The organism is Neobacillus niacini (assembly GCF_031457145.1).
Taxonomy (GTDB): domain Bacteria; phylum Bacillota; class Bacilli; order Bacillales; family Cytobacillaceae; genus Neobacillus; species Neobacillus niacini_J.
Genome location: NZ_JAVDVZ010000002.1, coordinates 346,029 through 403,699, shown reverse-complemented (window position 1 = coordinate 403,699; position 57,671 = coordinate 346,029). Strand labels below are relative to the sequence as shown.

Sequence of the window (57,671 nt, the reverse complement as noted above, 5' to 3'; positions counted from 1 at the left end):
AAAAGAGTTAACAGACTTTGAGGCATTAAAAAAGGCAGGAGCATTTGCATTTACCGATGATGGTGTTGGTGTTCAGTCAGCAGATATGATGTTAAAGGCTATGCGTAAGGCCGCTGAAGCGAATGTGGCCATTGTTGCCCATTGTGAAGAAGACACATTAATAAATAAGGGTTGTGTGCATGAAGGATCTTTTTCAGAAAGAAATGGCTTAAACGGAATTCCATCCGTTTGCGAGTCTGTTCAGATTGCTAGGGATGTATTACTTGCTGAAGCAGCAGGGTGCCATTATCATGTCTGTCATGTTAGTACAAAAGAATCTGTCCGAGTGATACGGGACGCAAAGCGAGCGGGAATTAATGTCACGGCGGAAGTAACACCACACCACTTATTATTAACACAAGATGATATCCCGGGGATTGACCCGAATTATAAAATGAATCCTCCACTTCGCGATACTGCAGATTGGGATGCATTAATTGAAGGATTATTGGACGGAACAATTGATTTTATTGCAACTGATCATGCACCGCATACAAAGGAAGAAAAAGATGAGGGGATGGAGTTAGCTCCTTTTGGTATTGTTGGTTTAGAAACAGCGTTCCCCCTTCTTTATACTCATTTTGTCTTAAAGAACATTATCACACTTGAACAATTAATTGAGTTTTTGACGAAAAAACCGGCAGACACCTTTTCTCTTCCATTTGGAACCATTGAGGTAGGAGCTCCTGCAGACATTGTTCTATTAGACCTGCAGGAAGAAAGAGTCATTGACCCACAAGAATTCTTATCTAAAGGAAAAAATACACCATTTGCAGGTTGGCCTTGTAAGGGCTGGCCGCAAATGACAATCGCGAGCGGCAAAATAGTATGGGAAAAGGGAAGTGTTACAGCATGAAAGCACAGCTAATATTAGAAGATGGAACGATATTTATCGGTGAAGGATTTGGAAGTCATATGGATTCCATCGGAGAAGTCGTTTTTAATACAGGAATGACTGGCTATCAAGAAATACTTTCTGATCCATCCTATTGCGGTCAGATTGTGATGTTAACTTATCCATTGATTGGAAATTACGGGATTAACCGAGACGATTTTGAAACGATTAACCCAGCTGTGAAAGGCTTTATTGTGAAAGACGCTACTGAATTCCCTTCCAATTGGAGAAGTGAATTTACGATTGATGAATACTTTAAAATGAAAAAAATTCCTGGAATTGCAGGTATTGATACACGTAAATTAACGAGGATTATTCGAAAGTACGGGACCTTAAAAGGAGCAATCTGCTCAATTGAAAGTGACCCAAATGAAGTAATTAGTAAACTACGACAGACGAAGCTTCCAATTGATCAAGTCAGAAGCGTCTCTACAAAAAATTCTTACCCAAGCCCAGGGCGAGGAAAAAGAATTGTGCTCGTTGACTTTGGGATGAAGCATGGTATTTTACGAGAATTAAATAAACGGAATTGTGATGTTGTCGTGGTTCCTTATCATACAACCGCTGATGAAATTCTCCAATTGCGTCCCGATGGAATTATGTTATCGAATGGACCTGGGGATCCAAAAGACGTCCCAGAAGCCATCCATATGATTAAGCAGGTTTTGGGCTTAGTACCGTTATTTGGAATTTGTCTTGGACATCAATTATTTGCCTTAGCATCTGGAGCTAATACAATCAAAATGAAATTCGGTCACCGAGGATCAAACCATCCTGTTAAGGATTTAGCAACTGGGAAAATTGCTATTACGGCACAAAATCATGGCTTTACGGTTGAAGAAAAGTCATTATTGGATACAAGACTTGTTGTTACTCATATCGCTTTAAATGATGGAACTGTAGAGGGCTTAAAGCATTTGGATTATCCTGCCTTCACCGTTCAATACCATCCAGAGGCTTCACCAGGACCAGAAGATGCCAACTATTTATTCGATCAGTTTCTTGCAATGATTGAGTCTGAAAAACAGGAGGTTACACAACATGCCTAAACGTACAGATATAAACTCCATATTAGTCATTGGTTCCGGACCAATTGTCATCGGTCAGGCAGCAGAATTTGATTATGCAGGCACGCAGGCCTGTATTGCCCTTAAAGAAGAAGGTTATCGTGTAATCCTTGTCAATTCAAATCCAGCGACAATTATGACGGATACAGAGATTGCCGACGCTGTCTATATTGAGCCATTAACAGAAGAATTTGTAAGCAGAATCATACGTAAGGAACGTCCTGATGCACTTTTGGCTACTCTTGGCGGTCAAACAGGTCTGAATCTTGCGGTTGAATTAGCAAACTCCGGAGTCTTAGATGAGTGTGAGGTTGAGATCCTAGGAACGAAATTATCAGCGATTAAACAAGCGGAGGACCGTGACTTATTTCGCAGCCTCATGAATGAACTTAATGAGCCTGTTCCAGATAGTGAAATTATCCATGAATTGGCTGAAGCCCGTGCATTCGTTGAAAAAATTGGATTTCCAGTCATTGTACGTCCTGCCTATACGCTTGGAGGAACTGGCGGCGGAATCTGCCATAATTCAGAGGAGCTTGACGAAATCGTAGCAAGTGGTTTGAAAAGCAGTCCGGTTAATCAATGCCTGCTTGAGAAAAGTATTGCAGGGTTTAAAGAAATCGAATACGAAGTAATGCGTGATGGAAATGACAATGCGATTGTTGTATGTAATATGGAAAACATTGATCCAGTAGGTGTTCATACAGGTGATTCGATTGTAGTTGCACCTAGTCAAACATTAAGCGATAGAGAATATCAGCTATTAAGAAATGTTTCACTTAAAATCATTCGTACACTTGGAATAGAAGGTGGCTGTAATGTTCAGTTAGCCCTGGACCCATATAGCTTTAACTACTATATTATCGAAGTTAATCCAAGGGTAAGCCGTTCCTCTGCTCTTGCTTCAAAAGCAACCGGCTATCCGATTGCAAAGCTAGCAGCAAAAATTGCAGTAGGCTTAACATTAGATGAAATGCTTAACCCTGTTACAGGGAAAACGTACGCTAGCTTCGAACCTGCTCTCGATTACATTGTTACCAAAATTCCTAGGTGGCCATTTGATAAATTTGAATCAGGGAACCGGTCACTTGGAACGCAAATGAAAGCAACAGGCGAAGTAATGGCGATTGGCCGTACATTTGAGGAATCGTTATTAAAAGCGATTCGTTCGCTAGAAACCGGCGTTCACCATTTTGAATTAAATGGAGCGGCTGAAATCAATAATGAATTACTAGAAAAACGAATTTGCAAAGCTGGAGATGAAAGACTCTTTTACATCGCAGAAGCAATTAAACGTGGTATAACAGTAGAAACCATTCATGAATGGAGTCAAATCGACTTATTTTTCTTGCACAAGTTTCAAGGAATCATCGAATTAGAAACAAAAATTGCTGACAACCCAATGAATATGGAAGTTCTTAAGGAAGCAAAACAAAAGGGCTTTTCAGATAAAAAGGTTGCTGAGCTTTGGGAACAAAAGGAAGAGGATATTTACAGCCTGCGCAAGGATTATGGGTTAATTCCAGTTTATAAAATGGTAGATACTTGTGCAGCTGAATTTGAGTCAGAAACACCTTATTATTATGGAACGTATGAGGAAGAAAATGAATCGATTGTAACCGATAGAAAAAGCGTTATTGTTCTCGGCTCAGGTCCGATTCGCATTGGACAGGGGATTGAGTTTGATTATGCAACCGTTCATTCTGTCAAAGCGATTAAAGAAGCGGGCTATGAAGCGATTATTATTAATAATAATCCAGAAACCGTTTCGACTGATTTCAGTATCTCCGATAAGCTATACTTTGAGCCATTAACGATTGAAGATGTCATGAGTATAATCGATTTAGAAAAACCAATGGGTGTTGTTGTTCAATTCGGTGGACAGACAGCCATTAATCTTGCTGCAAAATTAGAAGAAAACGGAGTAAAAATTCTCGGAACAAGCCTTGAGGATTTAGATCGTGCCGAGAATCGGGATAAGTTTGAACAAGCTCTTGAAAAACTCAAGATTCCTCAGCCCCTAGGAAAAACGGCATTATCAGTAGCAGAAGCTGTTGGCATTGCAAATGAAATTGGTTACCCTGTTCTTGTTCGTCCTTCTTATGTACTCGGTGGCAGAGCGATGGAAATCGTTTATCGACAAGAAGAACTGCTTCATTATATGGAAAATGCCGTTAAAATTAATCCAGAACATCCGGTGTTAATAGACCGCTACTTAACAGGCCAGGAAATTGAAGTGGACGCCATTTGTGACGGGAAAAATGTATTGATACCTGGAATTATGGAGCATATTGAACGTGCAGGAGTCCATTCTGGGGATTCGATTGCCGTATATCCGCCACAAACATTATCAGACAGCGTGAAACAAACGCTCGTAGAATATACAGAAAAAATGGCTTTAGGTTTAAATATCGTAGGTCTGTTAAATATTCAGTATGTATTAGCAAAGGGTCAAGTATATGTTCTTGAAGTGAATCCACGTTCAAGTCGTACGGTTCCGTTTTTAAGTAAAATAACCAATATACCAATGGCTAAAATTGCTACAAAAGCGATTTTGGGAGTTTCAATAACTGAACAAGGATACAAACCAGGAATTGTTCCTGAAAAGAAAGGTGTTTATGTAAAAGTTCCAGTTTTCTCTTTTGCTAAGTTAAGAAATGTTGATATCACACTCGGACCTGAAATGAAATCAACTGGTGAGGTAATGGGTAAAGATAGTACGCTGGAAAAAGCACTTTACAAAGGATTAGTAGCTTCTGGAATGAAGATTCAAAAATTTGGTACTGTCTTGTTTACAGTTGCAGATAAAGACAAACAAGAATCATTAAAGCTTGCAAAACGATTTGCGGCAAACGGCTACGGACTTATGGCTACCGGTGGGACAGCGGCTGTACTAGAGTCTGCTGGACTGCGAGTAAAAGTAATCGGAAAGATTGGCTCAGAAGGAAAAACATTACTCGATGTCATTCATAATGGGGAAGCTCAGTTCATCATCAACACACTTACAAAGGGAAAACAGCCAGAACGTGATGGCTTTAGAATCCGTCGAGAAGCAGTTGAAAATGGAGTTCCATGCTTAACGTCATTAGATACAGCAGACGCCATTCTGAAAGTAATAGAGTCAATGAATTTTTCAGCTGAAGCCATGGCTATAGAGGAAAAGGAGGCTGTTTTTGCTTGATTAGAAAAGAATTATGCAAAATCATCTCCCAAGAAGAAATCGCTAAAGACATTTTTGAATTAACAGTTGAAGCCAATTTCGTAAATGAGATTAGCGCACCTGGACAGTTCGTGCATATTCGGATTGACAAGGCACTAGATCCACTTTTACGCAGACCGATCAGTATTTCATCTATTAATAGGTTGAATTCACAATTTACCATGATCTATCGAAAAGAAGGAAAAGGGACGGCACTCCTGGCTGAAAAAGATAAGGGGATGCTGCTTGATATACTCGGTCCCCTTGGAAATGGATTTCCTGTTAATGAAGTAAATGTAGGGGAAACTGCATTATTAGTTGGTGGAGGAATAGGTGTTCCTCCTCTATATGAGCTATCTAAACAGCTTATTGCAAAAGGGGTTAAGGTGATTCATGTTCTGGGGTTCCAAACTCAATCGGCAGTTTTTTATGAAAATGAATTCTTGGAAAATGGAGAAACCTATATTACAACCGTTGATGGTTCATATGGAAAAAAAGGCTTTGTAACGAACGTTATCAACGAATTAGAATTTGATTGTCTATATACTTGCGGACCGACCCCTATGCTAAAAGCAATTGAAAAAGAGTATTCTCATAAGAAAGTATTTTTATCATTAGAAGAAAGAATGGGCTGCGGGGTAGGAGCATGCTTTGCTTGTGTATGCAAAACAAGCAATGAGCTTGAAGATGTATCCTATAAAAAAGTTTGCAGTGATGGTCCAGTATTCCGTGCCGGGGAGGTAGTACTATGAGTAAATTGAACATCGATTTACCTGGCTTAAAATTAAAAAACCCCATCATGCCTGCTTCCGGATGCTTTGGTTTTGGCAAGGAATATAGCCAATTCTATGATTTGAGTAAACTCGGTGCCATTATGATTAAAGCAACAACGGTGGAACCTAGATTCGGCAATCCTACCCCAAGGGTTGCAGAAACATCCGCAGGGATGCTCAATGCCATCGGTCTGCAAAATCCCGGTTTAGCGAGTGTGTTGAGCAATGAATTGCCATGGTTAGCACAGTATGATGTCCCAATTATTGCGAATGTCGCAGGTTCGCTGGAAGAAGATTATATCGAGGTCGCACGAAGCATTTCTAAAGCTTCAAATGTGCATGCATTAGAATTAAATATTTCCTGCCCCAATGTAAAAACGGGAGGAATTGCTTTTGGTACGATTCCTGAAGTTGCTAAGCAGTTAACTAAGAGGGTTAAGGAAGTATCAGATGTACCGGTATATGTAAAGCTTTCACCGAACGTGACAAATATTGTTGAAATGGCAAAAGCGGTAGAAGCGGGCGGGGCTGATGGGTTAACCATGATTAATACGCTCGTTGGAATGAGACTGGATATTAAAACAGGTAAGCCGATTTTAGCCAACCGTACTGGTGGGTTATCTGGGCCAGCGATTAAACCTGTTGCCTTACGAATGATTTATGAAGTAAGTCAAGCTGTAACTATCCCGATTATTGGGATGGGCGGGATTGAGTCTGCTGAAGATGTGATTGAATTCTTTTATGCAGGGGCAAGTGCGGTTGCCGTAGGTACAGCGAATTTTGTGGATCCGTTCGTGTGTCCTACCATCATCGAGGAGTTACCTTTGCAGCTAGATCATTTAGGTTATGAACACATCAGTGAATGCACGGGAAGGAGCTGGCGGGAGCATGGACAACGCACTCATCATCGCGCTTGATTTTGCAAATCGTAAAGAAGTAGAGAAATTTTTACAACCTTTTAACGGTAAGCAGCTTTTTGTAAAAGTTGGGATGGAGTTATTTTATCAGGAAGGTCCTGAAATCGTTCATTATTTAAAAAATAATGGTCATCGAATTTTCTTGGATTTAAAGCTTCATGACATTCCGAATACAGTGAAGAGTGCGATGAAGGGCCTTGCAAGGCTAGAATGTGACCTTGTAAACGTGCATGCTGCTGGCGGCAGAGAGATGATGTCTGCGGCATTAGAAGGCTTAGATGAGGGTACGGCTGCAGGAAGGAAGCGTCCAGCCTGTATTGCTGTTACACAACTAACAAGCACATCAGAAGAGCAGATGAATAAAGAACAGCTTATTTCAGCATCTCTTGAACAATCCGTCCTTCATTATGCCTCATTAGCAATAGAATCAGGGTTAGATGGAGTAGTTTGCTCCGCGTGGGAGGCATCATCCATTAGGGAAGCCCTGGGTGATACGTTTTATACGGTTACCCCTGGTATCAGGATGGAAGAAGACAATTCAGGAGACCAAAAACGGATCGCCACTCCTGAATTTGCAAGAAATGCGGGTGTAACATCGATTGTGGTAGGACGTTCGATTACAAGATCGAATGATTCAGTAAAAAGCTATGAAAAATGGCAGGATGCATGGAGGAGAAAACAACTATGAAAAAATTAATTGCTGAAAAATTATTATCAATCCATGCGGTTGCGTTGAAGCCAAACGACCCGTTTACTTGGACTTCAGGATTACGTTCACCTATCTATTGTGATAACCGTTTAACACTCTCCTATCCGGAAGTAAGAAGAGAGATTGCGAAAGGGCTACAGTCACTTATCCAAGAGAATTTTCCGGGAGCAGAAATCATTGCAGGTACAGCAACAGCAGGAATCCCTCATGCGGCATGGGTCAGTGAGCTATTAAACGCACCAATGTGCTATGTCCGGTCGAGTGCAAAAGGCCATGGTAAAGGTAATCAGATAGAAGGTAAAGTGGAAAAAGGGCAAAAGGTTGTTGTGGTAGAAGATTTAATCTCTACTGGAGGCAGTGTCATTACAGCTGTACAAGCATTAAGAGAAGCTGGATGCGAGGTCCTTGGAGTAGTTTCCATTTTTACATATGGGCTTGACAAGGGGAAAGAAGCATTCACACAAGAAGAGATTATCAGTGAATCGCTTACTGATTTTGCAACTCTTGTAGAGGTAGCCATTGAAAAAGGCTATATTAACCAAGATGACCAGGAAAGTTTACTTTCTTGGAGCAATGCTCCAGCAGAGTGGAGTAAGAGATTCGAATAAATAAAAGGTCCCGAATTCGGGACCTTTTACTTTTTCTTCAGTTTTAAAACGATTTCATCTTTGGGGGTAACATACACAGTCTGTTGATTATCATAAATAACAAACCCAGGTTTTGCTCCGTTTGGTTTTTTCACATACCGGACCTTTGTAAAATCGACGGGGACAGAGCTTGAATTACGAGCTTTACTATAATAAGCAGCTAAGTTTGCTGCTTCATGAATGGTTGTTTCAGATGGTTCTTTGCTGCGAATGACAACATGCGAGCCTGGGATGTCCTTTGTGTGAAGCCAAATTTCATCTCGTGCCGCAACTTTATTGGTTAAATAATCATTTTGCTTATTATTTTTACCAACAATAATCTCGGTACTATCAGAAGAAAGGTAATAGTCAAGAATCGGTTTGGCATTGGAAATCTTCTTCGCATTTCTTTTTTGCCTGCTGCGGATATAACCGCCTTCAATTAATTCATCACGAATCTCTTGAATGTCCTTAGGGGACGCCGACTGGACCTGTTGAAGTAAATTGTCAAAGTATAAGACTTCCTCACGTGCCTTTTCAATTTGTTCAATTACGATGGAAACTGAATTTTTTGCCTTCTGGTATTTGGAAAAATACTTTTGTGCATTTTCTGATGGTGTCTTCCTCGGATCCAAAGAAATGGCAACTGTGCCACCAGTTTCATCGTAATAATCAATTACTTCAATTTCTTTCATCCCCTTTTTGGCAGCATAGAGGTTTGCTGTCAACAACTCCCCGTAGCGCTGGAGCTGCTCAGCTTTCTCCGCTTCTCTTAATGTATCCTCCAATTTTTCAATTTTCTTTTCATTCTTTTCTTTTTCATTTATGATCAATCGTTCAATATCATGTCCTTGCTGTTTTACTCTGTCTCGTTCAGCCTTTCCAAAATAAAAGCGGTCAAGCAACTCGCTTAGAGAATTGAAGCTCTTTACCTCTCCTTTTACATGTTCAAGTGGAAAAAGGTAAAACACATCCTTATTCCCAGTTGACATGATGGCAGGCTCTAACTCCCCATTCCCAATCCTTTGAATCATTTTGATGAATGTCTTTGGAACTGTTGCTCGATTGGCAATTCCACTTTGGTGAATGACTTCTTTCGCGAATAGTGGTGAGGTTCCAGCAAAATGTTCCACAATTTGCTTTTCAAGCTTGCCGCTATTAAAATCTACTTTTCTCAATACATCTTCTTCAACTGCTAAAAATGGATTTTGTTTTTTTTGTTCTGGCGGGTATACATAAGGCTGGCCTGGTAATATCGCTCTGTGACTATTTACTGCAAAGGAAACGTGCTTAACACTGTCGAGAATAATGTTCCGGGTTTTATCAACTAGTACAATGTTACTGTGCCTGCCCATTATTTCTATAATTAGCTGTTTATAGCTAACATCACCGATTTCATTCCGTCCTTTAATTTCAAAAATAATCATCCGATCATTTTCTACTTGATATACATCCTCTAATAGGTAGCCCTCAATGTGTTTTCTAAGCAGCATACAGAACATAGGTGGTTCACTAGGATTCTCGTAGGCTTCATTAGTAAGCTGAACTCGTGCATAGCTGGGGTGCGCCGAAAATAATAATTTATTATTTACTCCATTTGCACGGATTGTTAGAATTATTTCATTTTTATAAGGCTGGTGTACTTTATTAATTCTGCCACCCTTTAGGGTGCGCGCGAGTTCCTCAACCATTGCTTTTGTAAATAAACCATCAAATGACATGGAAAACATCCTTTACTTCAAACATATTTATTCCTTTAGTATAGCTTACAAGGTTAGAGTATGTCTCATTTTAACTTGTTCATACCTTAATCATATCTTGTCTTAATTATCATAGCATTTTTTGGGACGAGGCTGAATAAGCTTTCTTTAGATGGCTAGCGGCAGCGCCTAGCCCCTCGAGACGCTTCGACCCTGCCGATGAAGTCAAAGAACGACTTCCCCGTCAGGTCCGCAAGCAGCTGTCGGGGCTGTGCAAGGCGCTTCCGCTTTTCAATGAGCATGTCTTATACAATTAAGGGGGAAGTGAGATGGTCGGATGAAATTCCATGAGATGGAGATAAATCAAGTAGAAAAGGCCTTAGACACCGACTTTTCTTCTGGGTTATCACCAGAAGCAGTAAAGAAACGACTAGCCAAACATGGGCTTAATGAATTGCAGGAAGGGGAAAAGCAATCGGCTTTACTCTTATTTTTTAGTCAGTTCAAAGATTTTATGGTTTTAGTGCTGCTCGCAGCCACGTTATTATCAGGATTACTTGGTGAGTACATTGATGCAGTAGCAATTATAGCCATTGTTATTATTAATGGTGTTCTTGGCTTTTTCCAAGAAAGAAGAGCAGAGAAATCTCTGCAAGCTCTAAAGGAATTATCTGCTCCACAGGTTTCCGTTTTACGGGAAGGTCAGTGGATGAAAATCCCTTCAAAGGAAATTGTTGCCGGGGATATTATTAAATTTACAAGCGGGGACAGAATTGGTGCGGATGTTCGGATTATCGAATCAAGGAGTTTAGAAATCGAGGAATCAGCCCTTACTGGGGAATCCGTTCCTGTCTCAAAGCATATCGATAGCTTAAAAACAATAAACCCTGGAATTGGTGATATGGAAAACATTGCCTTCATGGGCACCATGATTACTAGGGGAAGCGGGGTAGGAGTAGTCATCGCTACTGGTATGAAAACAGCGATGGGGCAAATTGCTGATTTACTCCAAAATGCCCAAACGCAAGAGACACCTTTGCAGAGACGCTTAGAGCAGCTAGGGAAAATTTTAATATCAGTTGCATTAATCTTGACCGTTCTCGTTGTTGCAATCGGAGTCTTACAGGGACATGAACTTTATATGATGTTCTTAGCAGGGGTTTCTCTTGCTGTTGCAGCTATACCTGAAGGATTGCCAGCGATTGTAACTGTTGCTTTGTCACTTGGAGTTCAAAAAATGATTAAAAGAAATGCCATCGTAAGGAAGCTGCCTGCAGTAGAGACACTTGGCTGTGCGTCTGTTATTTGTTCTGATAAAACAGGAACAATGACACAAAACAAAATGACCGTTACCCAATTATGGAGCGGGGGGAATACGTGGACAGTTGACGGTGTTGGATATCATCCTCAAGGAGAGTTTTACCGCGAAAATACTCGTGTTCATCCAAAAGATGAGAAAGCTTTACAGCAGATGCTTATTTTTGGGATGATTTGTAATAATTCAGATTTAGTCATGAAGGATGAAGACTACATTCTTGACGGGGATCCAACAGAAGGCGCGTTACTTGTTAGTGCGATGAAAGCGGGGTTTGATCGAACAAATCTATTAGATGAGTTCACAATAATCAAGGAATTTCCGTTTGACTCATCAAGAAAAATGATGAGTATGCATGTTAAAGATAAGCAAGGAAGGAATTTTATTGTTACAAAAGGCGCGCCGGATGTGATTATTGGCAAGAGTGAATCCATTCTCTGGGATGGCAAAACACAATATCTTGGTCAACATATCCAGGGTCAGGTTCAAGAGGCTATCAATAACCTCGCTTCTAATGCGCTTAGAACAATTGCAATTGCTTTTAAACCTATTCCAACGAATACGGTTATCCTTAGTGAACAGGAAGCAGAAAAGAAATTAACGTTTATTGGTGTTCAAGGGATGATTGATCCGCCAAGACCTGAAGTGAAAGACGCTGTGAAAGAATGTAATGATGCAGGTATTAAAACAGTAATGATTACAGGTGACCATGTTATTACAGCTAAAGCCATTGCATCTCAGCTAGGTATTTTAACCAAGAAAAGTAAGGTTCTCGATGGAAATGCTTTATCAACTATGTCGGTTGAGGAGCTTGAGGAAGTAGTTGATGATATAGCCGTATTTGCCCGGGTTTCACCAGAACATAAATTGAAAATCGTCAAGGCTTTACAAAATAGGGGACATATTGTCGCGATGACAGGTGATGGTGTTAACGACGCACCTGCGATTAAAGCTGCAGATATCGGCGTTGCAATGGGGATTACGGGAACAGATGTGGCAAAAGAAGCATCTTCACTTGTATTATTAGATGATAATTTTGCAACCATAAAGTCGGCAATTGAAGAAGGCAGGAATATATATGAAAATATTCGGAAATTTGTCCGCTATTTACTTGCTTCAAATGTAGGGGAAATATTGGTTATGTTGTTTGCGATGATTTTAGCCCTGCCGCTTCCTCTCGTTCCGATTCAAATTCTCTGGGTTAATTTAGTGACGGATGGTTTACCAGCAATGGCATTAGGACTTGACCGGCCAGAAGAGGATGTAATGAAGCGGAAGCCTCGTAGTCCAAATGAAGGTGTCTTTGCTAGAGGCTTAGGCTGGAAGGTAGTTTCAAGGGGGTTTCTGATTGGAATTGTAACACTGCTTGCCTTTATCATTGTCTATGATCAGAATCCTGATAATCTGGCATATGCACAGACAATCGCATTTGCAACATTAGTGATGGCTCAGCTCATTCATGTATTTGATTGTAGAAGTGAAAAGTCTGTCTTATCAAGAAACCCTTTTGGGAATCAATACCTTGTTTGGGCAGTTATTTCATCGCTTGCACTGATGATTGCAGTAATATACTACCCGCCATTTCAACCAATTTTTCATACCTTACCAATCTTAGCAAAAGACTGGCTTTTGATTATTGGACTATCATCCATTCCAACTTTTTTACTAGCCGGATCATTTTTGTTAAGAAAAACAAAATAAAGTGTGTTATAATCCAAGAGGTAGTAGAGGTGACTCTATTACCTTTTGTTAATTTCTAGAATAATGCAATATACTTTACATAGGTTAGCCGCTCATCTTCAATAGATTGGAGTGTACTTAATGGTAATAAGTATGACGGGCTTCGGGCGAAGCAGGATTGTCTCAGCCTCTTTTTCTGTGAATGTAGAAGTAAAAACGGTCAACCATCGCTTTAGTGAAATAAATGTTCGGATGCCCAGACAGCTGTTAAAGATTGAAGATAAAATAAAGAAAAAATTGAATGAGCATCTTCGTCGTGGCAGAGCTGAGGTTTATATCATGATAGATGGGGAAGGTGCCGTTACTCGAAAAATTCAGGTTGATTGGAAGCTGTTCGAAGAATATTACCTGTTTATCAAACAAGCTCAAGATAGATTCAATATTGAAGGGAAAATATCACTTCAAGATTTATTAACCCGTAATGATTTTTTACATATCGAAGAAATTGATGAAGGCAGCGAAGAATTGGAAAATTTAGTACTAAAAGCAACAGAAGAAGCTGTTTTACTATGTAAACAAATGCGAGTAACAGAAGGAGAAGAGCTAAGAAAGGACCTGCTCACTTCTTTACAGCAAATAGATACACATATCGATGAACTGAAGGAATTTGCACCCGAGGTTGTCTCAGCCTATAGAGAACGATTACAGAAACGAATTGAGGAAATCATTCAGGGACAATTTGATGAAACACGTGTATTAACTGAAGTCGCTATTTTTGCTGATAAGGTTGATATTAATGAAGAATTAACAAGGTTAAAAAGCCATATTCAGCAATTTAGGCAAACAGTAAACGATCAAGAGCCAATTGGAAGAAAGCTTGATTTCCTTGTTCAAGAAATGAATAGGGAAGCAAATACGATTGGTTCAAAAGCAAATGACTCGAATATTACAAAAAAGGTAGTAGATATCAAAAGTTTGCTTGAGAAGTTGAAGGAACAAGTTCAAAATATTGAATAACAGTGTTTAGGAAACGTTTGACACGGCAAAAATATATTATTGATGATTGGATGATAATCATGTCGATTAAGTTGATTAATATTGGATTTGGAAACATCGTATCTGCCAATCGGATAATTTCAATTGTAAGCCCTGAATCTGCTCCGATAAAGAGGATTATCCAAGATGCACGGGATCGGGGTTCATTGATTGATGCTACATATGGAAGACGTACTCGTGCAGTAATTGTCATGGATAGTGATCATGTCATTTTATCAGCGGTACAGCCTGAAACGGTTGCCCATCGACTGGCGGACCGTGATGAAATTATTGAAGAAGGGTAGGATTATAGAAAATGCAGGAAAAAGGATTGCTTATCGTATTTTCTGGTCCATCTGGTGTCGGAAAAGGAACAGTTAGAAAAGAAATATTTTCCCATCCGGACACGGCTTTTGAATACTCAATATCTGCAACAACACGTGCACCTCGTCCGGGTGAAGTCAATGGGATTGATTACTTCTTTAAGTCACGGGAAGAATTTGAAATATTAATTGAACAAGGGAAACTATTAGAGTATGCACAGTTTGTGGGTAATTATTATGGCACACCTGTGGATTATGTCCGTGAAACCTTGGATGCTGGAAAAGACGTTTTTTTAGAAATCGAAGTAAAGGGTGCACGTCAAGTTAGGGAAAAATTTCCAGAAGGTTTGTTTATCTTCTTGATGCCGCCAAGTCTTTCCGAGTTAAAGAACCGCATTGTTACAAGAGGTACAGAAACAGAAGAGTTAATCAACAATCGGATGTTATCTGCACGCGAAGAAATTGAAATGATGGAATTATACGATTATGTTGTAGAAAATGATCAAGTAGAATTGGCTTGTGAACGTGTGAAAGCAATTGTGGTGGCGGAACATTGCCGCAGAGAACGTGTAGAACATAGATATAAAAAATTACTGGAGGTTGAATAAATAAATGTTATATCCTTCGATTGATTCATTACTCAATAAAATTGATTCAAAATATTCTCTTGTTTCCGTTGCTGCAAAACGTGCTCGAGCTATGCAGCAAGCACATGATGAAAGATTACCTAAATATGTTTCCTACAAACATGTAGGAAAAGCTCTAGAGGAAATCTACAGTGGAGAGCTAACGTATCGGGTTCCTAAAAAATCAGAAACAGGTGCGATTTACGGGAAAGACAGCTCAATAGGCAAATAATAAACAGGAAAGGTCTGACAGAAGTAAAATGTCAGCCTTTTTATTTTTTTAATGAAAAGGCTGTGTTAATGGATACTGTTGATTTTAGAACCTGTTGATTGGAGCGGAGGGCGCTCGACTCCTGCGGGATGCACGAGCTGAGTGAGACCCCGCAGGTCGGAACGATCGAGGAGGCTCACGGGCGAGCCCGCGGAAAGCGTAGCGCCTGTAGCGCAAATCAACAGCCAAATATAACACAGCCTATCTTTTAAAAAAAAAGACATTTTTTGTCGAAATGCAGATGTAAAAGGTGAAAAAATAATGTGTTTCTAGCATAATAAAGGAATAGATACTCGTCCGATTGAAATGGGGGATAAGAAGATGATGGATAAAAAGATTTTATTATGTGTAACAGGTGGGATAGCTGTATATAAAGCAGCTGCATTAACAAGTAAACTTGTACAAGCAGGTGCAAAGGTAAAAGTAATACTAAGTGACTCGGCAGCAAAATTTGTTTCCCCATTAACTTTTCAAGCGTTGTCCCGAAATGAAGTGCATACCGATACCTTTGATGAAAAAAATCCAAATGTGATTGCACACATCGATTTAGCTGATTGGGCTGATTTAATCCTGGTAGCACCTGCCACTGCAAATACGATAGCTAAGCTAGCAAACGGGATTGCTGATAACATGATTACAACAACCTTACTAGCAGCAACTGGGCAAGTTTGGATTGCACCGGCGATGAATGTACATATGTATGATCACCCAGCGGTGAAAAAGAACATTTCAATATTGGCATCATACGGTTATCAATTTATTGAACCGAGCGAAGGCTATCTAGCTTGTGGCTATGTCGGTAAAGGTCGTTTAGAGGAACCCGAGAAAATAGTTAACATAATCAGACAGCATTTTTATAAAAAAAGTTCACAAACGCTAAAAGGAAAAAATGTCCTAATTACAGCTGGCCCAACAAGGGAAAGAATTGACCCGGTCCGGTTTATTACCAATCATTCAACAGGAAAAATGGGCTACGCCCTGGCAGAAGCCGCAAAGAATGCGGGTGCAAAGGTGATTTTAATTTCAGGACCCGTCAATATATCTCCTCCACCCGGTGTCGAGGTAGTTAAGATTGAAAGTGCGAATGATATGTATCATGCAGTTATGGGCAAATTTGCAAGTGCTGATATTGTTATTAAAACGGCAGCAGTAGCGGATTATCGTCCGAAAGTTTCCTATGATCATAAAATGAAAAAGCAGCCTGGTGACAGTGTAATCGAACTTGAACGAACAAAAGATATTTTATTCGAGCTTGGGACATTGAAGAAGGATCAGATTCTTGTCGGGTTTGCTGCTGAAACAGAAAATGTGGAAGAATATGCAAGGAAAAAATTAGAGACCAAAAATGCCGATATGATTGTAGCTAATAATGTGAAATCAGAAGGCGCTGGATTTGGAATGGATACAAACATAGTAACGCTAATTAAACGAGATGGTACCAAAATAGAGCTGCCATTAATGTCTAAATTTGAAGTTGCTGAAAAGATAATCGAAGAAATTGCCGTAATACCCAAAGGATTTGGAAACGAATGAACATTGCTAGTGTAGTAGTGGATGTACCAGCAAAACAAACAGATAGGTCGTTTGATTATTTAATTCCAGATGAATGGCTCGAAATCATACAGCCTGGAATGCGGGTAATAGTCCCTTTTGGACCTAGAAAAATTCAGGGTTTTGTTACTGAGATAAAAGCTGAATCTGAATTCAAGAAGCTTCGGGAAATTAGTGAGCCAATGGATCTAGAGCCGGTTCTTAATGAGGAATTACTTGAGCTTGGAAATTGGCTGACTGAAAACACTTTGTGTTTTAAGATTTATGCCTATCAGGCTATGCTGCCTGCAGCCTTGAAGGCCAAATACGAGAAAAAAGTAATGTTATCTTCGGACATAAAGGTACATGAGTTACCCGCTCAGCTTCATGAGGTTTTTTATAATAAGGATACGATTACTTGGGACGAGGCATTGAAGAAGGGGCTTGTACCTATTCTCCAAAAAGAAGCATCGAAAGGCAATTTAGAGGTAATCTACTTAGTTAAAGGAAAACTCAATAAAAAGAAATTAAAGTTTGTCAGCCCGCTCCGTTCAATTGCTGATTTGGAAGCTGAACTTAATGCATTGCCACAAAGAGCTGAAAAGCAAAAAGAAGTTTTACGTTATTTTGTACTTAACCCAGAACCAGTCGAACTGAGACATTTATTAGCGGATTTAAATATCTCAGCAGCGACGGTAAAAGCGCTCGTTGAAAAGGAGTTTCTTGCTGAGCAGTTCATGGAAGTTTATCGTGATCCTTATGAAAATCGGACTTTTACACGTACTGAGCCATTGCCATTAACAGACGATCAACAAAGTGCGATTGTGCCAATTTTAGCTTCCATTGAAAATAAACTCCATGAGGTTTTTTTACTTTATGGTGTAACTGGCAGCGGAAAAACGGAAATTTACTTACAATCGATTCAGGATGTAATCGAAAAGGGCAGAGAAGCGATTGTCCTTGTTCCAGAAATTGCACTTACTCCTCAAATGGTCAATCGTTTTAAGGGTCGGTTTGGCAATCTAGTCGCTGTTTTGCACAGCGGACTTTCTGCTGGTGAAAAATACGATGAATGGCGGAAAATCCAACGAAAGGAAGTTAAAGTTGTCGTTGGTGCCAGGTCAGCCATTTTCGCTCCTTTTGAAAACCTGGGAATCATCATCATTGATGAAGAACATGAAACAAGTTATAAGCAGGAAGAAATGCCGCGCTATCATGCAAGAGAGGTGGCAATTGAACGCGCGCAAAAAAACAATTGTCCAGTTGTACTCGGGAGTGCTACACCAGCACTTGAGTCTTTTGCAAGAGCTCAAAAAGGGGTATACAAACTTTTATCTCTTCCGAACCGAATGAACAAAAGAGCATTGCCTGCGGTAGAAATTATTGACATGCGTGAGGAACTTAGAGCAGGAAATCGCTCGATGTTTTCGAGAAAGTTGTTTGAATTGCTCAAAGAGAGAATCGAAAGAAAAGAGCAGACCGTGTTATTTTTAAACAAACGCGGTCACTCTTCATTTGTTATGTGCAGAGATTGCGGCTATGTGATGAATTGCCCCAATTGTGATATTTCTTTAACCTATCACAAGGTTAAGGAACAAATGAAATGCCATTATTGTGGATATGAGAGCTTTGTCCCTAATCAATGCCCCGAGTGTTCAAGTGATTATATCCGTTATTTTGGTACGGGTACACAAAAAGTTGAGGACGAACTCGGTAAAATACTTCCTGAGGCAAAAGTAATTCGTATGGATGTAGATACAACAGGAAAAAAGGGTTCGCATGAGAGGCTATTAAAAGAATTCCATGAAGGCAAGGCAGATATTCTTTTAGGAACACAAATGATTGCAAAGGGATTAGATTTTCCGAATATCACACTTGTTGGAGTTCTTTCAGCAGATACAATGCTCCATTTACCAGATTTCCGCTCCTCAGAAAAAACGTTTCAGTTATTAACACAAGTTAGCGGAAGGGCGGGGCGCCATGAATTACCTGGCGAAGTCATTATCCAAACCTATACTCCAGAGCATTATAGTGTAGAACTGGCTGGAACACAGGATTATGATCTTTTCTATAACAGGGAAATGATGATGAGAAAAGCGCATCATTATCCACCCTTTTATTATTTGGCGTTAATTACAATCAGTCATGAACAGTTAATGAATGTGGTTTCAGCAACGGAAAAAATCGCCGCTTTTGTGAGGTCGCGACTTTCAAATCATGCAGTTGTTCTTGGACCTGCGGCATCACCTATACCAAGGATAAATAATCGATATCGCTATCATTGCCTAATTAAATATAAACGCGAACCTGAGCTCTTTAAAACGTTAAAAACGATACTTGACCAATATCAAGCAGATCCAAAAAGTGGATTACTTGTTTCCATCGATGTAAACCCATTTATTTTAATGTAAGGTGCGCAAATATCTTGATATAAAAGGTTATGATAAGGTAATTTGGGTGAAAATGAATAGTAATAAAAGATAAAAAGATAAAGAATCGGACAACTACGATACAGATGGAGGAACACCTTTGGCTATACAACAAATCGTTATGTACCCAGCAGAGGTACTTGAAAAAAAATGCAGACCAGTTGTGAAATTTGATAGAAAGCTGGCAAGATTGCTTGATGATATGTATGACACGATGATTGAATACGATGGGGTCGGACTGGCTGCCCCTCAAATTGGAATCGATGAAAGAATTGCCATTGTCGATATTGATAATGAATTAGGAACCATTGAGATGATTAATCCTATCATTTTAAGAACATCTGGCGAGCAAACCGGCCCAGAAGGGTGTTTAAGCTTCCCAGATCTTTTTGGCGAAGTGACAAGACCGAATTACGTAAAGATTGAGGCATATGATCGCAAAGGAAAAAAATATACCCTTGAAGCTGAGGAATTCCTTGCAAGAGCGATCCAACATGAAATCGACCATTTAGACGGAATATTATTCACTACAAAGGTTAGCCGATATCTCAAAGAAGATGAGTTAAAAGGAGTAGAAAGTGAATGACAAAGATTGTTTTTATGGGTACCCCAGATTTTTCTGTACCCGTGTTACGGAAAATAATTGATGACGGTTATGAGGTTATTGGTGTGGTGACTCAGCCAGACAGACCGGTTGGAAGAAAAAGGGTTTTAACACCACCACCTGTCAAAGTCGAAGCGCTGAAACATGGAATTCCAGTCTATCAGCCTGAAAAAATCCGTCAAAGTGATGAGATGGAAAAGATCCTGTCATTGAGTCCTGATTTAATCATCACAGCTGCTTTTGGACAAATATTGCCGAACGAGATATTGGAAGCTCCACCTCATGGCTGCATTAATGTCCATGCCTCGCTTTTACCGGAACTTCGCGGTGGAGCACCTATTCATTATGCCCTAATCCAAGGTAAAAAGAAAACAGGGATCACCATTATGTATATGGTTGAAAAGCTGGATGCAGGTGATATATTAACTCAGGTTGAGGTAGAGATTACCGAAGAAGATAATGTTGGAACTCTTCATAGCAAACTAAGTGAAGCAGGGGCTGCATTATTATCAAAAACACTTCCTAAGCTGTTAGAAGGTAAATTAACCCCTATCCCCCAAAATAATGAGGAAGCCTCGTTTGCTTATAATATTAAAAGGGAACAGGAAAAAATCGACTGGGCCAAAACAGGCGAAGAAATCTATAATCATATTCGCGGCTTAAATCCATGGCCAGTTGCATTTACAACCCTTGAAGGTCAAACTTTAAAAGTATGGCGGTCTGAGAAGGTTACTGGAGTAAAAGGTGATGTCCCTGGGACAATCTTAAAAAACGAATCTGAAGGTATCACCGTATCAACAGGCAATGAAACGGCTATTAAGATAAAAGAGCTGCAACCATCTGGTAAAACAAAAATGACAAGTGAAGAGTTTTACAGAGGTGCAGGATCGAAAATCTTGCTAGGCACAAGACTAGGAGAATCTCATGACCAATAAAAGAAAAAACGTGCGCGAAGCCGCTATGGATTTACTTGAAGCGATTGAAAAGAACCAATCATATAGTAACCTGCTTCTAAATAGTACAATTGAGAAAAACAAGCTTTCCACAGTTGATACAGGATTACTGACAGAATTAACCTACGGAACCTTACAAAGAAGGATGGCATTAGACTACTTTCTTAAACCCTTTATTAAAAATAGCAAAAAAACGGAAAGCTGGGTACACCAGTTATTACGGATTACCCTTTATCAAATGGTTTACCTTGATAAGATCCCGGATAGAGCAGCTATTTATGAAGCAGTGGAAATTGCAAAAAAACGCGGCCACAAGGGAATTGCAGGAATGGTAAATGGTGTTTTGCGAAATATACAGCGTCAGGGTCTTCCGTCTTTGGATGAGGTGAGTAATCCAATTGAAAGACTTTCAATCGAAACGAGCCACCCGGAATGGCTTGTCAAGAGGTGGGTAAATCAATTTGGGTTTGATAAGACAAAAGAAATGTGCGAGATCAACTTAACCGCACCACTGCAAACGGCAAGAGTAAACCTTACAAAAACGACAGTACGTGAATGTATTGAGGATCTTGATGAGGAGGGCTTTCAAATTGAAAAAAGCCCGATTATTCCTGAGGCCATTCGATCACTTAAAGGAAATATAGCTTTTTCAAAAGCATTTAACAAAGGTTTATTCACCATTCAGGATGAAAGTTCAATGCTGGTTTCTTATGCATTAGCTGCAAATAAGAATGAAAAAATTCTTGATGCATGTGCTGCACCTGGTGGAAAAAGTACCCATATTGCTGAAAAAATGGAGTTGACTGGGGTGGTATACTCCCTTGACTTACATGAACACAAAGTGAAATTAATTAATGCCAACGCGAGCCGTTTAGGTTTGGGTAATATAAAGACAATGGTAATGGATTCAAGAAAAGCAGGAGAACATTTAGAAAAAGAATCCTTTGATAGAGTGTTGCTTGATGCACCTTGTTCTGGACTTGGGGTTATGAGAAGAAAACCTGATATGAAATATACAAAAAAAGAGGAAGACATTTATCAATTAAGTACAATTCAGCAGAATTTATTGGATTCCGTATCCCCTTTGGTGAAAAAAGGTGGAATTCTTGTCTACAGTACGTGTACAGTAGATAAAGAGGAAAATGAGAATACTGTCAGCAAATTTTTACAAGAACATTCCGAATTTGATTTGGATGATACGATGAAAGAAAGAATGCCTGAGGCGATACAACCGCTGGTAACAGATGGATATTTACAAATTTTCCCTCAGGATTTTGGCTCAGACGGTTTCTTTATCGCATGCTTAAGGAAGAAGGTGTAACAGTTGGAACAACTAAATACAACTGAGACGAACACAACATTGGATAGTAAGAAAACATCAATTTATTCACTGCAGCTTCATGAATTTAAAGAGTGGCTGTCAGCAAATGGTGAAAAACCATTTCGTGCCGACCAGATCTTTGATTGGCTATATAAAAAAAGAATTACATCATTTGAAGAAATGAATAATCTTTCAAAAGGTTTACGGGATAAGCTGTCTGAGAATTTTCAGCTTACGACATTAAAGACTGTAATTAAACAAACATCTTCGGATGGTACAATTAAGTTTTTATTTGAGCTTCACGATGGCTACTCCATTGAAACGGTTCTTATGCGCCATGACTATGGAAATTCGGTATGTGTAACAACTCAAGTTGGCTGCCGTATTGGCTGTACCTTTTGTGCTTCAACGCTTGGCGGATTGAAACGTCATTTAGAGGCAGGAGAAATAGTCTCTCAAGTTGTTACTGTTCAACAAGCGCTTGACGAAACGGATGAGCGGGTCAGCTCAGTTGTTATCATGGGGATTGGTGAACCTTTTGATAATTATGACAATATGATGTCTTTCCTCAAAATAATCAATCATGATAAAGGGCTTAACATTGGAGCTCGTCATATTACGGTTTCAACAAGTGGTATTGTTCCAAAGATTTATCAATTTGCGGATGAAGATATGCAGATTAATTTTGCGATATCACTACATGCGCCAAACACGGAAATCAGATCAAGGTTAATGCCTATCAACAGGGCATATAAACTGGATGACTTAATGAAATCTGTCAGGTATTATATCGATAAGACGGGGCGCAGAATTAGCTTCGAATACGGACTTTTTGGCGGTGTAAACGATTCTGTTGAACATGCGGAAGAGTTAGCAGACCTGTTGAACGGTTTAAAATGCCATGTTAATCTAATTCCTGTTAATTATGTTCCCGAGAGGGACTATGTACGTACCCCGAAGGACAAAATTTTTGCATTTGAAAAAACACTCAAAAATCGTGGAATTAATGTTACGATTCGCAGGGAGCAAGGTCACGACATTGACGCAGCATGTGGACAACTTCGTGCAAAGGAGCGGAAAGAAGAGACGAGGTGAAAGGTTTGAAAGCAGTATTCATGACTGACCAAGGCAAGGTCAGGCAGCATAACGAAGACGCTGGAGGAATATTTGTAAATAAGGACGGTCACCGCTTAGCTATTGTCGCAGATGGCATGGGCGGTCACCGTGCGGGTGATGTAGCTAGCGAGATGACCATTGCTCAGTTGAAAAACTTCTGGGAGGAATCAAGTGGAATATCGACTGCAGGTGAAGCCGAGGATTGGTTAAGAAACCAGATAACACAGGTAAATAGCATGCTTTTTAATCATGCAATGAACCATTTAGAATGCGAGGGTATGGGTACAACCATTGTTGCAGCAATAAGTACCAATCGTTTTGTGACAATAGCCAACATTGGTGACAGCCGTTGTTATTTACTAAATGAGACAGGTTTTAATCAAGTAACGGAAGACCACTCATTAGTAAACGAGCTTGTTCGAACTGGACAAATATCCCGGGAAGATGCAGAGCATCATCCACGAAAAAATGTCCTTTTGCGAGCACTCGGTACAGAAAAAACGGTAGATATGGATATTAAAACGATTATTTTTGAAGAAGGGGACATTCTATTATTATGTTCCGATGGTCTTTCAAATAAAGTGAATGAAAAAGAATTAAGTGCTATTCTAACGAACAAAGATCCTTTGGAGCAAAAGACAAGCACCCTGATCTCACTTGCAAATGAGAATGGCGGCGAGGATAACATTACACTTGCGATTGTGGAGTTTTCGGAATTCAGCGAGGGTGATGAATAATGTTGATAGGAAAACGGTTAAGCGGTCGGTATAAAGTATTAGATATGATTGGCGGAGGCGGTATGGCAAATGTGTACTTAGCCCACGACATGATTCTGGACCGTGATGTTGCTGTCAAAATGCTTCGCCTTGATTTTGCTAATGATGAAGAATTTATTCGCAGGTTTCGAAGAGAAGCCCAATCTGCAACAAGTTTAGCTCACCCTAATATCGTAAATATCTATGATGTGGGAGAAGAAAATGATCTTTATTATATTGTAATGGAATATGTTGAAGGTCAAACATTAAAACAATACATACAACAGAATTCACCATTACAGGTTGAAAAGACGATTGAAATAATGAAGCAACTGACATCTGCCATTACTCACGCCCACCAAAACCATATCGTTCACAGGGATATCAAGCCACAAAATATTCTTGTAGACCGTTTTAGTAACGTGAAAATTACAGATTTTGGAATAGCGATGGCATTAAGTGCAACAAGTATTACCCAAACAAATTCTGTTCTTGGCTCCGTTCATTATTTGTCACCAGAACAAGCACGCGGCGGCATGGCAAACAAGAAATCGGATATTTATTCCTTAGGAATTGTCATGTTTGAATTATTAACAGGAAGACTTCCATTCTCAGGTGAATCTGCTGTTTCAATTGCCCTGAAGCATTTGCAATCAGAAACTCCCTCTGTAAGAAGGTGGAACCCAACCATTCCACAGAGTGTTGAAAATATTGTTTTAAAGGCAACAGCTAAGGATTCCTTTCATCGTTATAACAGTGTTGAAGAAATGGAATTGGATTTACGGACAGCACTTGATTCAGAGAGAATAAACGAAGCAAAATTTGTTATTCCTGTTGATGATGAAGCAACCAAAGCCATCCCGGTGATTACGGATGATCGTCCTCTCAAGAATCTTGATGAAACATTGGTACATAGTCAAACCAAAGGAAATGATCATGCCTCAAAAAAAGGAAATAAACAGAAAAAACGTAAAAAGTGGCCTATTATCTTAATTACAACTTTTATAGTGTTATCATTGTTAGGATTATTTACTGTTACTGTATTACCAGACTTGCTCTCCCCGAAAGATGTAACAATTCCAGATGTGAGCGGTTTGGAATTAAATGAGGCAATTGCAAAAATAGAATCTATGGGTCTGCAGGTCGACGAAGAAATTGAGAGTACACATAATGAAATAGAAGAAGGTAAGGTAATAAAAACCAATCCTGAAGAGGGAAGCACAGTTAAGGAAAATAGTGCGATAGCTATCTATTTCAGTATCGGTAAAGAAAAAATTGAATTGCCGAATTATACAGGCCGTAGCTATGATGATGTGATACGGATATTGGATAACCAGAACTTTAAGGATATAGATATAACTGAGGTATTCGATGACAGCGAATCCGGTACCATTCTAACTCAAAAACCGGAGAGCGGCGAAGAAGTAGTCCCCGAAGATACGGTTTTAGAATTTGAGGTTAGTAAGGGACCAGAGAAAATTATCCTTAGAGACTTAAAGCAATCTAATGCAAAAGGTGCTCAGGATTATGTTGATTCTGTGGGGCTTACTCTTGATGCTTCAGAGGAAAGGTATGATGATACCATTCCTGCAGGCAATATCATTTCGCAGACACCTGCTCCTGGAACACAGATGAAGAAGGGTGATAAGGTATCTGTTGTTATTTCAAAAGGTAAGGAAGAGAAACCACATAAATCGGTTTCTAAAGAAATAACCATTATTTATACAGGTACCCTGCCAAATCAAGAACAAACCGTTTATATTTACATTCAAGATGTTAATCGTAGTATATTCACACCAGCAGATACCATTCGAATTACGGCAACAACCAAATACAGGATAGATCTCTTAGTTCCATTTGAAGGTGAAGCTGGATTTAAGGTAGTGAGCGATGGTAAAGTACTTTTCGACGAAGCTGTTCCTTATCCAGAATCTTAATCCGTGAATATTATGTTAAGAAAAGGCAGGGAGTGTGGCTATGCCTGAAGGGAAAATTGTAAAAGCATTAAGTGGTTTTTATTATGTTCTACATGATGGGGAAATGACTCAATGCCGGGGTAGAGGTGTATTTCGTAAAAACAAGATTACACCACTTGTCGGTGATGAAGTGGTTTTTCAGGCTGAAAATGACCGTGAAGGTTATATAATGGAAGTAAAGGAAAGGAAGAATGAACTTGTTCGGCCGCCAATTGCTAATGTCGATCAAGCAATTCTTGTTTTTTCTGCTGTAGAACCGGATTTTAGTACCGTGCTTTTGGATCGGTTTCTTGTTCTTGTCGAATATAATCATATTAAACCACTCATATGTATTACAAAAATGGATTTAACGAACGATAATGAAAAACAGGCCATTACAGAATACGCTAATCATTACAGAAATATTGGGTATGATGTATTGCTTACTTCATCTGAGACAGAGGCAGGTATTGAAAGCTTAAACCCGCATGTCGAGGATAAAATATCAGTTTTTGCAGGGCAATCAGGTGTCGGAAAGTCTTCTCTTTTAAATGTTTTACGACCAGATCTTGACATAAAAACGAACGACATTTCATCGCATTTAGGCAGAGGCAAGCATACAACGCGACATGTTGAATTAATTAGTGTTGGTAATGGTCTTATCGCTGATACACCGGGATTTAGTTCATTGGAATTCACCAATATCGAAGCAGAAGAACTGGCTTTTTGTTTCCCTGAAATCGCAAGGGAAAGCGAAAATTGTAAATTTCGAGCCTGTTTACATATTAGTGAGCCTAAATGTGCAGTAAAAGCCGCAGTTGAAGCACAGTCAATTACTCAATATCGCTATAAACATTATGTTGATTTTTTACTAGAAATAAAAGACAGAAAGCCGAGGTATTAATGATGGTGAAAATTGCACCTTCCATCCTATCTGCGGATTTTGCCAGATTAGGTGAAGAAATAATTGCTGTTGAAAGGGCTGGAGCAGACTATATCCATGTCGATGTAATGGATGGTCATTTTGTTCCAAATATTACGATAGGGCCTTTAATTGTGGAAGCGATTCGCCCGGTAACTAAGCTTCCTCTAGATGTTCATTTAATGATTGAAAACCCAGATCAATATATTGAGAACTTTGCTAAGGCTGGAGCGGATTACATTACGGTCCATGTTGAGGCATGCCGACATCTTCATCGAACCATTCACCATATTAAGTCGTTTGGAATTAAAGCAGGGGTGGTATTAAACCCAGCTACCCCTGTAGATACCATTCAGCATATACTTGCAGATATTGATATGGTTTTGTTAATGTCAGTAAATCCAGGTTTTGGCGGACAATCGTTTATACCTGAAGTCCTACCTAAAATTAAGAAAGTAAAGGAAATGGCAGAGGCAATCGGAAAAGAAATTGAGATTGAAATAGATGGCGGGGTAAATCCAGAAACAGCAAAATTATGTATGGAAGCAGGGGCAACTGTTCTAGTTGCAGGATCTGCTATTTATAATCAAGAGGATTATGCAGCAGCGATATCGTTAATAAGAGGTTAAAGAGTACAAAGCCGGCTAAAATGCTGGCTTTTTCTTTAGTAATAAGGAGAGACATTGAATGCATATTAATATCTTAGCAGGAGGTCCAGAAGAACTTCTTCCTAATTTGAATGAATACACCGGCGAGCATGAAATTTGGGTTGGTGTTGACCGTGGAGTGTATACCCTTATAAAAAAGAATATAATACCAAGGATTGCTTTTGGAGACTTCGATTCTGTCTCTAAGGACGAAATTATCGTTATTGAAGAACATGTAAAGGAACTGAAAAGGTTTAAACCTGAAAAAAATGAAACAGATATGGAGCTTGCTTTGAATTGGGCAATCGAACAAAATCCTGGCCTAATCAGAGTTTTTGGTGCAACTGGTGGAAGATTAGACCATCTCTTAGCTAATGTTCAATTATTGGTCAAACCTTTAATGGCAGCAAATGATGTAAACATTTTTCTGATTGATAAGCAAAATATTTTATCATTAAAAGGTCCAGGAAGTTATAAAATTGAAGAGAGGGTAGATAAAAAGTATATTTCATTTGTTCCTCTAACCCTGAGTGTGGAAGGTATCACTCTAGATGGTTTTAAATATCCGTTAAAAAACCGTCATATTTCCATCGGCTCTACATTATGTATTAGTAATGAACTTATTAGTGATTATGGTACTTTTTCATTTTCAGAAGGCATATTATTAGTGATAAGAAGCAATGATTACTAGCTTAAATAAAGAGGTACTGATTTCGTCCGTATGAATAATATAGTAAGGGCGTACGAGAGAAGTTAGATGTGTGAGATGGTGAGGAGGGACATAAATGAAGTTTTATACAATTAAACTGCCAAAGTTTTTAGGTGGACTTGTCCGAGCGATGATTGGTGCATTTAAAAAGAATGAATAGAAAAATTGTCTAAGCACCTATTATATGGGTGCTTTTTTATTTTTGCGAATATGGGAAAGATAAGGACGCTAGGGCGCTGGAGCTGGATTCAGATAAATATTCCAAGTTATCCACACTAGTATGATTCTATAAATCCTATACAATAAGAAAGGGCACCCTGCAAAAGGATGCCCAAACATATTATACGCGTTCTACTTTACCAGATTTTAACGCTCTTGCAGAAACCCAAACACGCTTAGGCTTTCCATCAACAAGAATACGTACTTTTTGTAGGTTAGCACCCCATGTACGCTTATTAGCGTTCATAGCGTGAGAACGTGCGTTTCCAGTTGTAGTTTTCTTTCCAGTTACAACACATTTACGTGGCATAATGATTCCCTCCTTAATACCCAAAGCTTTATACAGCATTTACGTTATTGTCTAAAGATACCTTAATAATTTATCACACAACAAGTTTGAATGCAATAGTGATTCCTAAACCTTTCAAGAAAAATACCTTGACATGCAAAATTATTGTCTCTAGTAACAAGTAAGAAAAAGTATCGCTTTCAAATTTTTCTTGACTATAGTAAAATGTCTTTAGTCAAGGTAGTGTCCTAAATATTGTTATTAAAATCTTAAAGCCGATTTAAACGCGGAAATAGTTATTTTGCGCTTAGGAATTTAGTCTCAAGCTCTTTTCTCAAAGAGCCTAGTCAAGGAGCAATTTCCAAAAGGGGGAACGATTCAATGTCCATCGAATTAAAAACCAAGTTCGGACAAATTGATATTTCAAATGAAGTAATCGCCACCATCGCTGGAGGTGCCGCTATCGATTGTTATGGAATTGTCGGTATGGCTTCCAAGAGTCAAATAAAAGACGGACTAACGGAAATTTTAAGAAGAGAAAATTTTACTCGTGGAGTTATTGTTCGCCAAGAGAATGAAGAAGTACATATTGATATGTATATAATAGTCAGCTATGGAACGAAAATTTCCGAGGTTGCCCATAACGTGCAATCAAAGGTGAAATACACACTTGATAAGACCGTTGGACTTGCCGTTGACTCGGTAAATATTTACGTTCAGGGAGTTCGTGTGACGAACCCGTAGGTTTGTGAACGAACTACAAGTTCGTGTAACGAACCATAGTAGAGGAGGAAAGTTTGTGTCAATAACAGCTTTAGATGGAAAACGTTTTGCAGAAATGGTGATTCAAGGAGCGAATCATTTAGGAGCCAACGCAAAAATGGTTGATGCGTTAAACGTTTTTCCTGTGCCCGATGGTGATACTGGAACGAATATGAATTTATCAATGACCTCAGGGGCAAAGGAAGTAAAAAATAATGTTCAGGAACATATTGGTAAAGTAGGAATCGCTCTTTCTAAGGGGTTGCTAATGGGAGCAAGAGGAAACTCCGGAGTCATCCTTTCCCAATTATTTCGTGGATTTTCAAAAGCAATCGAAACAAAGGCAACAATTTCTGGTAAGGATTTTGCTGCCGCTCTAGAGTCAGGTGTTGAAACAGCTTATAAAGCCGTAATGAAACCGGTGGAGGGTACGATTTTAACAGTTGCTAAAGACTCAGCAAAAAGAGGTGTCCAGGCATCCCAAAAATCAAACGATATTATCGAGATTATGGAAGAAGTCTTAATAGAAGCAAAAGCATCGCTTAAGCGTACACCGGATCTGCTGCCAGTTTTGAAAGAAGTTGGAGTTGTAGATAGCGGTGGACAAGGACTGGTTTTAGTTTATGAAGGATTTCTTGCAGAATTAAAAGGCGAGCCGCTTCCGGATTCACCTGAGAGCCTACCTTCAATGGATGACATGGTAAGTGCTGAACACCATAAAAGTGTCCAAAGTCATATGAATACAGAAGATATTGTGTTCGGTTATTGTACAGAATTTATGGTGAAGTTTGAAGATGCCAAGCTTGCAAAACACCCTTTTGATGAACAGGCTTACCGTAATGATCTTAGTAAGCTGGGTGATTCCCTGCTTGTTATTGCGGATGAAGAGGTTGTAAAGGTGCATATTCACTCGGAACAGCCTGGTAATTGCCTTAGCTACGGACAGAGGTACGGAAGCTTAATCAATATTAAGATTGAAAACATGAGGCAGCAGCATTCTAATATAGTTGGAGAAATGCACACGCCTTTGGTTTCTGATCGTCCACAAGTACCTAAGGAACAGCAAGAGTACGGAATAGTTACTGTTTCAATGGGATCAGGTATTGCAGAGTTATTCAAAAGTATCGGCGCCCATGCAGTAATTGAAGGCGGTCAAACAATGAATCCAAGTACAGAGGATATTGTAAAAGCCGTTAAAGAAGTACATGCAAAGAAAGTATTTATTCTTCCAAATAATAAAAATATTATTATGGCAGCACAACAAGCTGCAGATGTATCAGATGAAGAAATTTATGTGATCCCGTCTAAGACAGTCCCTCAAGGCCTTTCTGCACTTTTAGCATTTAATCCAGCTGGAGATGTTAAAACAAATAAAGCTGCCATGACGGATGCTATGCAGCATGTAAAAACGGGTCAAATTACCTTTGCAGTCCGCGATACCCAAATCGATGGGTTAGAAATCGAAAAAGATGATTTCATGGGAATTGCTGAAGGCAAAATTGTCGTAAAAAACAAAGATAAAGGGAAAGTTGCCGAAGACTTGATCTCTACAATGGTGGATGAGGATTCGGAAATTTTAACCATTATCTATGGTGAAGATGTTACTGATGATGAGGTAAATGCACTTTCAGCGTTTGTTGAAGAGAATTTCGAAGACGTTGAGGTTGAACTTCATAATGGAAAACAACCATTATATTCATTTATCTTTGCAATTGAATAAGTGATAAAATAGAAGGGGAAACCCTTCTATTTTCTTTTTTCTGTGTTATAAATAAAGATAGAAATCCATGAGAGATATATTGTCCTAGGGGGAGAAGACGAATGAAATATAGAAGCGTGTTTGACATAATTGGACCTGTAATGATTGGACCATCAAGTTCGCATACTGCTGGTGCTGCCAGAATTGGCAGAGTGGCTAGGAGTTTATTTGGCAGGGAACCAAAATGGGCGAATATTTCCTTATACGGATCTTTTGCTAAGACATATAAAGGACATGGTACAGATGTTGCGATTATTGGTGGTTTATTAGATTTTGACACCGATGATGTAAGGATAATAAATGCAATTGATATTGCAAATGAGCGCGGTATTAAACTCCGATTTATAGAAGAAGAGGCCATAATGGACCACCCTAACACCGCTAGAGTAATTATTGGTGATGATAAAGGTGAATTAGAGTTAGTGGGAATTTCAATTGGCGGCGGAAAAATTGAAGTTATCGAGTTAAATGGTTTTGAACTTAAATTATCAGGAAACCATCCAGCGATATTAGTTGTCCATAATGATCGTTTTGGCGCAATAGCCAGCGTATCCAATGTTTTAGCAAAATATGAAATTAATATTGGTCATATGGAAGTTTCAAGGAAAGAAAAAGGAAAGCTAGCGCTTATGACCATTGAAGTCGATCAAAATATGGATGATAAAATCCTTAATGAACTAGAAAAATTACCCAATATATTAAAAGTAGCAAAAATTGTGGATTGATTAGAATAGATATATTTATAACAACAAGGGGGAAGGCAATTGTTTCGTAATGTTGCAGAGTTAGTAGAGCTTGCAAATAGTAAAAATAAAAAAATCTCAGAAATTATGATCGAGCAGGAAATAGAGGTAACTGGACGGACTCGAGAAGAGGTCTTTGCCTTTATGGATCGTAATTTAAGAGTTATGGAGGAAGCTGTTGAGCGGGGAATTAAAGGAGTAAAATCCCACTCTGGATTAACCGGTGGTGATGCCGTTCTTATGCAAAAATATATTGAAAAAGGAAATTTCTTATCAGGTAAAACGGTTCTTGACGCAGTCAGCAAAGCTGTAGCTACAAATGAAGTCAATGCAGCGATGGGAACGATTTGTGCTACACCTACAGCAGGTTCTGCCGGAGTTGTACCTGGCACGCTATTTGCAGTGAAAAATAAACTTAACCCGACAAGAGAGGAAATGATTGCCTTTCTTTTCACAGCGGGTGCTTTCGGGTTTGTAGTGGCTAACAATGCTTCGATTTCAGGGGCAGCTGGCGGATGTCAGGCAGAGGTTGGATCGGCTTCTGGAATGGCTGCTGCTGCGATTGTTGAAATGGCAGGCGGTACACCACAACAATGTGCAGAAGCTATGGCGATTACATTAAAAAACATGCTGGGTCTGGTTTGTGATCCTGTTGCCGGTCTAGTAGAGGTACCATGTGTGAAAAGAAATGCAATGGGCGCCGCAAATGCAATGGTAGCTGCCGATATGGCTTTAGCAGGTATTACAAGCAGAATTCCATGTGATGAAGTCATTGATGCGATGTATAAAATTGGTCAGTCAATGCCGACTGCATTAAAAGAAACAGCACAGGGAGGGTTGGCGGCAACTCCGACAGGTCGTGCACTCGAAGCAAAGATCTTCGGTATACCGCGCGTCTAAAGTGAATTTAAACCTTAAACAATCAGTTACAGTCTTAAAGGGTATAGGGGAAGAAACAGCTGAGAGTTTAGCAGAAATGAAAATATATACGATTCAAGATCTATTAGAGTATTTTCCATACCGTTACGAAGATTATCGTCTCCGCGAAATCACAGACGTTAAGCATGAAGAGAAAATTACAATAGAAGGGAAGGTTCATAGTGAGCCTTCTCTTAGCTATTATGGTCGAAAGAAATCCAAGCTGATGATAAGAATGTTCGTAGGGCAATACCTGATTAAGGTTGTATTTTTTAATCAGCCTTATTTAAAAACTAAAATCGTCATGAATGAAACCATTACGGTAACAGGTAAGTGGGATGCCCATCGGCAAACGATTACGGCTAATGAAATGCAGGTTGGACAAAATGCTAAAAGTAAAGATTTTGAGCCAGTTTACTCCCTAAAAGGAAAGATAACGACGAAGGGAATGCGGAAATTTATTTCGATTGCCTTTCAACAATTCGGACAGGATATTGAGGAAAGTCTGCCGTTATCTCTTGTGAACAGGTATCGTTTGTTAAATCGCCATGAGGCACTCCACGCAATGCACTTTCCAGTTAACCAGGAGGATGTCAAGCAAGCTCGGCGACGTTTAGTTTATGAGGAATTTCTAGTATTTCAATTAAAGATGCAGGCTTTACGGAAATTTGAACGGGAGCATGCACCAGGTATTAAACAAAACTATCTAGAAACGAAGGTAGAAGCCTTTATTCATTCCTTGCCTTTTCCTTTAACTAATGCGCAGAGACGAGTTGTTTCTGAGATTTTAACCGATCTTAAATCACCTCTAAGGATGAATCGCCTCTTGCAGGGGGATGTTGGCTCTGGGAAAACGGTCGTTGCTGCGATAGGTTTATATGCAAGTGTTACGGCAGGTTATCAAGGAGCTTTAATGGTACCAACGGAAATTCTAGCAGAGCAGCATGCTGAATCACTCAATGGACTATTAGAGGCTTTTGGACTTAGATGTGAATTGTTAACGAGTTCGGTAAAAGGGAAGCGCAGACGGGAGATCCTTCAAGATTTAGGTGATGGAAACGTAGATATATTAATAGGCACTCATGCCCTTATTCAAGATGAGGTTACCTTTAAGAAACTGGGCTTCGTGATTACGGATGAGCAGCACCGATTTGGTGTTGAACAACGCAGAGTGTTACGGGAAAAAGGCGAAAACCCAGATGTGTTGTTCATGACAGCCACTCCGATTCCGAGAACGCTTGCCATTACTGTATTTGGCGAGATGGATGTATCTATTATTGATGAAATGCCGGCGGGCAGAAAAGCAATTGAAACCTACTGGGCAAAACCGGAAATGCTGGGACGTGTGCTTTCTTTTGTAGAAAAGGAACTAGTTCAGGGGCATCAGGCCTATGTGATTTGTCCGTTAATTGAAGAATCGGACAAGCTGGATGTCCAAAATGCAATAGATGTTCATACTACCTTAACCCACCACTTCCAAAATCGGTATAAGGTTGGACTGATGCATGGTCGGTTAAGCTCAGAAGAAAAAGATACGATCATGAAGGCATTTAGTACCAATGAGGTGCAACTGCTAGTATCAACAACAGTGGTAGAGGTAGGAGTTAATGTTCCGAATGCTACGATGATGGTAATTTATGACGCGGAAAGATTTGGACTTTCCCAGCTCCATCAGCTTCGTGGCAGGGTAGGCAGGGGAAGTGACCAATCTTTTTGTATTCTTTTAGCAGAACCGAAGTCTGAAGTAGGTCAGGAGAGAATGCGAATTATGACCGAAACAAATGATGGTTTTGTATTAAGTGAAAAGGATCTTGAACTGAGGGGACCAGGAGACTTCTTTGGGAAAAAACAAAGCGGGGTTCCTGAATTTAAGCTGGCAGACATGGTTCATGATTACCGTACCCTAGAAACAGCTAGAAATGACGCTGCTCTAATGATACAATCTAAGACCTTCTGGCAGTCTGCAGAGTATGAATATTTAAGAAATCAACTCGATGATACAGGTGTATTAGAAGGAGAAAAACTAGATTAATTATTAAAATTCAACTAGTGGCAGATTGCAAGAATAAAAACTTATTCTTGCAATCTTCTTTTTCTAATTTTATACTACTATTAGTACCTAGTCATAATAGCTCGGACGGTGTGTGATATGAGAAGAACGAAAAAAGATCGGCAGCAAATGTTAAAAGAGACAATTAAGGAAAATCCATTCATTACAGATGAGGACCTTGCAGAAAAGTTTCAAGTTAGTGTGCAAACAATTCGCCTTGACCGATTGGAATTATCGATTCCTGAATTACGGGAAAGGATAAAATACGTTGCAGAGAAAAAATTTGAAGATGAGGTTCGGTCTTTACCGATAGAAGAAGTAATTGGAGAAATCATTGATATTGAATTAGATCAAAGTGCTATTTCCATCTTTGATGTAAAAGAAGAGCATGTCTTTATTCGAAACAAGATTGCTCGTGGGCACCATGTTTTCGCACAGGCAAATTCACTAGCAGTAGCGGTAATAAATGATGAATTGGCGTTAACAGCAAAGGCAAATATTCAATTTAAGCGCTCAGTGAAACAAGGGGAGCGTGTGATTGCTAAAGCTAAAGTGACTAAAATAGATGATGGCATTGGCAGGACAATCGTTGAAGTAAGCAGTTATGTTAATAACGAACTTGTTTTTAAAGGCGAATTCGAAATGTACCGTTCAGAAAAATCATTAAAGGATGAGAAAAGATGAGGTTAGCTATCGATGCTATGGGGGGCGACCATGCTCCTAAAGAAATCGTAATCGGTGCAATGAAAGCGGTAGAAGCTTTTGCAGATATACATATAACCCTAGTCGGGGATGAAGCCAAAATTAAAGAATACTTAACAAAACAAGATCGGATAACCATACTACATACAACCGAGGTGATCCTTGGTACGGACGAACCTGTGAGGGCTGTTCGTAAGAAAAAAACTGCCTCCATGGTCCTTGCTGCACAGCAGGTGGCTGATGGCAGTGCAGACGCATGTATATCAGCTGGAAATACGGGTGCATTAATGGCTGCAGGATTGTTTGTTGTTGGCAGAATTGAGGGTATTGACCGCCCTGCACTTTCACCTACATTACCTACAATTGGGGGGGAAGGTTTTCTCCTATTAGATGTGGGGGCTAATGTTGATGCCAAGGCAGAGCATTTGTTGCAATATGCCATTATGGGGTCTATTTATAGTGAAAAAGTAAGAGACACAGATAAACCGCGTGTTGGTTTATTAAATATTGGAACAGAAGAGAAAAAGGGAAATGACTTGACTAAGCAGGCATATGAACTTTTAAAAAATGCAAATATTAATTTTGTTGGAAATGTAGAGGCTAGAGACCTGCTTAATGGTGTAGCGGATGTTGTTGTTACAGATGGATTTACTGGGAATATGGTGTTGAAAACAGTTGAGGGAACTGCCCTTTCTATGTTTAAAATGCTCAAAAGTACGTTGATGGGCAGTTTGAAAAGTAAACTAGCTGCCGCAGTTTTAAAGCCTGAATTCACTACTTTGAAAAATACCTTGGACTACTCAGAATATGGAGGTGCAGGTTTATTTGGATTAAAGGCTCCGGTTATTAAAGCTCATGGTTCTTCAAATGGCCAGGCCATCTTTAGTGCGATTAGGCAAACAAGGGAAATGGTAGAAAAGGATGTAGTTGGTCTTATAAAAAAGACGATGGAAGAAGCAAATTACTCAAAATAGAAATAAGAGGGAGTGCCGATATGGGAAAGATTGCGTTCGTATTTCCAGGACAGGGCTCACAAACTGTTGGGATGGGAAAACAGCTTGCTGAGCAATACCCTGAAGTAATGGCATATTTTAACAAGGCTGATGAGACCCTTTCGTCAGATTTAAGCAGGCTGATATTTGAGGGTCCGCAAGAGGAATTGACAAAGACTGTAAATACTCAGCCAGCATTATTAACAACAAGTCTGGCAATTCTTGAACGGTTTCGTAAGTCAGTTATAAAGCCTGATTTTGTGGCGGGGCACAGTCTAGGTGAATATACTGCACTTGTTGCTGCTGGTGCACTGACATTTGAAGATGGTGTCTTTGCTGTTAGAAAAAGGGGAGAATTTATGGAGGGTGCAGTTCCAAATGGCGAAGGCTCAATGGCTGCGATTTTAGGGTTCGACCGTGATTCTCTTTTTAAAGTAACTGCTGAAGTTAGTGAGTCTGGATTCCCAGTATCGTTAGCAAATTTGAATTGCCCTGGTCAAATTGTTATCTCAGGATCTCGAAAAGGGGTAGAACTTGCAGGAGAAAAGGCAAAAGAAGCTGGCGCAAAAAGGGCAATTCCTTTAGAGGTCAGCGGTCCATTTCATTCTTCCTTAATGAAGCCAGCTGCAGGCCAATTACGTGAGGTTTTAGATGAACTGGATATGAAGGACGCGCTTATTCCTGTCATTGCCAATGTTTCCGCAAAACCAATGACTACTGCTGATGAAATAAAAGAAAATTTACTTGAACAGCTTTATTCACCTGTTTTGTGGGAAGATTCCATAGTAAAAATGATTGATTTAGGTGTGGATACATTTATTGAAATTGGTCCCGGTAAGGTACTATCAGGGCTGATAAAAAAAATCAATCGCAGTGTCAAAACATTTTCAATATCAGATGAGGAAAGCTGTCAATCTGTTATTGATGCTTTGAAGGAGGGAAATCTATGAGTTTAGAAGGAAAGATTGCCTTAGTAACCGGTGCGTCAAGAGGAATAGGCAGAGAGATTGCCCTTGAGCTTGCAAGACAAGGAGCGAATGTCGCAGTAAATTATGCTGGCAGCGAAGGTAAAGCAAATGGAGTGGTAGATGAAATAAAAGCCATTGGCAGAGAGGCTTTTGCCATAAAGTGTGATGTATCTAATACTGATGAAGTAGCGGCAATGGTTAAAGAAACTGTGGAACGATTCGGCAAATTGGATATACTTGTAAATAACGCAGGTATTACGAAAGATAATTTATTAATGAGAATGAAAGAGCAAGAATGGGATGATGTGATTAACATTAACCTTAAAGGTGTTTTTCTTTGTACAAAAGCTGTCACCCGCCAAATGATGAAACAGCGTGTTGGACGGATCATTAATATCGCATCAGTCGTTGGTGTAAGTGGGAACCCAGGACAAGCTAACTATGTGGCAGCGAAAGCCGGTGTAATCGGATTAACAAAGACGACCGCTAAGGAGCTAGCTTCCCGAAATATTACGGTAAACGCTATTGCACCAGGATTTATCACCACCGATATGACAGATAAATTGTCAGAAGAGGTTACTACGGAAATGTTAAAACAAATACCTTTAGCCCGCCTAGGCGAACCTAAGGACATTGCAAAAATGACAGCCTTCCTGGCATCAGATGACTCTTCCTATATAACAGGTCAGACACTTCATATCAATGGCGGAATGGTAATGTAAACAGAAAAGCGGAAGCGCCTTGATCAGGGGCAACAGGCATAAGACGAGCCGACGAGAAGGTTGCTCTTTAACCTTCTTGACGGATTGGCTTATGACCTGAGAGCCCCTAGGCGCTGGAGCTGGACATTAATCAAAGTTAAGGAAATATTTATTGTTTTAATACGTTTATTATTTTACTGAAATACTCTATAATAGCTTGAGGGGAGGTGAACTACAATGGCAGAGGTATTAGAACGTGTTACAAAAATCATCGTTGACCGTTTAGGCGTAGATGAGTCACAAGTAAAACTTGAAGCTTCATTTAAAGATGATTTGGGTGCTGATTCCCTTGACGTAGTTGAACTAGTTATGGAATTAGAAGATGAGTTTGATTTGGAAATTTCTGACGATGACGCTGAGAAAATCGGCACAGTTGGTGATGCTGTTAATTACATAAATAGCAAAAATTAATTCGTTGGATTTTTTTAAAAGCTCCGTTTTCAAACGGAGCTTCTTTCTGTATTATTAAACTTGGTAGTTCTAAAAATACTACCAAGTTTCTTTGCGTTTTGAACGGAGTTTACTTAAACTGTTGATAGGAATATGTAAAAATAATGCAAGGTGGAGACTTAAATGCGCAGAAAAGGTAAGGAAAAAGAAATGAACAATCGCGCAAAAGAAAATCAATTTAAAGATTTTCAGGACAAGATCGCTATTCATTTTGAAAATGAAAAGTTATTAAAACAAGCTTTTACTCATTCATCTTATGTGAATGAGCATCGCAGAAAGCCTTATGAAGATAATGAGAGGCTTGAATTTTTAGGGGATGCTGTTCTAGAACTCACGGTTTCAAAATTCTTATTTCTGAAATATCCAATGATGAGTGAAGGAGAACTGACCAAGCTGCGAGCTGCCATCGTGTGTGAGCCTTCGCTTGTAATCTTGGCAAACGAACTTTCCTTTGGAAAACTAATTTTGTTGGGAAAAGGTGAAGAAATGACAGGTGGCAGGGAGCGCCCAGCATTGCTTGCAGATGTATTTGAGGCATTCATTGGTGCGCTCTACTTGGATAAGGGACTTGAGACTGTCATTGAATTTCTAGATAAAGTGGTATTTCCTAAAATTAATGATGGTGCTTTTTCTCATGTGATGGATTATAAGAGCCAGCTTCAAGAATTAATTCAGAGAGATGGGACAGGCTTGATTGAATATAAGGTCCTAATTGAAAAAGGGCCTGCCCATAGCAAAGAATTTGTTTCAAAAGTTTCTTTAAATGGTGAAGAACTAGGTATCGGAACGGGTAAATCGAAAAAAGAAGCAGAACAACATGCTGCCCAAATGGCATTGGACGTATTAAAAGCAAAACATCATAGTTAAACAACATAGAATGCTAAGGAAAGATTCCGGCCAAGCTTTAGGGAGGAAGAGAATATGTTTTTAAAACGGTTGGACATCATTGGCTTTAAATCTTTTGCAGATCGTATTGGGGTGGATTTTGTTCAAGGAGTCACTGCTGTAGTTGGCCCAAACGGAAGTGGGAAAAGTAATATTACAGATGCGATTCGCTGGGTTTTGGGGGAGCAATCTGCTAAATCACTTAGAGGCTCTAAAATGGAAGATATCATTTTTGCGGGATGCGATACGAGAAAGCCGTTAAATTATGCGGAAGTAACCTTAACACTTGATAATCAAGATGAAGGACTATCGATTGATTACAACGAAGTAAGTGTTACGAGAAGGGTTACCCGTTCGGGAGATAGCGAATTTTTAATCAATAAACAACCTTGCAGGCTTAAAGATATTATTGATTTGTTTATGGACTCTGGACTCGGCAGGGAAGCATTCTCGATTATCAGTCAGGGGAAAGTGGAAGAAATTCTAAACAGTAAGGCTGAGGATCGAAGAACAATATTTGAAGAAGCTGCAGGTGTTTTAAAATATAAAAATCGTAAGAAAAAGGCAGAAGCTAAACTAGTAGAAACACAGGATAATTTAAATCGGGTCAATGATATTTTACATGAACTTGAAAGTCAAGTTGAACCGTTAAAGATACAGGCTTCCATGGCAAAAGATTATTTAGAGAAAAAAGAAGAACTTGAACAAATTGAAGTTGCATTAACGGTCTATGATGTTGAAGATTTACATCAAAAATGGACACATCTATCACATCAGCTTGCAGAACACCAGCAGGAAGAAATTAAGCTTTCTGCCCAGCTCCAGCTAAAAGAGGCGAAAATAGAAGAAACAAGGGATCACATTGTTGCTCTTGATGAATCTATTGCTGATTTGCAAAATGTGCTCCTCCATGCCAGTGAAGAATTAGAAAAGCTAGAAGGAAGGAAAGAGGTTCTTAAGGAACGAAAGAAAAATGCATCACAAAATAGGGCTCAGCTAGAAAAAAGTATCGCTGAGCTCACGGATAAAATTACTCATTTAAAAAGTAATAAAGAAATACAGTCCAACCTTGTTTATAGACTTAACCTACAGGTACATGATCTTCAAAATAGACTTAAAGAAAAGCAAGGAAAGTTTGCCTTATTCACTGAGAATATTGATGAAAAAATTGAAACCTTAAAAAGTGAATATATTGAACTGTTAAATGACCAAGCTGGAGCAAAAAATGAGCTTAAATATATTGACCAGCAGCTCGAACAGCAGGAAACAAAGAGCTCTCGCCTTGACTCTGAAAATGTAAAATTCATTGAGGATAGACAAACAGCTCAAAAAAAGATGATACAAGTTCAAAAAGCTTTAGAGGAAGTTCAAAAAAATCTTTATGATCAAGTTTCAAGTTTCAGGGAGAAACAAAGAAAACTTGAAAATACAACAAATAATTATCAGAAGCAAGAAAAGACATTATACCAAGCCTATCAAATTCTTCAACAAGCAAAGTCAAGAAAAGAACTGCTCGAGGAAATGGAAGAGGATTATTCCGGATTTTTTCAAGGGGTAAAAGAAGTATTAAAAGCCCGTGGGAAAATGCTTCAAGGTGTTGAAGGAGCTGTAGCCGAGCTTGTTACTGTGCCAAAGGAATATGAGATAGCACTTGAAACAGCATTAGGTGGTGCCTTGCAGCATATTGTCGTTGATACGGAACAGAATGCGCGAATGGCTATCCAGTTCTTAAAACAAAATTCTTTCGGCCGGGCTACCTTTTTACCATTAAGCGTTATAAAGGGCAGATTATTGTCCTCGTCACAGGTATCATCTATTCAAAATCACCCTTCATTGGTGGGAAGTGCGGTAGACCTTGTTAAATTTGATCCGAAATATGCCGAGGTCATCAGTAATCTTTTAGGAAATGTTGTTATCACAAAGGATTTAAAGGGTGCGAACGAACTGGCCAAAATCCTTCAGTATCGCTGTCGACTTGTAACGTTAGAAGGTGATATTGTAAATCCCGGCGGTTCAATGACGGGTGGTGCACAAAAACAAAAGACGAGTTCTTTATTGACAAGAAAAAGCGAGATTGAAGAGTTGAAAGAAAAACTTATCGTAATGAGTGAAAAAACTTCAGAGTTAGAAATCCTTGTTAAGTCATTAAAAGAAGATGTTAAAACACATGAACAAGAGATTGAGGCAATGCGAAAGTACGGAGAAGAATTAAGACAAGATGAACAAACCTTAAAAGGTGACCTCCGTGAAGCCGAATTCGAGGCGAAAAATATTAATGATCGCCTCAAGATGTATGATCTTGAAAAAGGTCAATTTAATGAGGAACAGAAAACCTTAACAAACCGTAAAAATGAACTTTTTGAAGCAATTGCTAGTTTTAAAGGTAGGATTGCTTCTCTTGATAATCAAATTGCCAAACTATCAGAACAAAAAACCAATGATCTCTCATCAAAAGAAACGCTGTCAAAGGAAATAACCGATTTAAAAGTTGAGTTTGCAGCTAAGAATGTGCAATTTGTAAATTCAAAAGACCGTCTTACTCTGGTAGTTGAAGAATTAAATGAGACTGAAGAGAGGCTTGCTCTTTATACGGAGGATCTTTTACTGCTGACTTCGGAAATGGAGGGGAGTACCTCCGGTGAAGAGCAGTTAGCTGCTGCAGCAAGAGGGAAACAGCAGGACAAGGAAGAAACGATTGCGCTCATTTCATCAAGAAGGGAGGAGCGTCTCAAGCTTCATTCGGCATTAGAAGATGCTGAGATTGCAGCAAAGGAAATAAAGAGGCTTCATAAGGGAATGGTTGAGGTTTTAAAAGATGAAGAAGTAAAAATTAACCGCTTAGATGTGGAACTTGAAAATAAACTCGCACATTTAAGAGAGGAGTATTTACTTTCCTTCGAGGGAGCAAAAGAGCAATATCCATTAACTCTGCCAGTGGAAGAAGCTAGAAAAAAAGTGAAGTTAATAAAACTAGCGATTGAAGAACTTGGCAATGTTAATATTGGAGCAATTGAAGAATACGAGAGAGTCTCGGAACGATATGAGTTTTTGAATGAACAAAGAGACGACCTCCAAGAGGCTAAGGATACTCTCTATCAAGTGATTGACGAAATGGATACCGAAATGAAAAAACGTTTCGAGTTGACGTTCAATGGGATTCGGGAACATTTTGAACCTGTTTTCCGAGCTTTATTTGGCGGTGGAAAAGCTGATTTAAAACTAACGAATCCAGAAGATTTACTAAATACGGGAGTAGAAATCGTTGCCCAGCCTCCGGGAAAGAAACTTCAAAACCTAGGATTGTTATCAGGTGGAGAGAGAGCATTAACCGCAATTGCACTTTTATTTTCAATTTTAAAAGTCCGGCCAGTTCCATTTTGTATTCTAGACGAGGTTGAAGCTGCATTAGATGAGGCAAATGTTTTTCGTTTTAGTCAGTATTTAAAAAGATTTAGTGAAGAAACCCAGTTTATTGTCATCACCCATAGAAAAGGAACGATGGAAGAAGCGGATGTTTTATACGGTGTCACCATGCAGGAATCGGGCGTCTCAAAGCTTGTTTCTGTCCGTCTCGAGGATACGAAGGAGCTTGTTGAAACTTAGGATAGGAAGTGAAGTAAATGAGTTTTTTTAAGAAATTAAAAGAAAAAATTACAAAACAAACTGATGCAGTTACGGAAAAGTTTAAGGATGGCCTCTCGAAAACGAGAGATAACTTCTCTGGTAAAGTAAATGACCTTGTTGCTCGTTACCGTAAAGTGGATGAAGATTTCTTCGAGGAATTAGAGGAAATATTAATCCAAGCGGATGTAGGCTTTGATACGGTCATGAAACTGATTGAAGAGTTGAAGAAGGAAGTTAAACGCCGCAATATTCAGGACCCCAGGGAAGTTCAAAGTGTTATTTCGGAAAAGTTAGTTGATATTTACAATGCTGGTGAGGAACAAACTTCTAAATTGAATATTCAAGAGGATGGACTTACAGTCATATTATTCGTGGGTGTAAATGGTGTAGGTAAAACAACGACGATTGGTAAACTAGGTCATAAGTTTAAAAATGAGGGGAAATCTGTTTTACTGGCAGCGGGTGATACTTTCCGTGCAGGGGCAATTGAGCAATTAGAGGTATGGGGAGAAAGAGTGGGTGTTGATGTTATTAAACAGGAAGAGGGCTCTGACCCAGCTGCTGTTATGTATGACGCGATTAAGGCTGCTAAATCACGAAAAGTAGATATTTTGATTTGTGATACAGCGGGACGCTTACAAAATAAAGTTAACTTGATGAAGGAACTTGAAAAGGTAAAACGGGTGATTGAACGTGAGGTACCAGGTGCACCACATGAAGTTCTGCTTGTTTTAGATGCAACCACAGGTCAAAATGCCCTCATACAGGCAAAAACCTTTAAAGAGGTAACGAATGTGAGTGGGATTGTTCTATCAAAATTAGACGGAACCGCAAAGGGCGGTATCGTATTGGCAATAAGAAACGAATTAAAGATTCCAGTAAAATTCGTGGGTCTAGGTGAGAAAATGGACGACCTACAGGAATTTAATGCAGAGCAATATGTTTATGGTTTATTCGCTGACCAGGTGGATAATGCTGTGAATTGATGTAAAGATATTTTCTTGACAGACGGGGAATGACTGTGTAAACTACATTTGTAAAGGCTTTTTACTTAACAAAGGGGTGTATAGAGATGCTTGAAAAAACAACGCGAATAAATTACCTCTATGATTTCTATTATTCGTTGTTAACACCAAAGCAGCAAAGCTATATGTCTCTCTATTATTTAGATGATTACTCACTTGGGGAAATCGCTGAAGAGTACGCTGTCAGCCGCCAGGCTGTATATGATAACATCAAACGTACGGAAGCTATGCTGGAGGAGTATGAAGAAAAGCTATTATTATTCCAGAAATTTCAAGAGCGCAGTAAGCTATTAAGGCATGTGAAAGAATTGCTTAATGAAGAACACCCATCAAAGCTGGCAATGATGGAAGTGGTTGCCGAGCTTGAGAAATTAGATTAGGAGGCGGCATGAATGGCGTTTGAAGGATTAGCCGACCGACTGCAAAATACGATCCAAAAAATCCGTGGAAAAGGAAAGGTCACTGAAGCGGATGTAAAAGAAATGATGAGAGAAGTCCGCCTTGCACTACTCGAGGCAGATGTTAATTTTAAGGTTGTCAAAGATTTTGTAAAGAAAGTCAGTGAACGTGCTGTAGGACTAGAAGTACTAAAAAGCTTAACGCCGGGTCAACAAATCATTAAAATTGTTAATGAGGAATTGACCGAGTTAATGGGCGGTGAGCAAAGCAAGATTGCAGCTTCTAATCGTCCTCCTACTGTTATTATGATGGTGGGGTTGCAGGGTGCTGGTAAAACGACCACAACGGGAAAGCTTGCCAACCTGCTTCGTAAAAAATATAACCGTAAACCTTTGCTTGTAGCAGCCGATATTTATCGTCCTGCTGCCATTAAGCAGCTTCAAACCTTAGGGAAACAATTGGATATGCCAGTATTCTCCCTTGGTGATCAAGTAAGCCCAGTAGAAATTGCAAAGCAAGCGATTGCGAAAGCGAAAGAAGAACATAACGATTATGTTCTTATCGATACAGCTGGACGTTTACATGTAGATGAAAACTTAATGGGCGAGCTAAAGGATATCAAAGAGCTTACGAAACCAGATGAAATCTTTCTTGTTGTGGACGCAATGACTGGTCAAGACGCTGTTAATGTGGCCCAAAGCTTTAATGAACAGCTAGGTTTGACTGGAGTTGTCTTAACAAAACTTGACGGTGACACACGAGGCGGAGCTGCGCTGTCCATCCGTGCTGTTACCCAGACACCTATTAAGTTTGTGGGATTAGGGGAAAAAATGGATGCCATTGAACCCTTTTATCCTGAACGGATGGCCTCGAGGATCCTAGGAATGGGTGATGTCTTAACGCTCATTGAAAAGGCGCAGGCAAATGTTGATGAGGAAAAGGCAAAAGAGCTTGAACAGAAAATGCGGACGGCGACTTTTACGCTTGATGACTTTTTGGAACAGCTCGGACAAGTCCGTAATTTAGGACCGCTAGATGAATTGTTAAAAATGATGCCAGGTGCAAATAAAATTAAAGGTTTGAACAATGTTCAAATTGAAGAAAAACAAATTGCACATGTGGAAGCAATCATTAGGTCAATGACAAAAGCGGAAAAGAGTCATCCGGAGATCTTGAATTCAAACCGTAAAAAGAGGATTGCCAAAGGGAGTGGTAGAACTGTTCCTGAAGTAAACCGCTTATTAAAACAGTTTGAGGACATGAAGAAGATGATGAAGCAAATGTCAGGAATGCAGCAAAAAGGCAAGAAAAAAGGCGGATTTAAATTCCCTTTTAAACCCTTTTAAACTTGATAAAAATTGGTAATACTATCTGTAAAGAAAAAACACTTTACAAATGATTTAAGAATTGATATTATACTATCTTGTGTGAAACTATTCGGAGGTGCTTATTTAAAATGGCAGTAAAAATTCGTTTAAAGCGTATGGGAGCTAACAAATCTCCTTTTTATCGTATCGTAGTAGCAGATTCTCGTTCACCACGTGATGGACGTTACATCGAAGTTGTTGGAACTTACAATCCGGTTGCTCAACCAGCTCAAGTTCAAATCAACGAAGATTTAGTTCTTAAATGGTTACAAGACGGCGCTAAGCCATCTGATACAGTTCGTAACCTTTTCTCAAACCAAGGCATCATGGAAAAATTCCATAATGCTAAGCTTAGCAAGTAATTGCTATGAAGCAATTACTTGAAACGATTGTTAAGCCCCTTGTAGATTTTCCAGAAGATGTTCTTGTGAATGTTAACGAAGAAGATCAACGAATCACTTATCACCTTACTGTTAATAAGACAGACATGGGAAAGGTGATTGGAAAACAAGGGCGCGTTGCAAAAGCCATTAGAACTGTTGTATATGCAGCAGGATCATCACAACAAAAGAAAATTTTTCTAGAAATTGGTGAATAGCTTTTTGCATCTAGATTAAAGGGAGGAATCACATTCCTCCCTTTTTTGCTATCATCAAAGCGGAAGCGGAGAAGGAGGCAAATATATGCAACTGATTCAAACTGTTATCGTGAAGCAAATCTTAACGGAGAAAAGCAAACAAAAGCTGCTTGATAAATATTTTGCTGGCAAGCTTCAGATGCAAAAAGAGTATGAACAACTTCAATTTGAACTAAAAAAACTAGAAAAAGCAAAAAAATATCAGCCAAGTGCACTTAAAAATCATTTTGAAAAAGAACTGCAAAAGCGCCATGACAAAGAAAAGCTTTATGAGTTTCAAATTGAACAACTACATATGCTACCATTAGGCAGTGAATTAAAGGAAAGAGAAGTACAGGCCCTTGTTGAAGTAAGTGTTGGCGACAATTGGGATGAAGTAATGGGGCAGCCTACAATCATAATAAAAGACGGCATGATCGAGGAAATAAGATAGAGGTGATGAACAGAATGGAAAAATGGTTTAATGTTGGCAAAATCGTCAATACCCATGGAATTAGAGGGGAAGTCAGAGTAATTTCTAAAACGGATTTTCCGGAGCAGCGCTACAAAGTGGGGAATACCTTATATTTATTTATGCCAGGATCCAATAAGCCAATCGAATTAACAGTAAAAACCCACCGTACTCATAAAAATTTTAATCTTTTAACCTTTGAAGGATTAGAAAATATCAATGAAGTTGAAAAGTTCAGAGATGGAATTATCAAGGTTCCGGAATCTCAATTGATAGATCTCGATGAGGATGAATTCTACTACCACGAGATTATTGGCTGCATTGTGGCTACGACAAAAGGTGAGGAAATTGGTAAGGTTTCAGAAATTCTCTCACCCGGAGCAAATGATGTGTGGGTAGTAAAGTCAAAAGGAGGTAAGGAAATTCTAATTCCTTACATTAAAGACGTAGTGAAAAAAGTGGATATCCAGGAAAAGGTTATTTTAATTGAACCAATGGAAGGGCTTCTTTCATGATGAAAATCGATGTACTCACGATATTTCCTGATATGTTTTCAGGTGTATTTGGGCATTCCATTTTAAAGAAAGCGGCTGAGAAATCTGCTGTCCAGTATAATGTTGTCAATTTTCGGGACTATGCTGATAATAAGCATCAGACAGTAGACGACTATCCCTATGGCGGTGGAGCAGGAATGGTTTTAAAGCCGCAACCGCTATTTGATGCTGTTGCATCATTAAAGGAACAAGCGGATAGTGATAAGACAAGAGTGATTTTACTTTGCCCTCAGGGTAAACAGTATGACCAAAAAATGGCTGAGGAATTAGCGAGTGAAGAGCATCTCATTTTTGTTTGCGGTCATTATGAGGGCTATGATGAAAGAATACGTGAGCATGTGGTTACGGACGAAATCTCAATAGGTGACTATGTTTTAACTGGTGGAGAGCTTGGAGCAATGGTGGTGATTGATAGTGTCGTCCGGCTTTTACCTGAAGTCTTAGGTAATCAAGAATCACATATGAAAGATTCATTTAGCACGGGGCTACTTGAGCACCCTCATTATACACGCCCTTCTGACTTTCGCGGAATGAAGGTACCAGAGGTCCTCCTTCAAGGTAATCATAAATTAATTGAAGAGTGGCGAAATAAAGAAGCTTTACGGCGAACATTAGTAAGACGACCTGACCTATTAGAAAAAATAGAATTGACCAAGGAACAGGAAAAGTGGCTCAATGAAATAAAAAAAGAATATGAGTAGTTATTGCATAGAGTTGTCTTTTGTGGTAAGATATTTCTTGTGACTTGAGCTGGGTAATGAATTCAGTAAGGTCTTATAACGATGTTCCGCTGCAATGTAAAAGGAAAGTAGATATGCATGAGCGTCTGTTGGAAGGAGTTGAAAACGATGCAAAAATTGATTGAAGATATCACAAAAGAACAACTTCGTTCTGATCTGCCTGCGTTTCGTCCTGGTGATACTGTACGTGTACACGTTAAAGTTGTCGAGGGTACTCGCGAGCGTATTCAGTTATTCGAAGGTGTAGTGATTAAGCGTCGTGGTGGTGGAGTTAGCGAAACTTTCACAGTTCGTAAGATTTCTTACGGAGTAGGCGTTGAGCGTACTTTCCCTGTACACACACCTAAAATTGCGAAGCTTGAAGTATTGCGCCGCGGTAAAGTTCGCCGTGCTAAGCTATACTACTTACGTAAGCTACGTGGTAAAAAAGCTCGTATTAAAGAAATTCGATAATAAAGAAAGAGCTTGCTCTGCAAGCTCTTTTTTCGTACTTATTGTATTAAATTATTAAATCCGCGAATATTAAAGTTTGGTAAAAAAGTGCAGCCCCACGTGTTTAATATACAATTTTTATGTAAAATAAGATGATAGCAAACATTTTTTTTGTGATTGGCGGGGAACAAGACATGACAAAAAAGAAGAATGAACTTTGGGAATGGACGAAGGCGCTTTTAATTGCTGTTGCTCTGGCGGCTGTTATTCGTTACTTCCTTTTTGCACCCATTGTAGTAGACGGGCTATCAATGATGCCTACATTACAGCACCAAGACCGGATGATAGTGAACAAGCTAAGCTATAATATTGGTGAGCCAAAACGGTTTGATATTATCGTCTTTCATGCGCCTGAACAGAAGGATTACATTAAAAGAGTAATTGGACTTCCTGGCGACCGGATTGAATATAAAGATGATACCTTATATGTTAATGGGAAAGCATATGAAGAACCATACTTGGATGAATACAAGAAGAAAGTAGAAGGGCCATTAACAGATCCTTTTAAGCTTGAAGAAACACCTGTTGGTACAGAAACTGTTCCCGAAGGTGAATTGTTCGTAATGGGGGATAACCGTCGCTTTAGCAAGGATAGCAGGCATATCGGTACCATCGCCTTCGACAAAATCATCGGAAACACAAGTATTGTTTACTGGCCAATTAAAGATGCACACATCGTGAAATGATTTAGGAGGTGACTGCTTTGACAATTCAATGGTTTCCAGGCCATATGGCAAAAGCGCGAAGACAGGTCACGGAGAAATTAAAACTAGTAGACATTATCTATGAATTGGTGGATGCAAGGATTCCCTATTCGTCTCGAAATCCGATGATTGATGAAATTATTCAGCACAAACCAAGGCTGGTACTCTTAAATAAAGCGGATATGGCAGATAAAGCAAGGACGAAAGAGTGGATTGCTTATTTTGCTGAAAGAGGGATTAAAGCCCAAGCCATCAATTCTCATGCAGGGATAGGAATGAAGGATATTGTTCAGGCATCCCACGAAATTCTTAAGGAAAAATTCGATCGGCAACGAGCAAAGGGTGTTGTCAATCCAAGGGCTATTCGTGCGATGATTGTTGGGATTCCTAATGCAGGAAAATCAACATTAATTAATCGACTTGCTAAGAAAAATATTGCAAAGACAGGAAATACACCGGGAGTAACAAAAGCTCAACAGTGGATTAAAGTAGGTAAAGAGTTAGAATTATTAGATACTCCTGGCATTCTATGGCCCAAGTTTGAAGACCAAGAGGTAGGAAAGAAACTGGCTGTAACAGGGGCGATTAAAGACACCCTCCTAAATTTACATGACTTAGTTGTCTTTTCCATTAAGTTTTTATCAGAGCATTATCCAGAGAGACTTAAGGAGCGGTATAAGCTAGATTCTGTTCCTGAAAATGTGGTCGATATGTTTGACCACATTGGTGAACTTAGGGGCGCACTTGGAGCTGGTGGGGTCGTTGATTATGATAAAGTATCAGAACTTGTTATCAGAGACATTAGAACGGAGAAATTCGGGCCGCTTACGTTTGAACGACCTAGCGACTTCATAGATGATTCGGATAAAAAATAAACAAAAGGACTCACCTTAGCGGCGAGTTCTTTTTGTTTATTTTTGTCATTGAAATTAATTAAATCAACAGGTATCATTACAACGGGTGAAGAAAATGAAAGTACAAACAATTGCAGAAATAGAACAGCAACTTATGAACATAAAGGCTGAAAGTGATCCTTTTTTTCAAAGGATTCAGCAGGATGAGCGCAAAGGAGTTCAGCATCTCATACATAAATGGCATAGGAGAATGGAACAGGAAAGACAGCTGCAAGAAAAATTTAATGAAATGAATGTATTTGAAAACAAATGGCGTGCGAGAGGGTATGAATATATCGCCGGTATCGATGAAGTTGGCCGTGGACCTCTTGCCGGACCAGTGGTGGCAGCCGCTGTTATTCTACCCAAAGATTTTTTCTTAGCAGGTATTGATGACTCTAAGAAGCTTTCTGAAGCTAAACGTTTTGAATATGCTGAAATAATTAAGAGAGAAGCAATCGCGGTAAGTGTGGCAGAGGTGGAGTCAGGGGAAATTGATACCATCAATATCTACGAAGCAACAAAAAGGGCTATGAAGGCAGCCATTGTCTCTCTGAGCTCAAAGCCTGATGTATTATTAATTGACGCTATGAAACTCGAAACACCTTATGCTTCCGAGTCTATCATTAAAGGTGATGCGAAGAGTGTATCGATTGCTGCAGCTTCAATCGTAGCAAAAGTTGCTAGAGACAGTTTTATGATGGGAATTTCCAAGAATTTTCCGGAATATGGGTTTCAGCATAACATGGGATACGGTACAAAAGAACATATTCTAGCGATTCAAAAACATGGTATAACACCCTATCATCGGAAGAGTTTTGCACCCGTAAAAGATATGTTTCCTGAACGATAAAGACAGGCGATGATGCCTGTTTTTATTATAGCCATAAAGTAATGAATTGCTAATTTTGGGGTTTTAAACCAGTGAAAGCGTTTTATTTTTAGTTATGAGTATTCTGAATATTAAGAGAAATATAATTTTTTGTGCATAATGGTGGACAAGGTTTCCGTCATTATATAAAATGAAAACGGAGTCAATTTTTTGAAGAGTTTGATAGGAGGATGGGAAATGAATATCCATGAGTATCAAGGAAAAGAGATCCTCAGACAATACGGGGTACTGGTTCCTAATGGAAAAGTGGCATTCACGGTTGAAGAGGCTGTAGAAGCCGCGAAAGAATTAGGTACACAAGTATGTGTTGTAAAGGCTCAGATCCATGCTGGCGGACGGGGAAAAGCTGGCGGAGTTAAGGTTGCTAAAAACCTTGAGGAAGTCCGTACATATGCGAGTGAAATATTAGGTAAGACTTTGATTACACATCAAACAGGTCCCGAAGGAAAAGAAGTTAAACGTCTGCTTATTGAAGAAGGCTGCGATATTAAAAAAGAGTATTACGTTGGTCTTGTTTTAGACCGTGCTACTTCACGTGTTGTTCTAATGGCTTCAGAAGAAGGCGGAACAGAAATTGAAGAAGTAGCAGAGAAAACTCCGGAAAAAATCTTTAAAGAAGAAATTGATCCGGTTGTAGGCTTAATGCCTTATCAAGCACGCCGTATTGCATTCAATATCAACATTCCTAAAGAGCTTGTGAATCAAGCTGTCAAGTTTATGCTGGGATTATATAATGCATACATCGAAAAGGATTGCTCAATTGCCGAAATCAACCCTTTAGTTGTAACAGGTGACGGAAAAGTTATGGCATTGGATGCAAAATTAAACTTTGACTCTAATGCGCTTTATCGTCAAAAGGACGTTCTTGCCTACCGTGATCTTGAAGAAGAAGATGCAAAGGAAATTGAAGCTTCTAAATATGATTTAAGCTATATTTCTTTAGATGGTAACATCGGCTGTATGGTTAATGGTGCAGGTCTTGCAATGGCAACAATGGACATTGTTAAACATTATGGCGGCGACCCCGCTAACTTCCTTGATGTTGGGGGCGGTGCAACAGCTGAGAAAGTAACAGAAGCATTTAAAATTATCCTTTCTGATCCAAATGTAAAAGGAATTTTTGTCAATATCTTTGGCGGAATCATGAAATGTGATGTCATTGCTGAGGGTGTAGTAGAAGCAGCTAAGCAGGTTCAACTAAGCGTGCCGCTTGTTGTACGTTTAGAAGGAACAAACGTTGATTTAGGGAAGAAGATTCTTGCTGAGTCTGGTTTAGCCATCACTCCTGCTGAATCAATGGCTGACGGAGCACAAAAAATCGTTGCATTAGTGAAATAGGATCGAAAGAAAGGGGAATTAACGTGAGCGTTTTTATTAATAAAGATACTAAAGTAATTGTTCAAGGGATTACAGGTTCAACTGCCCTTTTTCATACAAAACAAATGCTTGATTACGGTACTCAAATTGTTGCTGGTACTACTCCTGGTAAAGGCGGCATGGAAGTTGAAGGAGTACCTGTATTTAACACAGTGAAAGAAGCTGTTGCTGCTACAGGCGCTACTGCTTCCGTTATCTATGTTCCTGCACCATTTGCAGCGGACGCAATTATTGAAGCTGTCGATGCTGAATTAGATTTAGCTATTTGTATTACTGAGCATATTCCTGTCTTGGATATGGTTAAAGTAAAACGTTATATGGAAGGTAAGAAAACCCGTTTAGTTGGTCCTAACTGTCCGGGTGTTATTACTGCTGATGAATGTAAAATTGGGATTATGCCTGGTTACATTCATACAAAAGGTCATGTTGGTGTTGTTTCCCGTTCTGGAACACTTACATACGAAGCTGTTCATCAGTTAACACAGGCGGGTATTGGTCAAACTACTGCTGTTGGTATTGGTGGCGACCCAGTTAACGGTACAAACTTCATCGATGTATTAATAGCATTCAATGAAGACCCTGAAACTTATGCTGTTATCATGATTGGTGAAATCGGCGGTACAGCTGAGGAAGAAGCTGCTGAGTGGGTAAAGGCGAACATGACTAAACCTGTTGTTGGGTTTATTGGCGGACGCACTGCACCTCCTGGAAAGCGTATGGGCCATGCTGGCGCGATTATTTCCGGTGGTAAAGGTACTGCGGATGAAAAGATTCGTGTTATGAATGAATGCGGAATTAAAGTTGCTGATACACCATCTGTAATGGGTGAAACTTTAATTGAGGTTCTAAAAGAGCAAGGTATATACGATAAGTGTAAAACACACTAAGAATAGTAAAATGGCCCCTTTTAATGAGGGGCTATTTCTGCTTTTAATAATTAATAATGGAGGTCAAGAATGGATGATTTTAAAGAAAAACTCATTGCTTTGATGCATTACCCAGGTTTCACTTGGAATGCAGTATTACACTATTTAAAGAAAGACCCATCTCTCAAAATGAAACCACAATACATCCAACAAAACCTATTCTCTTCCAAAGCCGATACACCCCTTCCTTCCATCACTTCTTTACAAACCAAAATGATAATGGAACAAATCCAACATTATGAAAAAAACGGAATAAAGGCTATAACGGTTTTTGATGAAAATTACCCCAGTTTATTAAAAGAAATCTATCAGCCTCCCTGGGTGTTATTTGCAAAAGGAAATCTTTCCCTGCTTGAAAAACAGCCAAAGCTGGCAGTGGTAGGTTCACGTCAGGCAACACAATACGGAAAAAATGCCATTCGTTTAATGTTTCCGCAATTAGTTGAAAAAGGAGTAATAATTGTCAGTGGTTTGGCTGCTGGTATTGATACCCTTGCACATGAGTATGCGATGAAAAATGGAGGAAATACCATTGCAGTAATAGCAGGAGGGCTGTATCATATTTATCCAAAGGAAAATAATGAATTAGCAAGAGAAATGATGAAAACACAGCTAGTTGTCTCAGAATATCCTCCTGATACAAAACCATTGCGCTGGCATTTCCCAGCCCGCAATCGTATCATCAGCGGGATGTCAAATGGTACATTTATAATAGAAGCAAAGCGAAAAAGTGGATCTCTCATAACAGCAAACTATGCTGTAAGTGAAGGACGTGAGGTTTTTTCACTGCCGGGAAGTATTTTTAATCCGTATTCAATGGGCACCAATGACATAATACAGCAAGGTGCAAAGCTTGTGATGAGCAGCGAGGATATTTTGGAGGAACTTCGATTATAACATTTATTCATATATTTCATTGCTTTTTGAAGGTTTTTTCTAGAGGATTGGAGAATAATGCTAAAAAAGCTTGAAATTATTTCAAATATGTTATACATTTTCCATCAGATATTCGAAAAAAAGAATGTGTAAATAGGAATAATTTGGCGTATGATTATCATTAACTAGTGTAAACGATTTCGTTAACCATTGACATTCAATGGTTATTTGTTTAAGAATAATAGTTATTAATGATGTTAGCACTTTCCACTTTATTATATAAAAAGGAAAAATATTGGGATAAGGCATTTTTGTAAAGTATTTTCACGGGTCCGAATTGTGAAATTTGGAATTTAGGAAAACTTCTCAAATTGTAAGCACAGCTGAATGTTATCGAAAAATATATTCAGGGTGCTTTCACACTTCTTATATCCCCTTGAGGAGGATTATTTGCATGGCAGATTTTCTTGTAATTGTAGAATCACCGGCAAAAGCAAAAACGATTGAGCGATATTTAGGTAGTAAATATAAAGTAAAAGCATCCATGGGACATATCCGTGATTTGCCTAGAAGTCAAATGGGAGTTTCTAAAGAAAATAACTTTGAACCCAAATACATTACGATTCGCGGAAAAGGTCCGGTTTTAAAGGAACTTAAAAATGCAGCAAAAAAAGTGAAAAAAGTTTTTCTCGCAGCTGACCCTGATCGCGAAGGGGAGGCAATTGCTTGGCATTTGGCCCATAGTTTAAATGTTGATATTACATCTGATTGCCGGGTAGTCTTTAATGAGATTACAAAGGATGCGATAAAAGAGTCCTTTAAACATCCCCGTCCCATTAACATGGATTTAGTTGATGCTCAGCAAGCAAGAAGGATTCTCGATCGTCTCGTCGGTTATAACATTAGTCCACTTCTTTGGAAAAAAGTAAAAAAAGGCCTAAGTGCAGGACGTGTCCAATCCATTGCGGTCCGATTAATTATTGACCGAGAAAAAGAAATTAAGGCTTTTATACCTGAAGAATATTGGACCATAGAAAGTGAATTAGTAAAAGGGAAAGATCATTTTAGTGCTTCTTTCCACGCTTTAGCCAATAAAGAAAAAATAGAACTTAAATCGGAGCAAGATGTAGAGGCTATTTTGAAGCAAATGGAGGGAGATAAGTTTAAAGTCGTTTCTGTTTCCAAAAAGGAACGAAAACGAAACCCATCTCCATCCTTTATTACTTCATCATTACAACAGGAAGCAGCAAGAAAACTTAATTTCCGTGCTAGAAAAATAATGATGCTTGCTCAGCAATTATATGAAGGAATTGAGTTAGGGGCAGAAGGAACAGTTGGTCTTATTACTTATATGAGAACCGACTCAACCCGGATTTCTGAGGTTGCTCAGAAAGAAGCAGCTGAATATATCCAAAAAGAATTCGGTGAGAACTATTTAAAGGAAAACGAGCGAAAAGAAAAAAAACAGAGTAACAATACCCAAGATGCTCACGAAGCAATTCGCCCTACAAGTACTTTCCGGGACCCAAACAGTGTGAAACAATACTTATCAAGGGACCAATTCCGGCTTTATAAGCTAATTTGGGAAAGATTTTTGTCAAGTCAAATGGCTCAGGCTGTCATGGATACAATGAGTGTAGACCTCCAAAATGGCAATGTCCTTTTCCGGGCAAATGGCTCAAAGATTAAGTTTCCTGGTTTTATGAAGATATATGTTGAGGGAACGGATGATCAAGTGGAAGAAAAGAATAAAATGCTGCCTGACCTAAAAGAAGGTGATGAGGTTTTCAAAAAAGATATAGAACCTAAACAGCATTTTACTCAGCCGCCGCCAAGATATACGGAAGCCAGATTAGTAAAAACGCTCGAGGAATCAGGCATTGGCAGACCATCCACTTATGCGCCAACATTAGATACCATACAGAAACGCGGATATGTTGCATTAGATAATAAACGCTTTGTTCCTACTGAGTTAGGAGAAATCTGTAATGAATTGATGCTTGAATTCTTTCCTGACATCCTTGATGTCGACTTTACTGCCAAAATGGAACAGGATTTAGATAATGTGGAGGATGGTAAGGTCCGCTGGGTTGAAATCATTGATGAGTTTTATCAGGATTTTGAAAAGCATTTGGCAAAAGCAGAAGAGGAAATGCAGTCCGTCGAGATTAAAGATGAGCCGGCTGGCGAGGATTGTGAATTGTGCTCTAATCCAATGGTATTCAAAATGGGCAGATACGGTAAATTCATGGCATGCAGTAATTTTCCTGATTGCAGGAATACAAAAGCAATTGTTAAAGAAATTGGTGTTACTTGTCCAAAATGTAAAGAAGGTAGTATCATTGAGCGTAAGAGCAAGAAAAAAAGGATCTTTTACGGTTGTAATAGGTTTCCAGAATGTGACTTTATTTCATGGGATAAACCATTACCGAGATCTTGTCCAAAGTGTGAAGGTCCGCTCGTCGAAAAGAAATTAAAAAAAGGCGTACAAGTACAATGTATCGAGTGTGACTACAAAGAAGAACCACAAAGTTAAGGGTGAGCTCAGCTCACTCTTTTCATATTTTTAAGAAACATAAAACTTTTTTGTTTTTGAAACGTATAGTAAAATGCAAGATGGGCTAAAAAGAGGGAAAAGTAATTATAGAAAAAGTAAAACTAGATTTGTGCTTTGATAAATCAGGAGGTAAACAAATGAACGATGTAACAATAAATGTTATCGGTGCGGGTTTGGCTGGGAGTGAAGCTGCGTGGCAGATTGCTAAACGTGGTGTTAAAGTCCGCCTTTACGAAATGAGACCAGTTAAACAAACACCTGCTCATCATACCGATAAATTTGCAGAATTAGTATGCAGCAATTCCTTAAGAGCTAATACACTAACAAATGCAGTTGGAGTTTTAAAGGAAGAAATGCGATTGCTTGATTCAGTTATTATCACAGCTGCTGATGCTTGCTCCGTTCCAGCAGGTGGCGCCTTAGCAGTTGACCGTCATGAGTTTGCGGCTAAAGTAACAGAGATGGTAAAGAATCATGAAAACGTTACGGTTATCAATGAGGAAGTTACTGAAATACCAGAAGGGATTACTGTAATCGCAACTG

At 39.2% G+C, this 57,671-nt stretch carries 55 protein-coding genes (2 of these 55 cut by a window edge); 53 read left to right on the top strand and 2 right to left on the bottom strand.

Going from position 1 to position 57,671, the window contains the following annotated elements; translation table 11 throughout:
* The 7 genes in view from J2Y03_RS06720 to pyrE are tightly spaced (each overlapping or abutting the next) and all read left to right on the top strand, a layout consistent with a single transcriptional unit that may run on beyond the window.
* On the top strand, window positions 1–895 hold the 3' portion of the coding sequence (locus J2Y03_RS06720) for a dihydroorotase (protein WP_310192164.1). It extends 392 nt beyond the left edge of the window; the window shows 895 of its 1,287 coding nt (coding positions 393–1,287); its start codon lies beyond the left edge, outside the window; it ends in the stop codon at window positions 893–895.
* Window positions 892–1,983 carry a carbamoyl phosphate synthase small subunit gene (locus J2Y03_RS06715; RefSeq protein ID WP_310192162.1) on the top strand — a complete coding sequence of 364 codons (1,092 nt, stop codon included), beginning with the start codon at window positions 892–894 and terminating at the stop codon, window positions 1,981–1,983. The genes J2Y03_RS06720 and J2Y03_RS06715 overlap by 4 nt, the downstream gene beginning before the upstream one ends.
* Complete coding sequence (gene carB, locus J2Y03_RS06710) at window positions 1,976–5,182, top strand: carbamoyl-phosphate synthase large subunit (protein ID WP_310192160.1); 3,207 nt, start codon at window positions 1,976–1,978, stop codon at window positions 5,180–5,182. The genes J2Y03_RS06715 and carB overlap by 8 nt, the downstream gene beginning before the upstream one ends.
* Window positions 5,179–5,952: a dihydroorotate dehydrogenase electron transfer subunit gene (locus J2Y03_RS06705; RefSeq protein ID WP_310192157.1), complete on the top strand. Its 774-nt coding sequence runs from the start codon at window positions 5,179–5,181 to the stop codon at window positions 5,950–5,952. Before carB ends, J2Y03_RS06705 begins: the two co-directional genes overlap by 4 nt.
* On the top strand, window positions 5,949–6,890 hold the full coding sequence (locus J2Y03_RS06700) for a dihydroorotate dehydrogenase (protein ID WP_310192154.1): 942 nt from the start codon (window positions 5,949–5,951) through the stop codon (window positions 6,888–6,890). Before J2Y03_RS06705 ends, J2Y03_RS06700 begins: the two co-directional genes overlap by 4 nt.
* The gene (gene pyrF / locus J2Y03_RS06695; RefSeq protein WP_310193014.1) at window positions 6,862–7,578 is read left to right on the top strand and encodes an orotidine-5'-phosphate decarboxylase; all 717 of its coding nucleotides are present in this window, start codon (window positions 6,862–6,864) and stop codon (window positions 7,576–7,578) included. Before J2Y03_RS06700 ends, pyrF begins: the two co-directional genes overlap by 29 nt.
* A complete protein-coding gene (gene pyrE / locus J2Y03_RS06690) occupies window positions 7,575–8,207 on the top strand; it encodes an orotate phosphoribosyltransferase (protein ID WP_132085989.1) in 633 nt (210 codons plus the stop codon). Before pyrF ends, pyrE begins: the two co-directional genes overlap by 4 nt.
* Window positions 8,208–8,233: 26 nt before the next feature.
* On the opposite strand, the gene J2Y03_RS06685 is transcribed toward pyrE, so the two are convergent.
* A complete protein-coding gene (locus J2Y03_RS06685) occupies window positions 8,234–9,946 on the bottom strand; it encodes an Rqc2 family fibronectin-binding protein (protein WP_310192151.1) in 1,713 nt (570 codons plus the stop codon).
* 316 nt (window positions 9,947–10,262) lie between these two features.
* On the opposite strand from J2Y03_RS06685, the gene J2Y03_RS06680 reads away from it, so the two are divergent.
* The 17 genes from J2Y03_RS06680 (at window position 10,263) to spoVM (ending at window position 28,276) form a co-directional block, all read left to right on the top strand.
* Window positions 10,263–12,941 (top strand): calcium-translocating P-type ATPase, SERCA-type, encoded by a 2,679-nt coding sequence (locus tag J2Y03_RS06680; protein ID WP_310192148.1) that lies wholly within the window; start codon window positions 10,263–10,265, stop codon window positions 12,939–12,941.
* Window positions 12,942–13,061: 120 nt separating this feature from the next.
* Complete coding sequence (locus J2Y03_RS06675) at window positions 13,062–13,937, top strand: YicC/YloC family endoribonuclease (protein ID WP_310192146.1); 876 nt, start codon at window positions 13,062–13,064, stop codon at window positions 13,935–13,937.
* 59 nt (window positions 13,938–13,996) lie between these two features.
* Entirely contained in the window at window positions 13,997–14,260 is a 264-nt protein-coding gene (remA, locus tag J2Y03_RS06670) for an extracellular matrix/biofilm regulator RemA (protein WP_132085997.1), read from the top strand.
* Between the two features lie 11 nt (window positions 14,261–14,271).
* The gene (gene gmk, locus J2Y03_RS06665) at window positions 14,272–14,886 is read left to right on the top strand and encodes a guanylate kinase (protein ID WP_310192144.1); all 615 of its coding nucleotides are present in this window, start codon (window positions 14,272–14,274) and stop codon (window positions 14,884–14,886) included.
* Between the two features lie 4 nt (window positions 14,887–14,890).
* Window positions 14,891–15,136, top strand: coding sequence for a DNA-directed RNA polymerase subunit omega (gene rpoZ / locus J2Y03_RS06660; RefSeq protein ID WP_132086001.1), 246 nt, complete (start codon window positions 14,891–14,893; stop codon window positions 15,134–15,136).
* A 360-nt stretch (window positions 15,137–15,496) separates the two neighbouring features.
* Complete coding sequence (gene coaBC, locus J2Y03_RS06655) at window positions 15,497–16,708, top strand: bifunctional phosphopantothenoylcysteine decarboxylase/phosphopantothenate--cysteine ligase CoaBC (RefSeq protein ID WP_310192140.1); 1,212 nt, start codon at window positions 15,497–15,499, stop codon at window positions 16,706–16,708.
* Complete coding sequence (gene priA, locus J2Y03_RS06650; RefSeq protein WP_310192138.1) at window positions 16,705–19,116, top strand: primosomal protein N'; 2,412 nt, start codon at window positions 16,705–16,707, stop codon at window positions 19,114–19,116. Before coaBC ends, priA begins: the two co-directional genes overlap by 4 nt.
* Window positions 19,117–19,234: 118 nt before the next feature.
* Window positions 19,235–19,720: a peptide deformylase gene (gene def, locus J2Y03_RS06645; protein WP_310192136.1), complete on the top strand. Its 486-nt coding sequence runs from the start codon at window positions 19,235–19,237 to the stop codon at window positions 19,718–19,720.
* The gene (gene fmt / locus J2Y03_RS06640) at window positions 19,717–20,673 is read left to right on the top strand and encodes a methionyl-tRNA formyltransferase (protein ID WP_132086009.1); all 957 of its coding nucleotides are present in this window, start codon (window positions 19,717–19,719) and stop codon (window positions 20,671–20,673) included. The genes def and fmt overlap by 4 nt, the downstream gene beginning before the upstream one ends.
* A complete protein-coding gene (gene rsmB, locus J2Y03_RS06635) occupies window positions 20,663–22,012 on the top strand; it encodes a 16S rRNA (cytosine(967)-C(5))-methyltransferase RsmB (RefSeq protein ID WP_310192132.1) in 1,350 nt (449 codons plus the stop codon). The genes fmt and rsmB overlap by 11 nt, the downstream gene beginning before the upstream one ends.
* A gap of 3 nt (window positions 22,013–22,015) precedes the next feature.
* Entirely contained in the window at window positions 22,016–23,107 is a 1,092-nt protein-coding gene (gene rlmN / locus J2Y03_RS06630; protein WP_310192130.1) for a dual-specificity RNA methyltransferase RlmN, read from the top strand.
* A 5-nt stretch (window positions 23,108–23,112) separates the two neighbouring features.
* Window positions 23,113–23,865 (top strand): Stp1/IreP family PP2C-type Ser/Thr phosphatase, encoded by a 753-nt coding sequence (locus J2Y03_RS06625; protein WP_310192127.1) that lies wholly within the window; start codon window positions 23,113–23,115, stop codon window positions 23,863–23,865.
* Window positions 23,865–25,820, top strand: coding sequence for a Stk1 family PASTA domain-containing Ser/Thr kinase (pknB, locus tag J2Y03_RS06620; protein WP_310192124.1), 1,956 nt, complete (start codon window positions 23,865–23,867; stop codon window positions 25,818–25,820). The genes J2Y03_RS06625 and pknB overlap by 1 nt, the downstream gene beginning before the upstream one ends.
* A 40-nt stretch (window positions 25,821–25,860) precedes the next feature.
* Window positions 25,861–26,742: a ribosome small subunit-dependent GTPase A gene (rsgA, locus tag J2Y03_RS06615; protein WP_310192121.1), complete on the top strand. Its 882-nt coding sequence runs from the start codon at window positions 25,861–25,863 to the stop codon at window positions 26,740–26,742.
* Between the two features lie 2 nt (window positions 26,743–26,744).
* Window positions 26,745–27,389, top strand: a complete 645-nt coding sequence (gene rpe / locus J2Y03_RS06610) for a ribulose-phosphate 3-epimerase (RefSeq protein WP_310192118.1) — start codon at window positions 26,745–26,747, stop codon at window positions 27,387–27,389.
* Window positions 27,390–27,447: 58 nt separating this feature from the next.
* The gene (locus J2Y03_RS06605; protein ID WP_132086023.1) at window positions 27,448–28,098 is read left to right on the top strand and encodes a thiamine diphosphokinase; all 651 of its coding nucleotides are present in this window, start codon (window positions 27,448–27,450) and stop codon (window positions 28,096–28,098) included.
* A gap of 94 nt (window positions 28,099–28,192) precedes the next feature.
* The gene (gene spoVM / locus J2Y03_RS06600; RefSeq protein ID WP_035445740.1) at window positions 28,193–28,276 is read left to right on the top strand and encodes a stage V sporulation protein SpoVM; all 84 of its coding nucleotides are present in this window, start codon (window positions 28,193–28,195) and stop codon (window positions 28,274–28,276) included.
* A 180-nt stretch (window positions 28,277–28,456) separates the two neighbouring features.
* Here spoVM and rpmB read toward each other — a convergent pair whose 3' ends face one another.
* Window positions 28,457–28,645 (bottom strand): 50S ribosomal protein L28, encoded by a 189-nt coding sequence (gene rpmB / locus J2Y03_RS06595; RefSeq protein ID WP_066393509.1) that lies wholly within the window; start codon window positions 28,643–28,645, stop codon window positions 28,457–28,459.
* 360 nt (window positions 28,646–29,005) lie between these two features.
* Between rpmB and J2Y03_RS06590 the strand changes: the two genes are divergently transcribed.
* The 29 genes from J2Y03_RS06590 to trmFO form a co-directional block, all read left to right on the top strand.
* Window positions 29,006–29,368, top strand: a complete 363-nt coding sequence (locus J2Y03_RS06590; RefSeq protein ID WP_063251637.1) for an Asp23/Gls24 family envelope stress response protein — start codon at window positions 29,006–29,008, stop codon at window positions 29,366–29,368.
* A gap of 55 nt (window positions 29,369–29,423) precedes the next feature.
* Window positions 29,424–31,106 carry a DAK2 domain-containing protein gene (locus J2Y03_RS06585; protein WP_310192112.1) on the top strand — a complete coding sequence of 561 codons (1,683 nt, stop codon included), beginning with the start codon at window positions 29,424–29,426 and terminating at the stop codon, window positions 31,104–31,106.
* Between the two features lie 101 nt (window positions 31,107–31,207).
* On the top strand, window positions 31,208–31,870 hold the full coding sequence (gene sdaAB, locus J2Y03_RS06580; protein ID WP_310192110.1) for an L-serine ammonia-lyase, iron-sulfur-dependent subunit beta: 663 nt from the start codon (window positions 31,208–31,210) through the stop codon (window positions 31,868–31,870).
* Between the two features lie 39 nt (window positions 31,871–31,909).
* On the top strand, window positions 31,910–32,788 hold the full coding sequence (gene sdaAA / locus J2Y03_RS06575; RefSeq protein WP_132086028.1) for an L-serine ammonia-lyase, iron-sulfur-dependent, subunit alpha: 879 nt from the start codon (window positions 31,910–31,912) through the stop codon (window positions 32,786–32,788).
* A gap of 1 nt (window position 32,789) precedes the next feature.
* A complete protein-coding gene (gene recG / locus J2Y03_RS06570) occupies window positions 32,790–34,838 on the top strand; it encodes an ATP-dependent DNA helicase RecG (RefSeq protein ID WP_310193012.1) in 2,049 nt (682 codons plus the stop codon).
* Window positions 34,839–34,955: 117 nt separating this feature from the next.
* Window positions 34,956–35,540, top strand: coding sequence for a transcription factor FapR (gene fapR, locus J2Y03_RS06565; RefSeq protein WP_132086032.1), 585 nt, complete (start codon window positions 34,956–34,958; stop codon window positions 35,538–35,540).
* The gene (gene plsX, locus J2Y03_RS06560; protein WP_310192105.1) at window positions 35,537–36,532 is read left to right on the top strand and encodes a phosphate acyltransferase PlsX; all 996 of its coding nucleotides are present in this window, start codon (window positions 35,537–35,539) and stop codon (window positions 36,530–36,532) included. Before fapR ends, plsX begins: the two co-directional genes overlap by 4 nt.
* Before the next feature lie 20 nt (window positions 36,533–36,552).
* Window positions 36,553–37,500 (top strand): ACP S-malonyltransferase, encoded by a 948-nt coding sequence (fabD, locus tag J2Y03_RS06555; protein ID WP_310192103.1) that lies wholly within the window; start codon window positions 36,553–36,555, stop codon window positions 37,498–37,500.
* Window positions 37,497–38,240 carry a 3-oxoacyl-[acyl-carrier-protein] reductase gene (gene fabG, locus J2Y03_RS06550; RefSeq protein ID WP_310192101.1) on the top strand — a complete coding sequence of 248 codons (744 nt, stop codon included), beginning with the start codon at window positions 37,497–37,499 and terminating at the stop codon, window positions 38,238–38,240. The genes fabD and fabG overlap by 4 nt, the downstream gene beginning before the upstream one ends.
* Before the next feature lie 216 nt (window positions 38,241–38,456).
* Complete coding sequence (locus tag J2Y03_RS06545) at window positions 38,457–38,690, top strand: acyl carrier protein (protein ID WP_132086040.1); 234 nt, start codon at window positions 38,457–38,459, stop codon at window positions 38,688–38,690.
* A gap of 162 nt (window positions 38,691–38,852) precedes the next feature.
* Window positions 38,853–39,596, top strand: a complete 744-nt coding sequence (rnc, locus tag J2Y03_RS06540) for a ribonuclease III (RefSeq protein ID WP_310192097.1) — start codon at window positions 38,853–38,855, stop codon at window positions 39,594–39,596.
* Window positions 39,597–39,650: 54 nt separating this feature from the next.
* Entirely contained in the window at window positions 39,651–43,217 is a 3,567-nt protein-coding gene (gene smc / locus J2Y03_RS06535) for a chromosome segregation protein SMC (RefSeq protein WP_310192094.1), read from the top strand.
* Between the two features lie 17 nt (window positions 43,218–43,234).
* Complete coding sequence (ftsY, locus tag J2Y03_RS06530) at window positions 43,235–44,224, top strand: signal recognition particle-docking protein FtsY (RefSeq protein WP_310192091.1); 990 nt, start codon at window positions 43,235–43,237, stop codon at window positions 44,222–44,224.
* Window positions 44,225–44,310: 86 nt separating this feature from the next.
* On the top strand, window positions 44,311–44,643 hold the full coding sequence (locus tag J2Y03_RS06525) for a putative DNA-binding protein (RefSeq protein ID WP_132086048.1): 333 nt from the start codon (window positions 44,311–44,313) through the stop codon (window positions 44,641–44,643).
* Window positions 44,644–44,655: 12 nt separating this feature from the next.
* On the top strand, window positions 44,656–46,008 hold the full coding sequence (gene ffh / locus J2Y03_RS06520; RefSeq protein ID WP_310192087.1) for a signal recognition particle protein: 1,353 nt from the start codon (window positions 44,656–44,658) through the stop codon (window positions 46,006–46,008).
* A gap of 110 nt (window positions 46,009–46,118) precedes the next feature.
* A complete protein-coding gene (rpsP, locus tag J2Y03_RS06515) occupies window positions 46,119–46,391 on the top strand; it encodes a 30S ribosomal protein S16 (protein WP_132086052.1) in 273 nt (90 codons plus the stop codon).
* A 5-nt stretch (window positions 46,392–46,396) separates the two neighbouring features.
* Complete coding sequence (locus tag J2Y03_RS06510; RefSeq protein ID WP_132086054.1) at window positions 46,397–46,627, top strand: KH domain-containing protein; 231 nt, start codon at window positions 46,397–46,399, stop codon at window positions 46,625–46,627.
* Window positions 46,628–46,712: 85 nt separating this feature from the next.
* The gene (locus tag J2Y03_RS06505; RefSeq protein ID WP_310192084.1) at window positions 46,713–47,099 is read left to right on the top strand and encodes a YlqD family protein; all 387 of its coding nucleotides are present in this window, start codon (window positions 46,713–46,715) and stop codon (window positions 47,097–47,099) included.
* Between the two features lie 14 nt (window positions 47,100–47,113).
* A complete protein-coding gene (gene rimM, locus J2Y03_RS06500; RefSeq protein ID WP_310192082.1) occupies window positions 47,114–47,632 on the top strand; it encodes a ribosome maturation factor RimM in 519 nt (172 codons plus the stop codon).
* Entirely contained in the window at window positions 47,629–48,372 is a 744-nt protein-coding gene (gene trmD / locus J2Y03_RS06495; RefSeq protein ID WP_310192078.1) for a tRNA (guanosine(37)-N1)-methyltransferase TrmD, read from the top strand. Before rimM ends, trmD begins: the two co-directional genes overlap by 4 nt.
* A 147-nt stretch (window positions 48,373–48,519) precedes the next feature.
* On the top strand, window positions 48,520–48,864 hold the full coding sequence (rplS, locus tag J2Y03_RS06490; RefSeq protein ID WP_132086333.1) for a 50S ribosomal protein L19: 345 nt from the start codon (window positions 48,520–48,522) through the stop codon (window positions 48,862–48,864).
* 173 nt (window positions 48,865–49,037) lie between these two features.
* Window positions 49,038–49,589, top strand: a complete 552-nt coding sequence (gene lepB / locus J2Y03_RS06485; protein WP_132086062.1) for a signal peptidase I — start codon at window positions 49,038–49,040, stop codon at window positions 49,587–49,589.
* A 17-nt stretch (window positions 49,590–49,606) separates the two neighbouring features.
* Window positions 49,607–50,482 carry a ribosome biogenesis GTPase YlqF gene (gene ylqF / locus J2Y03_RS06480; RefSeq protein WP_132086064.1) on the top strand — a complete coding sequence of 292 codons (876 nt, stop codon included), beginning with the start codon at window positions 49,607–49,609 and terminating at the stop codon, window positions 50,480–50,482.
* Between the two features lie 94 nt (window positions 50,483–50,576).
* Window positions 50,577–51,353: a ribonuclease HII gene (locus J2Y03_RS06475; protein ID WP_310192074.1), complete on the top strand. Its 777-nt coding sequence runs from the start codon at window positions 50,577–50,579 to the stop codon at window positions 51,351–51,353.
* A gap of 216 nt (window positions 51,354–51,569) precedes the next feature.
* Window positions 51,570–52,730 (top strand): ADP-forming succinate--CoA ligase subunit beta, encoded by a 1,161-nt coding sequence (sucC, locus tag J2Y03_RS06470; protein WP_310192072.1) that lies wholly within the window; start codon window positions 51,570–51,572, stop codon window positions 52,728–52,730.
* A gap of 23 nt (window positions 52,731–52,753) precedes the next feature.
* Complete coding sequence (sucD, locus tag J2Y03_RS06465; protein ID WP_310192070.1) at window positions 52,754–53,656, top strand: succinate--CoA ligase subunit alpha; 903 nt, start codon at window positions 52,754–52,756, stop codon at window positions 53,654–53,656.
* Between the two features lie 69 nt (window positions 53,657–53,725).
* Entirely contained in the window at window positions 53,726–54,592 is an 867-nt protein-coding gene (gene dprA, locus J2Y03_RS06460; RefSeq protein WP_310192066.1) for a DNA-processing protein DprA, read from the top strand.
* 433 nt (window positions 54,593–55,025) lie between these two features.
* Complete coding sequence (gene topA / locus J2Y03_RS06455; protein ID WP_310192063.1) at window positions 55,026–57,107, top strand: type I DNA topoisomerase; 2,082 nt, start codon at window positions 55,026–55,028, stop codon at window positions 57,105–57,107.
* A gap of 158 nt (window positions 57,108–57,265) precedes the next feature.
* On the top strand, window positions 57,266–57,671 hold the 5' portion of the coding sequence (gene trmFO / locus J2Y03_RS06450) for an FADH(2)-oxidizing methylenetetrahydrofolate--tRNA-(uracil(54)-C(5))-methyltransferase TrmFO (protein WP_132086076.1). It continues 902 nt past the right edge of the window; only the first 406 of its 1,308 coding nucleotides appear in the window; it begins with the start codon at window positions 57,266–57,268; the stop codon falls past the right edge of the window.

Excerpts from the sequence above, each read along its gene's own strand:
- J2Y03_RS06715 (WP_310192162.1), top strand. The coding sequence starts at position 892 with ATGAAAGCACAGCTAATATTAGAAGATGGAACGATATTTATCGGTGAA.
- carB (WP_310192160.1), top strand. The coding sequence starts at position 1,976 with ATGCCTAAACGTACAGATATAAACTCCATATTAGTCATTGGTTCCGGA.
- J2Y03_RS06700 (WP_310192154.1), top strand. The coding sequence starts at position 5,949 with ATGAGTAAATTGAACATCGATTTACCTGGCTTAAAATTAAAAAACCCC.
- pyrF (WP_310193014.1), top strand. The coding sequence starts at position 6,862 with ATGGACAACGCACTCATCATCGCGCTTGATTTTGCAAATCGTAAAGAA.
- pyrE (WP_132085989.1), top strand. The coding sequence starts at position 7,575 with ATGAAAAAATTAATTGCTGAAAAATTATTATCAATCCATGCGGTTGCG.
- J2Y03_RS06685 (WP_310192151.1), bottom strand. The coding sequence starts at position 9,946 with ATGTCATTTGATGGTTTATTTACAAAAGCAATGGTTGAGGAACTCGCG.
- J2Y03_RS06680 (WP_310192148.1), top strand. The coding sequence starts at position 10,263 with ATGAAATTCCATGAGATGGAGATAAATCAAGTAGAAAAGGCCTTAGAC.
- J2Y03_RS06675 (WP_310192146.1), top strand. The coding sequence starts at position 13,062 with ATGGTAATAAGTATGACGGGCTTCGGGCGAAGCAGGATTGTCTCAGCC.
- remA (WP_132085997.1), top strand. The coding sequence starts at position 13,997 with ATGTCGATTAAGTTGATTAATATTGGATTTGGAAACATCGTATCTGCC.
- gmk (WP_310192144.1), top strand. The coding sequence starts at position 14,272 with ATGCAGGAAAAAGGATTGCTTATCGTATTTTCTGGTCCATCTGGTGTC.
- rpoZ (WP_132086001.1), top strand. The coding sequence starts at position 14,891 with ATGTTATATCCTTCGATTGATTCATTACTCAATAAAATTGATTCAAAA.
- coaBC (WP_310192140.1), top strand. The coding sequence starts at position 15,497 with ATGATGGATAAAAAGATTTTATTATGTGTAACAGGTGGGATAGCTGTA.
- priA (WP_310192138.1), top strand. The coding sequence starts at position 16,705 with ATGAACATTGCTAGTGTAGTAGTGGATGTACCAGCAAAACAAACAGAT.
- fmt (WP_132086009.1), top strand. The coding sequence starts at position 19,717 with ATGACAAAGATTGTTTTTATGGGTACCCCAGATTTTTCTGTACCCGTG.
- rsmB (WP_310192132.1), top strand. The coding sequence starts at position 20,663 with ATGACCAATAAAAGAAAAAACGTGCGCGAAGCCGCTATGGATTTACTT.
- pknB (WP_310192124.1), top strand. The coding sequence starts at position 23,865 with ATGTTGATAGGAAAACGGTTAAGCGGTCGGTATAAAGTATTAGATATG.
- rsgA (WP_310192121.1), top strand. The coding sequence starts at position 25,861 with ATGCCTGAAGGGAAAATTGTAAAAGCATTAAGTGGTTTTTATTATGTT.
- rpe (WP_310192118.1), top strand. The coding sequence starts at position 26,745 with ATGGTGAAAATTGCACCTTCCATCCTATCTGCGGATTTTGCCAGATTA.
- J2Y03_RS06605 (WP_132086023.1), top strand. The coding sequence starts at position 27,448 with ATGCATATTAATATCTTAGCAGGAGGTCCAGAAGAACTTCTTCCTAAT.
- spoVM (WP_035445740.1), top strand. The coding sequence starts at position 28,193 with ATGAAGTTTTATACAATTAAACTGCCAAAGTTTTTAGGTGGACTTGTC.
- rpmB (WP_066393509.1), bottom strand. The coding sequence starts at position 28,645 with ATGCCACGTAAATGTGTTGTAACTGGAAAGAAAACTACAACTGGAAAC.
- J2Y03_RS06590 (WP_063251637.1), top strand. The coding sequence starts at position 29,006 with ATGTCCATCGAATTAAAAACCAAGTTCGGACAAATTGATATTTCAAAT.
- sdaAB (WP_310192110.1), top strand. The coding sequence starts at position 31,208 with ATGAAATATAGAAGCGTGTTTGACATAATTGGACCTGTAATGATTGGA.
- fapR (WP_132086032.1), top strand. The coding sequence starts at position 34,956 with ATGAGAAGAACGAAAAAAGATCGGCAGCAAATGTTAAAAGAGACAATT.
- plsX (WP_310192105.1), top strand. The coding sequence starts at position 35,537 with ATGAGGTTAGCTATCGATGCTATGGGGGGCGACCATGCTCCTAAAGAA.
- fabD (WP_310192103.1), top strand. The coding sequence starts at position 36,553 with ATGGGAAAGATTGCGTTCGTATTTCCAGGACAGGGCTCACAAACTGTT.
- fabG (WP_310192101.1), top strand. The coding sequence starts at position 37,497 with ATGAGTTTAGAAGGAAAGATTGCCTTAGTAACCGGTGCGTCAAGAGGA.
- J2Y03_RS06545 (WP_132086040.1), top strand. The coding sequence starts at position 38,457 with ATGGCAGAGGTATTAGAACGTGTTACAAAAATCATCGTTGACCGTTTA.
- rnc (WP_310192097.1), top strand. The coding sequence starts at position 38,853 with ATGCGCAGAAAAGGTAAGGAAAAAGAAATGAACAATCGCGCAAAAGAA.
- smc (WP_310192094.1), top strand. The coding sequence starts at position 39,651 with ATGTTTTTAAAACGGTTGGACATCATTGGCTTTAAATCTTTTGCAGAT.
- ftsY (WP_310192091.1), top strand. The coding sequence starts at position 43,235 with ATGAGTTTTTTTAAGAAATTAAAAGAAAAAATTACAAAACAAACTGAT.
- J2Y03_RS06525 (WP_132086048.1), top strand. The coding sequence starts at position 44,311 with ATGCTTGAAAAAACAACGCGAATAAATTACCTCTATGATTTCTATTAT.
- ffh (WP_310192087.1), top strand. The coding sequence starts at position 44,656 with ATGGCGTTTGAAGGATTAGCCGACCGACTGCAAAATACGATCCAAAAA.
- rpsP (WP_132086052.1), top strand. The coding sequence starts at position 46,119 with ATGGCAGTAAAAATTCGTTTAAAGCGTATGGGAGCTAACAAATCTCCT.
- J2Y03_RS06510 (WP_132086054.1), top strand. The coding sequence starts at position 46,397 with ATGAAGCAATTACTTGAAACGATTGTTAAGCCCCTTGTAGATTTTCCA.
- J2Y03_RS06505 (WP_310192084.1), top strand. The coding sequence starts at position 46,713 with ATGCAACTGATTCAAACTGTTATCGTGAAGCAAATCTTAACGGAGAAA.
- rimM (WP_310192082.1), top strand. The coding sequence starts at position 47,114 with ATGGAAAAATGGTTTAATGTTGGCAAAATCGTCAATACCCATGGAATT.
- trmD (WP_310192078.1), top strand. The coding sequence starts at position 47,629 with ATGATGAAAATCGATGTACTCACGATATTTCCTGATATGTTTTCAGGT.
- rplS (WP_132086333.1), top strand. The coding sequence starts at position 48,520 with ATGCAAAAATTGATTGAAGATATCACAAAAGAACAACTTCGTTCTGAT.
- lepB (WP_132086062.1), top strand. The coding sequence starts at position 49,038 with ATGACAAAAAAGAAGAATGAACTTTGGGAATGGACGAAGGCGCTTTTA.
- J2Y03_RS06475 (WP_310192074.1), top strand. The coding sequence starts at position 50,577 with ATGAAAGTACAAACAATTGCAGAAATAGAACAGCAACTTATGAACATA.
- sucC (WP_310192072.1), top strand. The coding sequence starts at position 51,570 with ATGAATATCCATGAGTATCAAGGAAAAGAGATCCTCAGACAATACGGG.
- dprA (WP_310192066.1), top strand. The coding sequence starts at position 53,726 with ATGGATGATTTTAAAGAAAAACTCATTGCTTTGATGCATTACCCAGGT.
- topA (WP_310192063.1), top strand. The coding sequence starts at position 55,026 with ATGGCAGATTTTCTTGTAATTGTAGAATCACCGGCAAAAGCAAAAACG.